Here is a 57,671-nt window from a genome sequence, read left to right as displayed (position 1 = left end):
GGGGATTGTCCGCTATGTGCTGTGTACTGGCACTGTTCAATAATTTTAACGCCTAAACTTTCAGCGACCTGTTTTAAACCACGAACTAATTTTGCCGGCTGAATACTTCCACCATGAGGTGAATAATGACCGCTAATATTGGCGGCTGATCCTGTATTGATAAGAGCTTGAGTATCACAGTGTTGCCACGCATTAAGATTGTTATCCTCAAGCATTTTTATTGCGGGGGCTAACAAGTGCTTTTGTGCTTCATTTGAGGCGGTGTAATAACAGCCATCAATTCGACAATCGCAGTCGATACCATTCTGACGAACAAACTCTGCAATTTGATGAACCGCTGACTCAGACTCTTTGACTAAAAACAGTGCCTTTTCGAGACCGACTAACTTACTTAAACTGGGCAGCTTAGTTGACCAAGTTAACATTGCACCGCCATTTCGCCCTGATGCACCTTGCCCGCAATAGCCTTTTTCAATGATGGTAACTTTTAAATTAGCTTGTTGCTGCTTAAGTTTGATAGCGGTCCAAAGGCCTGTAAAACCACCACCTATGATACATACATCGCAATGGTGCTTTGTAGGTAATGAAAGAGGAAGCGCATTGGCTTCCTCTTGCATTGCGTTATCAAACCAAAAAGGTTGAAACTGCATTATGGGCGCTCCCCTCGGCTTAGTTTTGCATCAATTTCCATCAAAATAGTTTCAATATCGGCCAGCGAGTCAACTACGAAATGCGCACCTGCAGAGTACAAGCTTTGGTAAGCCTGGCGTGTCAGTTGTTGCTTCTGTTCAGCACTACAAGCTTGCCACTCTTGCTCTGTTAAGCCAACCGCATTACCGCTTAATGCGAGGCCAATTGTCCACATGCCGGCATTCAAACCTTCTTCGATGCCGGGGGCTGAATCATCAATTTTGATACAGTTAGCAACTTTTTTAATGCCTAAAGCATTTACATTTTCAAGAGCCATCCAAGGGCCAGGGCGAGAACCGGCTTTAAGGTCGTCACTTGCTATCCAATGATCCGGTTGATAGCCATAGTCTGCAGCGGCACTGACTAACACTTCCATAACTTGGCGAGGGTAGCCCGAACAACTGCCTACTTTGATGTTTTGCTGTTTCAAGCGATTGATCACTTCAAGCGCACCAGGAATAGGCATTGCTCTGTCTGCTACTTTTGCCTTTTGCAATGGCATGAAAGTTTGATAGATGTGATCAATATCTGAGTCTGACATTGCTCGGCCAAACTGTGAGTGCCAGCGTGAAGCAACTGACTCCAATTTTCCAAGTGTGGCAATGTGATCCCATTTTCCCATACCCATTGGAATACGCGCTTCAGCAAGTGAAATCTCAAAGTCATAAGCTTGTTTAAATGCTTCAACAAAAATGGTAGTGGGGGCAACTGAGCCATAATCCACGACAGTTCCAGCCCAATCTAAAATGATAGCTTCTATGTTTTTCATAAGATTCTCTTTTAATTGTTTCAGGTCACAACCTGTTTTGAGTGATGAGTTCGAATAGGGGATAAACGTACTGTGAAATAACACAGTGAACATGCAACTAAAGCGGCGGCAACAATGCCAACTAAGTAACAAGCGTTAATAAAGAAGTTAAGCCAACTGAGTTCAGGCATAGCAAATGTTCTGTACAGTAAAATACTGACAGAGCCAAGATAGCCTGCAGAATCAGCAAGATAAATTAAAAAACCAGCATTAGCGACAGAGCCAACGGCAGAAATCATTCGGTCAAATAGAAAACAGTTATACGGGATGTAACTGATATAGAGACCTGAGCCAAGTAAGACCATCCACGCTTTTGCGGATATCAAGTTAGCTTCAAAAGCAAAGGTACTCGACAATAACAAAGCGGCACCGAATAAAATAAAGCCGTGATTGACATAAAATGCGGTTTTGTTGTTTTTTACCAAAACCATCGCGCCTAATGCGATAAGGACAATAAATGACATTCTGATCCCCGCGTAGGCGAAAATGGCAGGTTCTTCACCATGGCCAAGAGCTTGCCAAATTTCAGCTGCAAAATTGTCACGGAAATCACGAAAACCAGTAAACAGCATGAAGCTTAAAATGAGGCTGCTAATACCAAACCAATACTGTTTAAAAAATTGCCAACGAGCTTTGCCATCCATAGGTAAGCGTTTTTGTCTTGCTTGTTCGTCCTCTGTTGTAGGTTCTGGAATGAGGGTTAAGCATTTAACACTAAACAATAGCAGCGGGAAAAATAGCGCACCTGTTGCTGCAGGCATCCAAAGTTCAGGTACATTTAGTGTATCAATAAGCCATTTGCCTACACTGCGAACAAGCCCTGATGCCAATATAAAAGTGACACTCAAAATAGCGCCTAGAATTTCACTGGTTTTTCTTCCTTCAAGAAAGCTAAAAACAAGTCCCCAAATCATGCCTAGTGAGAGGCCATTAAAAAATAGCCAAATAACATTTAACCCAATCGGAGTGATAGCAAATAACACCAGCGATATTTCTGCAGCGGCAATAAGGCCAATAATTGTTAAACCTCGTTGCTGATGCTGCATCTCTGAAATAACTTTTATGCCAATAAATTTAGCGCATAAATAGCCAAAAACTTGCGCCAAAATCAGTGCAATCTTAAAGCTTATCTGCCAACTCGGATCGTCGAATTCAGTGTAACTATTTGCAGTGAATGGCTTACGAAATGCGTACATAGAAAAGTAAGTGAGAAATGCAGCACTGGCTGCAAATAACACAAAACCGGTTCCTTGCGCACGTTTAAGCCAATTAGGGTGTGAAAACATTAGGTATCCTTTGCGGGGCAATGGCCCCGCATACAACTCAAAAACTGATTAGAACTGATAATTAATGCCAACCATGCCGCGTACACCGTAGTACTCTACTTGTAGAGGACGGCTTTCATCGCCTAGGTAGTATTTAAGAGGCTCGTTGGTTAAGTTATTCAGTTCGAGGTAGACTAATGCGTTTTTGTTAAGCTGATATGACGTGGTAAAGTCAACGCTTGTATTGTCGCCATAATAGCTATCAAATTGTTTGCTGCTGCCATGCTCTTCAATGTATTCACCTTTGAAGTTAACGGCTAATCGAGCTGCAAAATGCGTATTATCGTAATACACCGTAAAGTTGTAGAGACTATCTGCTTGGCGAGGAATGGAGACTTTGTCTGCGCGATCTGGAATTGTCATTTCTGAATCCATGAAGGTCGCATTAGCCATGATGCCAAAGTTATTTAGTTCAGGTGTAATAAACCCTAAATCACGATTGAACGCGACCTCGAGACCTGCAAGCCATGCGCTATCGCCATTTTCAGGGCGAATAATATTAACCCCAGTGTTATTGCCGAACTCTCCTATAGAGCTACTTTGAAAAATAGGATCGGTAATATCTTTATAAAATACCCCCAGAGAAACTAACCCTAAGCGGTCAAAGAAGTATTCAGCCATTAAGTCGACATTATTTGAATAAGTCGGCTCTAAATTTGGGTTACCAGAAGTTAATTCGTTGTCTGCTTCTAAGTAAGTTGCGCCTGGCGTTAATGAGCCAAAGTCAGGACGAGCAAAAGAGCGAGTTAATGCAAGTCGATAATTGGTTTGACTGTTAGGGTGATAGGTTAAATGCAATGCAGGTAACACAGACAAGTAGTCATTGTTTGCTTTAACGCTTTCGACTTTATCTTCATCTGCAAGGTAAATATAACCGTCAACCTCGGTGTCTGTTTGAGTTAAACGAAGACCTGTTAGCATTTCCCAATTAGCATTAATGGTATATGTTGCCATACCATATAAAGATGTATGTTGTTCATTAACATCAAAGTTTCTGCCAAGTGCTCCACCATTTTCGATTAAAGCAGATTCACTCTTATCAAGGACAAACTTGTCTTTATTGTTATTCCAAAAATTCGCTAAGTCATCAGTACTAGCAACTTGCGAAAACTGACTTTGATAATCGTAAGAAAGCTCGCTTAAATAGTCACTTCGCCCAGGTTGGTCGGCTAATGCAAAATCACTCAGAGTAGGGGCTGCGCCATAGTTTTCAGTATCCCATGCATAAAATTCATCACTGAACCTAGCAACGCGTTCTTTATCGCGGTATTTTGCACCTACTTTAACAATAAGATCATTATTGAGTTGCCACTCAAAGTCTAAAGCGGCAACAATTTTATCTTTTTCATTCACCTTAATTTTATAAAGTTCGACCCACGATAAGCCCATTTGGCTTGGATCAAACGAAAAACCACTTGGTAGATGAGTACTGATTTGATCCCATGGATCTGAACCACCATCAATCGTGTTATAAGCGTAGTTTTTGCCTGTATCTCTGTCTTCAAGGCCTTCGTAACCGACATTTTTTTGGTCAAATCGAACTACAAAATAACTGTTATCTTCACTGTTAGGCGTGTTGCCATACCTAAATTCGTTTTCATAGCTAGATAAAGACCAATTTAATGTTTTGTCGTAGCCAAAAAAATGCTCACCAGCAAACTCAAAGCCCGTCATTTCTGTTATGAGCTCATTTCTAATATGTTGTAGCTCTGCTCTGTCTTTATCAAAACGCATACGATGCTTATAATGCGTTTCATCGTCGATTAGTGTGCCGTACATTGCACTAGCACTAACATTGCCTTGTTCTAGCTGGTATTCAACAGAACCATTTAAACCGTAAGTTTCACGAGTTCCGGTGTAATCTCTTAGCTCTAAACGATAAATTCCTAAACCATCATTTCCTCGACGTGGTTCAAAGTTATCTGTTGCCCAGTCGCGTTGCCACGCTGTTGCGTTAATTAAAAAACCTAACTTGTCATCTAAGATGCGATCGCCATAAAGTAAGTTGGCAGAGTAGTTATTGCCATCAGCTAGTTCGTTTTGACCGAGTGCTAAATTGGCATTAAATACAAAATCATCGGGTGCTTTTTTGGTTATAAAGTTAACGTTACCACCAATAGCATCTCCCTCCATCTCTGGCGTTAATGCTTTTGATACCTCTACAAATTCAATAAGCTCACTCGGGAAAAAGTCAAACGCAGTGGCGCGGCTGGTGGTTTCTTCTTCTGCAGTTGGTAATCGGTTGCCATTGATAGTTGCAGAGCTCCACTGGGCAGGTAAGCCGCGAACAGCAACAAATCGGCCTTCGCCTTGGTCGCGTTCTATAGAAACACCAGGGATGCGTTGAACTGCTTCAGCTGCGTTACGGTCTGGCAACTTACCGATGCCATCAGCCGAAATAACATTTTTAATATTTTTAGCATTCTTTTGGCTATTGGCCGCAGCCATTTCACCACGTTGAATTTGACCAACAGCAACGACTTCTTCAATGGTGTTAGCTGAATTATCCATCACAATAGGATTCAGTAATTTAACCTCATTGTTGCTTATCTCAACATCAACAATCTGGCTGCTATAACCCATATACGAAACTTCAAGTTGGTAGTGGCCTGCATCTAATTTAGCAAGCTCAAACTTACCATCATAATCAGTCACCGTTGATTGATTTGTGCCAACGACTTTAACCAAAGCACCTGGCAAGCGATTACTATGATCTGTGATAGAGCCTTGAATTTTTGCATCAGTGGCAAAAGCGCTATGCGCTGATAAAAATGGGTAGCTGCACAAAAAAGCAGCTGTGCTGAGTGTACGTCGTTTAATCATCTGTTGAGCCTCTTATTTTTAAATTCAATCTGGACTAGACCAGATTTGTTGCAGACAATAATAGAGAGGCTTTTTTACAAAGATGTGACGGTTTTTTATTTTTAATATTAAAAAAGGGTCAAATGACCCTTTGAGATAAGTTATAAAGACGTGCTGATAGCAATTGGTACATCTTGATATTGTTTTATTTTATCAAGCAAGGTGACCAAGGTTTTATGGCTGCTTTGCTCACTTGCTGTTACTTGCACATTGGTCATTTCAAACTGTGCGGCAAATAACGCAAGGTTAGCGATTATCTGCTCTGGTGTGACAAGCCTATTTGCAAAATAAATACTGTCGTTTTCAGTGATAGTAAATTGTGCTTGTTTTTTAGGGCTTTCAAGACTTGGTTTTGCTAAAGGGCGGTTCACTTCAATAGCTCGCTCTTTAACAAATGAGGTTGTGACGATAAAAAATATCAGCAAGATAAACACAATATCGAGCATAGGGGTCATATCTGCATCAGCGTTTGCAGTGGTTTTTTTATGTTGTTTCACCATAATTAGGTCCTTGTTGTTTTTGACCAAGCCACAAAATTTACGATTAAGTGGACTAGCCATAGTCGTGATTAATACCACGGATTATTTTTAAAATGCTGGGCGCCACAGCAGTTTTTCGGATCCTAAATTTAAAGTTAGCAGCTTTTAAAAAAATGGTAGTTAAATAAATATTCTAAGTTTATTAAATGTTTGTAGCGTTTTTGTTGGTAAAAAATATTTATTAGCTTTGATGAAATCATTTTGAAGTTTATCTGGTCATTTTTGTCGGAACTAAGTTTAAAGGATGGATAAATGAAAAAAATTACGTCTTTAGTTTGTGCAATGTGTCTTGTTTTACCGACAGCAAGTTTTGCTGAGCAATCAGTAAACGGGCAAGATTTTATTAATTTATTTGAAAAGCTTTCAGGTAAGCAACCCGGAATCAGAAAAGGTCACGCCAAAGGGGTGTGCGCTGTCGGCACATTTACACCTAATCAAGCTGCAAAGCAGTATTCAATCAGCCCTTTATTTAATGCGCCATCAAAAGCAAATATTCGCTTTTCTATGGGCGGTGGTAACCCTCATGCTGATGAAACATCACGCTCGCCGCGAGGAGTGGGGGTGCAGTTTGTACTAGAAAATGGTGATGTACACAATATTGCAGGGCTAACTACGCCGGTATTTGCAGGCAACAGCCCAGAAGCGTTTTTTGGCTTGCTAAGTACCTTAGTACCTGACGAAAAAACAGGGCAAATTGATTTTGCAAAAGTAAAAGCATACAGAGAGCAGAACCCGAGTACTTTAGGACAATTTAATTGGCTACAAAGCCATAACCCGCCAGCATCGTATGTGTTTTCGCGTTATTTTGGTGTGCATACCTTTTACATGGTTGATGAAAAAGGCGCTAAGCATGCCTTTAGATGGACCATGGTGCCAGAAGAGCCAGAACTGGTGCTAACAGAAGAGCAAATGAAAACCTTCCCTAAATCATTTCTGGCTAAGCGACTTGAAGAGGATTTAACGAAAGGAAAGGTTCATTATCGTTTTCAAGCACAATTAGCCGAGCCCGGTGATGCATTAAATGACCCTTCAGTTCGTTGGCCTGCTGATCGCAAAACAATTAATTTAGGAAAGCTCACCATAGAATCGACAGGTGAATCAGGTTGCGACCTCACTAATTATGACCCAAACCTGTTATCTAAAGGCTTTATGCCAAGTGATGACAAAGTACTTAAATTACGCTCAACAGCTTATGCAATTTCATTTGCGAAGCGTTTAACGGGTCAATAAATAAAACTAAATCGCTTGGCGGTGCTCCCGATTATTTGATTACCAAATAAACTTGGTGGTTTAACGACCAAGCGATTTTAGTGTAAAAGTTGTCGTATATAGTTAAAGTCATATTTTTCAATTATGTATTGTTTTTATTCACTTTACCCATATCTATACATTTACTGAAAAAATAAAGGGAATTTTATGAATGTAACTTTGCGTGATGTTACGAAGGATAATTGGCTAGATGTAATTCACTTAGAAATAACTAAAGAGCAAGAGGATTACGTAGCGTTAAATTCAGAGTCTATCGCTGAATCAAGCTTTTATTCCCATTATGTTAATCGAGCAATATATCGTGAAGATGAGGTTGTCGGTTTTATTCAATATTACCAAGAGCTTGAAGAAGGGCTACCTGATGAGTTTTACATTGCTCAGTTTATGGTTGATGTAAAATATCAAGGCCAAGGTATAGGTAAAATCGCAACAGAATTAGTAATTAACGAGATGAAAGAAATTCCAGAATGTAAAAAAATAACCATACTCTACATGCCTGGCCACCATATGATGCGCAAATTTTATTCTCAGTTTGGTTTTGTGGTCACCGAAGAGGACGATGAAGACGGTGTTGTAATGGAACTTGATGTTAAATAGCTGGAACGCTCTTTTTGGGGAGCTTAATTATCATCAACCTAAATTATACCTTGTCAGGTTTTATTGGTGGGCTTTGATAAAATCTGACAGTCTTATATACGCGACAAGCAGGCTGTTGGATGAACTCGTTTTTGGACAAAAACGTGTTAGAGAGAAATACGGCTTTGTGCCATCAACTGACCTTCAGTTGCCAAAAAATTTAATTGTGGTAACAGGCAATAAACCAAAACAACTCTTAGCCAATAGGAAGTCTAGAAGATGCTTTGAGTTCTCGTAGTGATAAATTTGAGCGAATAGCTGTAACGCCAGGTAATTTACGCAAAGTGTTATCGATGAATTGGCTATAATCATCTAAGTTTTTTGCGACAACCTGTAATAAAAAATCAGCGTCACCTGTTGTATTGTGGCAAGAAAGTACCTGATCGCAATTTTTGATAACACCTTCAAAAATAGCGGTTGTCTTACTATCGTGTTCTATGAAAGTTAATTGTACAAAAGCTAGTACACCAAAGCCGAGTTTACGTCTGTCTAAATTGGCTTGGTAACTTTCGATATAACCTTCCTCCTCTAAACGCCTTAATCTACGCCAACAGGGGGACTCACTCATCGCTAACTTGCTGGCTAACTTTGCATTCGTCAGGCGTCCATCTCTCTGCATATAATTTAAAATATCAGTATCTATCTTAGTTAGCGTGCTCATTGTTATATTCTTTCAATTTTTAACGATTAAAGAAAAGAATATTTCTTTAATTGGCAACTTTCAAGTCAAACATAACAAGAAGCAATGCGAAAGACTATTATTAGATTTTGGGAGAAGAAGAACTACAATATTAATGACTAACTCGTAATTTCTGGAGATGGAATGAAGCTGCTGCTTGCTCTATTTGCGCTCATGACAGTTTTGAACTGCCATGCCAGTGCAATTAATAACGACATCCCCAAACTCAATGTTGTTACTGAGGATTGGCCGCCATATAACTAACTAGATAAAAATGAAGAAATTGTAGGTATTGCTACAAAGAGAGTTAAAAGTATTCTTAGGGAAGCCGACATTCATTACGAAATCACACTACAGCCTTGGGCTAGAGCCTATGATACAGCAGCTAAAGAAAAAAATACGCTCATTTATTCAATCATTCGAAATGAAAAAAGGGAGTCTCTTTTTCACTGGTTTTGCCCATTATCTCCGGTTGAGAACTTTTATTTTTTCGCCTTCGCAGATAAGCCCATTGACATCAAAAGCTTAACTGATTTAAAAAAATATACTATTGCAGTGTCTCGTGATGAGTTTGAATACAATTATCTGAAGAGCATAGGGCTTAGAGAAGCGGTAAACCTTTACGTAACACCCAATGACGGCATTAGTTTCAATCAATTGCTTAACAAAAGGTCGACCTAATGGTTGAAACAATCAATAGCATTGAAAACAGATTAAGAAGCTTGGGCCTCCCCAGTAATTTGTTGATTCCAGTATTTAAGCTAGAGCCAGAAGCAGGTATCAAACAGTGTTTTGCAATTTCGAAGGGCACTAACTCTGAAATTATTAAACGGATAACAGAAGCTTTTGAAAAGTCTCTTATAGAAAAGAACTGACTTAAACCAGTCGTAATTATTTCTCAAATAAAGGGATATCAAAACTCACCAATAGCAGTAAAAACAGGTTTCCAACATTTGCAATGCTATGACTGTCATAATCCTTCGCTCCTCTCCCTTTAAAAGACAGATAATTTCTTTAAGTGATGAATTTCAAGCTGATTTAGCAAGGTAATTCCAGTCGTAATTAGTAACATATTGATGAGTTGATAATACTTATTTGAATGGTGGTTAGGTTATGAAAGCTGTTGTTTATGAAAAGTTTGGTCAAATACCAAAGGTTATGAATGTTAAGGAGCCAGACTTGTCGGATGATGGCGTAATTGTCAGTGTGCGAGCTACTGGAGTATGCCGCAGTGATTGGCATGGCTGGAAAGGACACGACGCAGATATCGAGTTGCCCCATGTACCAGGGCATGAATTTGCTGGCGTGATAGAAGCCGTAGGCAAAAATGTTCGTCATTATAAGGTGGGTGAACGCGTTACGGTGCCGTTTGTAAATGGCTGTGGTAGTTGCTCTGATTGTCATTCTGGCAACCAACAAGTTTGTTCAACCCAAACGCAACCAGGATTTACACATTGGGGCTCTTTTGCCGAATATGTAGCGATTAATAATGCCGACACGAATCTAGTTCATTTACCTAGTGATATGGATTTCGCTACAGCAGCAAGCCTTGGCTGTCGCTTTGTAACGTCATTTAGAGCGGTGGTCGATCAAGGTAAAGTGAAAGCTGGGCAGTGGGTTGCTGTTCATGGCTGTGGGGGCATTGGACTGTCTGCTATCATGATAGCCAGTGCTGTTGGTGCACATGTAATTGCTGTTGATATTGCTGAAGATAAACTCGAGCTTGCTCGCTCTTTAGGAGCCGTTGCCGTAATCAACGCCAGCAAGGTTGCCGATGTAGCTGAAGCGATTATGTCACTTACCCAAGGCGGTGCACATGTTTCACTAGATGCACTTGGGCACAGTGTGACTTGTGTCAATTCAATTAAATGCCTACGCAGTTTAGGTAAACACGTCCAAGTAGGGTTACTTCTGGGGGATCAAGCTGCTCCTAATATCCCGATGGGCAAAGTCATAGCACAAGAGCTAGAAATCATTGGCAGTCATGGTATGCAAGCTTTCCGCTACCAAGACATGCTGGCTATGATGCTTTCAGGAAAGTTAGCACCTGAAAAACTAATTGGTCAGAGCATTAATCTTGAGCAATCGATAGATGCCTTAACCACAATGGATACATCAACAGTTCCTGGTGTAACTATTGTTACTGACTTTTAAGCACTGCATAGCCATCAATATTGTTTTCGATTTAGCGAAAGTAATATTGATGGCTAACTGTATAATTAGTTGAGAATCGAGCAATGTGACTGTCAGCTTTTCGCTCAAAGCCACCTTTAGAGTAATACGTTAACTCATTGTGGGGCAGTAACGAGTCAAGCTTGATTTACGCTATTGAAACTCTCAGAATTTCGGGAAAGAGCGAACAATAAACGATGGCAAAACAACATGAATTACTCGTTAGTTAATTTGATGCTTAAAATCAATGCTTTATCTTGCTTCTATATTAAGGCTAAAAGTATTTTAGCGTGAAAATATAATTGTTAATCTAGTCAAATTTATGTGTAATGGATACATTATAAGCGCTGAGCATTACAGGGAGCTGTAGTATAAACAACACCCACTTAACTAACCGAGCATGTAGCAACTCAGCTCAACAAACTATTATGCAACGCAAACAACGTGTCGTATAAATACCATAATGTTAGGCATACAAGGAAAGTTCGTGAAAAAATCTATATTAGTGTTAATTTGTTTTCTCTTTTCTTTTACCAGTAATGCAAATGACCAATTCACTTCAGAGCAATTAATTGAGAAAGCTAAAGCATTTGTAGCGGCAATAAATGCACGTCAACAGCCAAACACAACCACTCAAGAAATAGACTACTTTATTTCGTTACTAGCTGATGATTTCATTGATGAACACGTCAAATTTAAATTTGTTTATTCAGATAAATCAAAACTCCGTAAGGATTTGATAAGTAAGCTAAATGATGAAGTTATCTATAGTTCAATAGAAATAAATGAGATTATGGTTGGCGCTGACGTAGTTTTTGTAAAAATGACTGAATCAGGTAAAGTTAAGCCTGCTCATTTAGACAAAACTATCGAGTACAATAAAACCAATATTGTTTCACTTGAATTTAACCAATTAGGTTTAATCAAACATATCCGGCGTCATCACGGGTAATTGGAAACTAGCAAAGTGAAAAAGAATTAGGGCGTCTAAATGTTGGCTAGATGTTCGTCCCTCAGTGATTTTAGCTAACATTATTACATTTCTATGATGTAGTTATGTCTTAAGTGATTAGTATAGAAATCTCTAAAATATGTTTCTTATATAGCTTTCAATGAGTATTACAGCACTGTGTATAGGCTAACGGAGCAAGGTTTGGCTAAAGTCAAAACATAAAAATTTATTTAAAGGTATTAAAGTGAACATCAAATATATGTTATTGCTCGTTATAGTTTTCTTTAGCTTAGGCTGTACTACTTCAGGTCAGCTTAATTATGTTGATACTGAAGGTAATGAAAAGCTTGCTTGTGACGTAGAGTTTATTGGTATGCCAAGTGTCGATAAATTTGCTGTTGAATATGCTTTAAGCCTTTGTGCTAAAAGTATTGTCAAAAAAGGCGGAGCGATAAAAGAAGAATATCTTTTATCAATTGATACAGCTATTCCCTTAGCTCCGTGTGAAAAGGCTTGGACACACGAACTAGCTAAGCAGCAATATAAGTCTAACAATTTAACGAAGAAAGAGTATGGGTATATAGTTGCAAATATAGATCTAGGTTTAGCTACAGTAAATAAGTGCACATCATTGTTACTCGAAAGGACGTGAAATGGTTAGCATGAACTCCTTCGTTGCTCATATAAGCCTTTTAATTTAGACCCGGTTATTAGTTCGTTGTATTGGTGAGAATCGTGCATATTGCTATAAGTTTTAAAAGTACAAAGTTTGACGTTTCAAAAGAGCGAACAAATCCAATTAATCCGATTTTTGGTGAATCACTTTTAAAGTGGTTTAAATCTGAAATTGAACCTGACTTTGACGTTACTGAACCAGATGCAGAGGATTGGGGTTGGTATAGCTATATTGATTGGAAGGGACGTCAATACATGCTTGGTGCATCTACTTATTTTGAAGAAGGGAATGATCCAAAGTCAGAACTCGAGTGGGTTTTACAAATAGATAAAAGCCGTACTTTCATTGAGAAGCTCTTTGGAAAAGCAAAAATATCTCAGACTGATGAATGTGTATTGTATTTAAAATCGAAACTAGAGTCAGAGCCTAAAATTAGCTCAGTAAGTTTTGAGTAATCGCACATAACAACCGTTGCAGTAAGATATTTTTAACGGTTGGCGTCATGTTTTCACGGAGTAGTGGTGAATTAAGGAAACTGGGATGGCGCAATTTTTAAAGCTTGCCATTGGTAGGCTTTGGAGTGAGTGTTATAACTCTGGTGATGGGTCGCTCAGCTTCACATATAAGCCAAACATCAAGCAGTCGCTGAATAGAGTATTATGAAGAAATTGTTATGGATTATATTGTTCTTTTAGGCTTTGGAATTGGCGGATTGTATATTTACTTTGCTCCAACAAAGAAGTTGTTAAAAATTGATTTTGGTTTAGCCAAAATATATTACAGGAGAGCCAAGGACAAAGGTGTTGGTTTAAATACAGCACGCGCGTATTACAACAAGCTAGGTGAAGCTTTTGTTTTTGTGTCGATAACGGGGATTTTAATAAAGCTATTCTTTGTTTTATTATCGTCAGTAACATAACAAGCTACCTAAAGAGGTAGTAAAAACTTTGCCTACGCTCCTTTATTGAGTATTTTAGCGAAGCATTTTTTGCCCCATTTAGGTGAGAATTATAAATCATGGAAGGTTTTGTGAAATTAAAAAGTTTTGACGTTTTCTTAATAATTCTTTCTTCTAACGTCTTGGCTTGAATCTCGATGGAGAGTTTAAGTTTTTATTAAAGTAAGCTTATAGCTATATGTAATCTAAAGAAATTTATGTTGGTATCCCCAACAAATTGTATGATAAATAGTGTTTACCAAATTCTTGCAATGGCGTTTTACTTTCAGGAGATACAGTGAGATTTCTAGTACTTTTACTTTCATTAACTCCCTTGTTTAGCCTTGCTTGTTCGATTGAAAATACGAGTGGGTTATCAGCTTTTAAAACTCAAAGTATTTACCGTGAGATATAGCATATAGAAGTTTACTACCCTTTGGATTACGGCGACGCTCAAGCTTTTCGAGCTGAAATTTCGTTTGAAAGCAATTTTGATCAACCTGTATTAACTGTTCCCACATTTGTTAATGAACCATTAGATCTAGAACACAGTCCAGAATTGAGACCTTATAGAGTTTCAACTTTCCAGCTTGCTACTAATATGCTAGATAAAGCTTCTATAGCCATTTATTATAAGTTTCCGAAAAGAGATGATGGTTTAATAACATTTTGTATGGGACCAAGAGTGATATACATAATAAGTGACTTACCTGAAAAGTCTCTATAACAAACACATTAATAAATGAATGTTTATAGGCTAGCTTATGTTTACAGAACGTTAACTTTAGCCAGTCATAGAGCATAAAGTGTTTTATAATTTTGATGGCATTAAATGATCTAACAGTAATTTTTCTCACCTTGAGCGAGATTATTTTTCTGATTAGGGCTAGTTATAGGTTTTCGAACACTTACCGATTTTACTTTTAGTTTAGTTGATTGATTCGTTTAAAATGAAAATTACGCAATGATGAACACCCCATCAACTTGAGCCCTTGTCGATGGGATGTTTAGTTTTATTACTCAATGAGTGAATTGGCGTACATTAAACTTTTAGGTTATTGCTAGATTAAGGTTGTTGACGGGTAGGAGCAATCTGTAATTCACGAACACACACATGTTGTGGTTGCTCTTGAATAAATAGCGCAGCACGAGCGATATCATCAGCAATTAGTACTCCACCCATAGCTTTTTTCCATTCGTTGTAACCTGCTTTAATATCGTCAGATGTTGTGTGGCCAAGCAATTCTGTCTCAACGGCACCAGGGCAAATACTTGTTACGCGTACCCCAAAGTCGGCCACTTCTTCTCGAACATTTTCTGTAATTGCTGATACGGCGAACTTTGAGCCGCAATAAGCTGCATGATTAGCAAATGTCTTTTTACCAGCTATTGAACTAACGTTAATTATGGTGCCACTATTACGTTTTTTCATAGCAGGTAAAACAGCTTGCATACCATTTAGTAATGCTAAAACATTAACATCGAACATTTTTTGCCATTCAGTAGACTCTTGTGTATCTATTTGGCCTAATAACATGACACCTGCATTATTAATTAAGCACTCAACAGGGCCGTATTGTGCCTCAGCTTTTTCTATAGAATTAGAAAACGCTTCTTTATCAGTAACATCTACCTGTTCACAGATGCAATTTTGAAGATTCAAAGCCTTTAATTTTTCAACTCGTCTTGCAACAAGTAAGAGTGGGTAACCGGCTTCGCTAAAGTGCTTAGCAATAGCTTCACCAATGCCTGAACTTGCTCCAGTAATCACTACTAACTTTTTCATTTATTACTCCTCTAGGTGAATTTAAGTTTTAACTATCTATTTCTAATGATGTTTTTCTGAAGCTTATTTTATTTATTAAAGATTTGATGATATATAGTCATTAATTCACAATACTGTTTACAGATTTGAGCGAATCTATGTGGTTAAGTTGATTTTAATGGGTATAAAACATGAAAAAAGACATCAATTATGCTGATATCAATAGCTTTCTTATTTTGGTCGAAGAGGGAAGCTTTACAAAAGCAGCCAATAAATTAATGTGCTCTCGCTCACAAATTTCTAAACAACTATCTCAATTAGAGGCTGGTCTAGGTGTCAGTTTGTTAGTTAGAACGACGCGTACGCAACATTTAACACCATCTGGTGAGCTTTTTTACGATAAATGTAAAAAAGCTTTTGAGCGCATTGAACATGCTATAGATATAACATCAGATACTGCGTCACATACATCAGGTGAAATTAGAATAAATTGTGTCGGGGGGTACATTGGTGAAAATGTTATTGGCCCAATGGTTACTGATTTTATGCAGAAGTACCCACAAATTAATGTTGTGTTAGATTTTAGTAGTCGAAGAGTCGACTTAGTAGCAGGCGAATTTGATTTTGTATTCAGAATGGGAGACTTAACAGATTCATCATTAATCGCAAGAAAGTTAACTGAGCTTACAATAGGCATTTATGCGAGCCCAGAGTACATTAAAAAGCATGGAGAACCATTAAACCCAAAAGATTTAATTAATCACAAGTGTATAGCAGGTTCATTGAATACATGGACTCTATTAAGTGAGCATACAAATGAGAAGCAAGAGGTCATCGTCCAAGGTGATCTTGAGTGCAAAAATGGCAAAGTAATGGTGTATTCTGCATTGCGTGGTAATGGCATAATTCGAGTTCCAGAAGTTTACTGTAATTCGGAGTTAAATGACGGCACCTTGATCCCTGTTTTTAAGCATTGGCACCCTAAGGCAACGCCATTCTATTTGGTCTTTTTACGAGATAAACATCAACCAATGAGAATAAAAGTATTTAAAGAGTTTGTTTATAAAAACTTTATGCATTATCTAAATGGTGGCTCTGGCTCAAATTGCTAGCTCAGCTATTTTTAAGTGACATAGTTTACTGAATTTAGCAAAAGGGCTAATTGACAAGAAACTTTGGGCAACAAGACTGGTAGCTGTCAAGAATAAGGAAAGAGTTGTTTATGTCACTTTATGTAAATCATCCCCGTTATGGGTGTAAGCCGATTCGATCTGGATACCAATACTCTGTAACAGAAATAAATAATTCTTATTGGCGATATAAACACGTTAAGTTTCTCGTTGGGACAGCTATACCTGCTAATACAGAGAAACAGAATTATGGGGTTTATCCGAGGGAGAAATACATTGATATAGAAGAGTTGTGTGAGGTATGTAATAGACCTTTTATTTTCTTTGCCTTGGAGCAAAAGTATTGGTTTGAGGTACTCAGATTTTATATTGATGCGCACTGCACAAAGTGTATTGATTGCCGTAAAGGTGAACAAAAAATAAACAGGTTACAAAAGTCTTATTGTGATTTAGTTACAAATAAAAACAGGACTTCAAAACAAAATGAAACATTAAAAAAATTGTTTGTAGAGTTAACTAGGCTCGGAATAATCAAACATAAAAATAACCCTAGTTTTCGAGATAAACTTTAACAATCAATTACGGAAACATTGCTACCTGGTAGATTAGACTTACGCTTAATATGGCAATTATAGGGATTTAGTTACAGAGTCTAGGGGTGATATTTAACTATTCTAACAATATAAAAGCCCAGCTTAACTGGGCTTTGCACTCTCACAATTTAATGCTTTTTCATTTTACTCATTTCAGCATGACAACTTTGAATTGTCAGCAGAGTTTTAGATAGCGCGGCTTCACAATCATGTGGTTGTGGCTTTTTAAGCGCGTGTTTTATCTCTGCTAGTGTTTTATCTTCAACTTCTTCAAGCTCGCTAACATAGGTGGCGTTTTTGTCGGCACCAAGTTTGGTGATTACTGATGTATAGGCTTTACGCGCTTCTACAGCAAAGTCAGAGCCGTTTTCGCGCTCTCCATTTTCGTTAATAGCATAAGGTTGTAAGCGTTCAACACTTACTTTACGCGCATCTATCATGCGTTGAAATAAGGCAATAATGCTTGGGTCGGTTACTTTTTCCTGAGCTTTTTCATAAAAATCGATACCGCTATTCATAACTTGGATGATATCTGCAATATGATGAACGTCTTGTCCTTGATGAGTATTCATAATGACCTCTTTTTGAATATTAAAAACAATGCAATTAGATACTTGCAAAGCATATTCCAGTTCATTACTTAAATATAAAGTTATTGTATTTCAGATGGTTATTGGTTTTTTAAGAGAAGGGGGACTGCTGATAAGTTAAGCTAACACTTTGCTTATCAGCAATAATTACAATCTGGTTGGTAAAATCTTACTTAAGCTCATCGGCTACTTCTGCAACCTTTTGGCGTAACCAAATATGGCTTGCATCACGGTGTAATAACGGGCTCCAAATCATATCGAGCTCAAACGGCGGAATAGGGAATGGCGGCTCAAGAATTTTCAGGCCCGGATCGTCTAAATAAATATTTGCGGCTTTTGATGGTAATGTAGCAACCAAGTTTTGTTCTTTCGCTAAGTGGATGGCAACGTGGTAGTTACGGGTAAAGGTGGCAATATTACGGTGTTTACCAAAGTGAGCGAGCGCTTCATCAACCCAACCTAGTTTTTGCACATCTTTAGGGTCCATACCAACACCGACACCAAAGCCTGTTTTACTTACCCAAATATGGCGGGCTTTTAAATAGCTGTCGAGGCTGAAGTCTTTGATAATTGGGTTATCTGCTTTTACTAAGCAACAAAAGCTGTCTTTCCATATTTGTTTGTAGTGAAACGATTGCGGTAAGTTTTCAAAGCGGTTGATAGCCATATCTACCTTACCGTTTTCAACATCGTGGAAGGTAACATCACTTGGGGTCAAAATATCGAGTGTGGTATCAGGCGCTTCTTCGTGTAATTTACTTAATAAGCGAGGAGCAAGGGTACTTGCTGCGTAGTCACTGGCCATGATACGAAAAACACGTTTACTTTGTGATGCTTCAAATTCGCGATTTGGTGCAAGTGTTTCTTCAAGGGTCATTAAAATGCCGCGGATCACGGGCTGTAGCTCTTTTGCGCGCTCTGTGGGTACCATACCTTCGCTGGTACGTACTAAAATAGGGTCGTTGAATAAATTACGGAGTCTTTTTAGGCCATTACTCATGGCAGGTTGCGTAATGCTTAGCTGGTTAGCAGCTTTAGTTACATTACACTCCCTTAGTAAAGTATCTAGGTAAACAAGTAAGTTTAAATCTATTTTACTTATATTCATTGTGTGTCCTTGGTGTTTACCAATAATGGATAAAACGTTGTGCAGCAGGGTATGGATAAATGTGGCTAACTACACCTTGCTTATAATTGTATTGTGCTTGTCGCCAATAGGCTGGATCTTCAAGCTCTGGGTGTGTACTCAATAAATATTGCTTATACACCGGGTTTGCTGTCACAAAGGTACATAATTGCTCTGGAAACACATCTTGCGGTGCTACAGAGTAGCTTTGCTCATTGGTTAAGTAATCATCGTACGACTTTGCTTTTGGTAAGGCGCGAAAGTTCATGTCTGTTAGGTACTGAACTTCATCATAGTCGTAAAAAATAATGCGATTATGTTTACTCACCCCAAAGTTTTTCAACAGCATGTCGCCAGGGAAAATATTTACGGCAATCATTTCTTTTAAAGCTTGGCCGTATTCTTCTATTGCTTCAAACGCTTGTTGTTCACTGGCATTGTCAAGATACAGATTTAACGGTGTCATCCGTCTTTCAATATACAAATGCTTGATGATTAGCCATTCGCCTTCAATAATCATCGAAGAGCCAATCGTTTTATGTAACTCTGCAAGTAATTTACTATCAAATCGAGCTAGTGGAAATACGACGTTCGAATACTCTATGGTATCGGCCATGCGGCCAACACGGTCATGGCTTTTTACTAATTGATAGCGTTTTAGTACGGTATCGCGGCCAAAGGGTTTGCTTTCACCAAAGGTGTCTTTAATGACTTTAAACACATAACCAAACGAAGGCAGGGTAAATACCATCATTACCATCCCGGGTGTACCAGGGGCAATTACAAGCTGATCGTTTGAATGATCTAAATGACTTAAAAACTCTCGGTAAAACTCGGTCTTACCTTGTTTATGAAAACCTATGGCGTTGTATAGCTCTGCCAGGGTTTTGTTTGGCATAAGTTGATTTAAAAAGCGTACTAACGCTGATGGCGCATGGGTTTCAACCATAAAATAAGCACGGGCAAAACCAAAGATAACCCGCATTTGCGATGATTTGGTAAGTAGGGCATCAAGGTATAGCCCTTTGTCTTCATGGTGTAACACCGCAATAATAAATGGCTGTACGCCACTTTCTGATACCACGCGGCCAACAATATAAGCCGCTTTGTTTCGGTAAAACGGGGCTTGCAGTATATCAAAGCGCATTTGCCATGCTTGGTGATGTGTATCGGGCGCTTGTTTATAAAAGGCTTTTACCAGCAAGCGAATATCGCGTTCTAAATCAACAAAGGGCGCTTTAAAATCAAACTGATTAATAATTTTGCGTATCGTGGGTCTTAAGCCATCAACAACAGGGTGATAACTGCGGTATTCAACTTCCATTGGTAGTGCGGGGGCATCCGCAAGCGTCGCTTTTACAAAGATAAAGTCATTATTAAAATAACGACGATGAAATAAACGACAAAAAACTGAGTTGTAAAAAGTTTCGGCGAGTTCTGCCTGAGGGTGAAAGCACAAAAATTGCTGATAAAGCTGTTTGGTTTCGAGCCAGCAGGTTTGATCTAAGGTAATAATTTGCTGTTCGTTGAGCGACTTGAGTTTAGCAATGGTTTCGTTAACCCGATCATCATAATGGCTAATTCTGAGTTTGCTTATCTCATTTATTTTTTGCCAATCTCGATGTGCAAACGCGAGTGGTGCTTTGGCTGTAATTGCTTGAAAGAGTTTATAATGATTGCGAAACCCAGATAAAATTAACTCTGCAATGTGTTGTGGCTGCATATAAACTCCTTACTTATACCAACATAGAGCAATAACTCTATTGGTGTTAAGAATATGTTATTTATTCTTCAAACCCAATAGTAAAGTGTATTTAATTATAGCGAGCGAGTTTTTTCTCTAGATTTGCGAGTTTTTTATTAACGCTTTTTACGTCGCGCCCGTATTGCTTGTTAATTGCTTTTAGCTGCTTTTTAATGTCTTTATTAATTTGTTTAGCTTCTTTATCAGACAAAATTCGGTTTAAGCGCTGTTCTTGCTGGTACTGAGCTCGGTCTCGATCACGGCTTAAAATATCTAAACGGTGTTTATAGCTGCGAATTTCAGCTTCGAGGTTTCTGATAATTTGCTGGCGCTCAAGCTCGTTGAGCTCTTTAACAAAGTTTTGCGGTGCTTGTAAGTCTGGATCGGTTACTTGAATTTTATGCTTGGTTGCGCGGCTACCACAGGGGAACTCACTAAATACAGTGCCTCTGTCTGTGACACATTTATAGTATTCTGTGGTTGCAGCAAGTGAGGTATTAGTAAAACAAAGTAGAGTAAGTGATATTAGATAAATGATTATGGCTTTCATGACGTCCGTGTCTCCTAATCAAATAAGGTGTCTAATATCTAAAGCTAGCTCGAAATATTGATTTATCAATAAGCGCTAGGGCGTATATCGTTTCAGCTTTTTAATGCTTTGAACTAAGAACGGAATATCGAGCCCTTGTTCAATGGCAAAGCCTTGTGCTGCCGAAATGTTTTTAAAATTACCGTCTGAATCAATCAGGGTAATTCTGTCTTTCTTGAATGCGATAAATACATTTTGCGAGTAATTAACACCCGTGTCGTCATGGCGCTTGTATAAGTTACTGCCCAACATGCTTTGTTTTGCGAGTGTTTTACAACCAAGGTAATGCCCCACGCTGGTGGCGATAATATCACTTGGTTGAATAAGGCCTTCGGTTTGTACAACTTTTTTATCTGAGCTGTATAAACGAGAGGCTGTAACAATACCATTGCTCTGCTGTGCAAGACTAAAGGCAAACACGGCATTAGCAGATTCACGTGCTTGTGTTGTAGCGTCTGCACGTACAAGGCGAACCGCTGGGTTTTGGTCGTCGTTATTAATAAATTCGAATTGCTCAAAACCATTAATTTGAATTGAGCGATTATCAGCAAGCCACGCAGGCAGTTGCTGTTTGTCTAGAATAGGGGCTTTGTAAAATGCTGGCAGGCCATACACTAAACTAAATAACGTATCTTCGGTTTCTACAGGTTGTAAGAACAAGTCTGTTTTACGTAATGCTGGCTCAGTGGCAACAAATTGCTCAAGGTCAGCATTATTTTCAAATACTAAAATATCGATAGTCGCACTCGACTCAGCTTTACACTCGGCAAGTGGAGTAGGTGCTAAGTAATCGATATTATGTGGGTCAAGCCTCACATCGTGCGCTTCTTTGTAGCTTTCTAAATCAAGCAAATCGTTTTTAGCTAATAAGCTTTTTGCTGTTGTAGGGTAAGACAACGGCAATACATTATCTTGTTTAGTGATATCAAATTTTAAATTGGCATCTGCCCAAATATGAATACTGTGGCTAAGTGCAAAGCACACTAAAATAGTGCTGGTTGCATAGCGCGGGAACTTATATTGCTTTAAACGCGCTAGGTGGTGCCACGTATAGTTACTGACTAATAACTGGAACGCTAAAATTAGCAGCACAATGCCGCCCGCAAGAATCGTTGTTAATGCCGGTGAGTTTGTTAAGCGGTGCCACAACAAAGAAACGATTTCAGGTAGCGCAGACGTGTTTAAGTGATAACCCAAGTTAAAATAAACATAGGCATCAAGCGTTAAGAATGACGCGCCGAGGGTTGCAATAATGGCTGCCATCCCTCGGATATGCCGAGGGTATGGAAACACTAAACTTAATGGAAATATCGTTAAAACAAAGGCAATAAAAGTAATAAAGCTGGTGTGGCTTAACCAGGTCACGAGCATGTATAAATAGCCCATGAAGGTTGTCGGTGCACTGTCTGCAACTAAGTAGCTTAAGCTAATAAATAGCACTAAACCTATATTTGCAAAGGTGAACCAATGGCCCCAACTTAAAAGCTGACTTACTTTTGAAGAAAACTGACTTTGTTGCGATAAATTCATAAATCTTATTTAACCGACTGCGCTAATGCTTTGGCAAAGTTGTCGGCAACAGCTTGTCTTTTCTCTGATGGTACATGCTCTTTTAAAATATGCGTGATAGAATTTCCTAAACACATAAGGCTTAAATCAACAGGCGCTTTGTGCTCTGTTAGTACATCAATCAGCTGATCAACGATTTGTTCTACTTGCTCATTAGAATATTTTGATATGATAGGCATCAGTTGGTTCGATAAAAAGAGTTATATTCCCGTATTTTAACACCAGAGGCGTGAAAAACAAAGATGACAATAGATGTTAAAAAATTAGTCGTTCATTATGTAGACAAAAAAGATGACGATACAGATATTCATTTACGCAATGATGAGATGGTTGTTAACGATAAAGTAGCCGTTTTTATAGAGCAGCTACACCATGCATATAATGGTAAGCCTGGTAAAGGCTACTGTGCATTCAGCGGCGAGAAAAACAGTATTGTTGCTTCGGCAATGCAAAGTTACCGTAACGACGAACTTGGCTTTTGGCACATGACAGAGCAAGCAACGAATGTGCTAAAAGAAGAGTTAAATAAGTATGCCTTTAACGAAACGGGTTATTTAGTTTTTTGCCATTATCAATATGTTGCAAGTGACTTCTTGTTAATTGCGATGATCAATATTAAAGAGCATTACTCAATTACTTCTGAGCTTGATTTAGCTTCATCTCGTCACTTAGATATTTCGCGTATGCAACTAGCTGCACGTGTCGATTTAACTGCGTGGGATACGCAACCAGAAGATAATCGCTATGTGTCGTTTATTAAAGGTCGTGCAGGTCGTAAAGTAGCTGATTTCTTTTTAGACTTTTTAGGCTGCGAAGAGGGCATTGATCCTAAACAGCAAAGCCAAGTTATGCTTAGTGCTGTAGAAGATTATTTATCTGAGCAACAATACGACAAGTCAGAAAAAGATGAGCTACGTAAGCAAGTTTTTGATTACTGTAATGATTGCGTAACCACAGGTGAAGATGCCAGCGTTAAAGAGCTTTCTGCAACCTTATCGAAAAATGACGACAGTCCATTTGAAAGCTTCTGCCAGGAGCAAAGTTATGACTTAGAAGAGTCGTTCCCTGTTGATAAGAAAACAGTCACTAGCATGGTGAAGTTCTCTGGCATGGGCGGCGGTGTTAGCGTGAGCTTTGAACGTAAGCATTTAGGTGAGCGCGTAATGTATAACGAAGCAACCGATACACTGGTGATTAAAGGTATTCCACCTAATCTTAAAGACCAGCTTCAGCGCTTTATGGAGCAAGACGAAAGTTAATTTGGCTCAAGCTTAAAGCTCTAAGTTTTAAGCGATAAGATTATAAATACTCGTTTTATAGCCCAGCACTTGCTGGGCTTTTTTATTTATAAGCAATTGTGCAAGGTGAATTTAACTAATATCAATGACGTTGCTATTGCTATATCGCTTAGTTTTAATACACTCAAGGTACACACTTCCCCGATGGCTAAGGAGAGTCATAAATGAAACTTGCCCAACTAAATATTGCTCTTGCTAAATATCCATTGGATGCCCCTGAAATAAAAGATTTTGTTGATAATCTCGATTTAATTAATGGCGTTGCTGAAAACAGTGTTGGTTTTGTATGGCGATTAAAAGACGAATCAGGCGATGCCACCAATATTAAATTGTTTGATGATCCGAATATGATAATCAATATGTCTGTGTGGGAAAGCGTTGAAGATCTCAAAAACTTTATGTTTCGCACCCACCACAGAGATTTCATGCGCAGAAAAGGTGAATGGTTTCACCGCTTAGCAGAGGATAGCTATGTTTTATGGTGGATTGAAGGTAACCATATTCCAACCCCTCAAGAGGCATTAGAAAGGTTGCAATATCTTCGTGAAAATGGCGACACTCCTCATGCTTTTACATTTAAAAGTAATTTTACGGCTGAAGATCTAAGAGGTTAGATGGCTATTTCATTTAATACACCGAGACTAAACGTCATTGAAATAGACTCTAATGCAGCAAAGTCAGAGCAAACTGCTTTAGTTAACGCTTTACCAGCGATTTTAACTCCCGCTGTAGTTGCAAATTTACCGGGTTATTTTCAAGGAATTGATTCTATAGCTGCTGCCGAAAAGTGGTTGGCTAACATGCTTAATGAATGCTTCTTATTAATGGTGCAATCTCAACATCAAGAAATTGTTGGGCTTTTATTTATCTATACCGAAAACCATGATGCTCATATCGGTTATTTGTTAGCTGAGCAGTACTGGGGGCAGGGCCTTGCATTTGAATTATTGCAGGGATTTATAAACCTCGCTGATACTCAGTCACAATGGCATAAGCTCATTGCTGGTGTTGATGAATCAAATACACCATCAATTAAGCTTTTAAAAAAGTTGGCTTTTGAAGAGCAAGCATCTAAGGAAAATGGCATGTTGTTTTATGAATTTAACTTAAACCAAGGCATACAATAATGACAATAACCGCATTTTTAGTTAACTCCTTTAGTGCAAATAATACAGGCGGGAACCCAGCAGGTGTTGTGTTGAATGCAGATACACTCACCAGCGCTGAAAAACTGACGATTGCAAAAGAAATAGGTTTTTCAGAAACCGCATTTGTGGCGCAAGATCATGAAGTTGACTTTGCTGTATCATTTTTTACGACAACTGAAGAAGTTGATTTTTGTGGCCACGCAACCCTAGCTGTGTTTGCTACGCTCTTCGAACAAGGGTTATTAAAACCTGGCTATTACACTCAACGAACAAAAGTGGGCTTGTTAGGTGTAACAATTGCCGAAGATGGGCAAATTACCATGGAGCAAGCCTTGCCAAAATACCTAGGCAACTTTGCTTATGACGACCTTGCAGGCTTATTAGGGCTTGATGAAACGACTCTTGCAGAAACTGGCTTGCCGATCGATGTAATAACTACAGGATTGCCGGATATTATAGTCGCTGTGCCGAATGGCTACTTAGATAAAATTGTTATTGATGAGGCAGCGCTTAGCGAGTTCTGCCAACAGCATAATGTGATTGGTGTGCATGCCTTTGAATTATGTGAAGAGCAAAGTGAGCTGACCGCAAGTTGTCGTAACTTTGCGCCTTTGGTTGGTATACCTGAAGAGTCAGCAACCGATAGCGCCAGTGGCGCGCTTGCATGCTACTTATCAAAACACGTATTTGTACAGCAAGAAAACCATTTCAAGTTTGAACAAGGCCGAGCAATGGGGTGCAGTTCACATATTTCTGCCAGTGTTTATTCGGATGAGCAGGGGGTTTATAAGGTTCTTGTAGGTGGCTATGCAAATCACCTAGGTATACAAAATATTGCTTTATAAGAAGAATACATACAAAAAAGCCGCGTTATAAACGCGGCTTTTTTACTTAAGCGACTAAATTAATCAGCCGCTAAGGTTTTTGCCATATCAGCACGGGCTCTGCCAGCAGGTTTAATTGAACCTGCACGAAGACCGCTATCTGGAATAGCTGTACGCTTGTCATGCGCCATAGCCGCTGGTGTTGGCTCTGGCTCACTATCTGCCACAGGCGTAGGTTTTGCCATTGCAGCGCTTGCTGAACCTTTTACTAAAATAGTTTTTTCATTTTTAGCAGGTTCTACAGCTTTCACTGACTCTTCAGCTTGTGCTGGCTCTTCAGCTTTCACTGGTTCTTCAGTTTTAACTGGCTCTTCAGCTTTCACTGGTTCCTCAGCTTTCACTGGTTCTTCAGTTTTAACTGACTCTTCAGCTTGCACTGGTTCTTCAGTTTTAACTGACTCTTCAGCTTGCACTGGTTCTTCAGCTTTAACTGGCTCTTCAGCTTTAACTGGTTCTTCAGTTTTAACTGGCTCTTCAGCTTTCACTGGTTCTTCAGCTTTCACTGGTTCTTCAGTTTTAACTGGCTCTTCAGCTTTAACTGGTTCTTCAGCTTTAACTGGTTCTTCAGCTTTAACTGGTTCTTCAGCTTTAACTGGTTCTTCAGTTTTAACAGGCTCTTCAGCTTTCACTGGTTCTTCAGTTTTAACAGGCTCTTCAGCTTTTACTGGTTCTTCAGTTTCAGCCTGAGCCTGTTTTGCCTTTAGCTCAGCTTCATATTCAGCAGCAGCTTGATCTGCTACAGGAATAAATGCTGGCGCATCAGCTTTGTCATCACTCGACTTTTCATCATGCTCAGGGCGACGGCGACGTTGACCTGCAGCACGTAAGTGGCGAGGTGAACGACGAGATCGTGTACGAGGTTGAGCTTGTTCTTCATCAGTTGATGTTTCAACTACCGATTCAGTTTGCTCTGCTTGTTTAGGTTCAGCCTCAGCTTTTACTGGTTCTGCAGGTACTTGCTTTTCAGCAACAGGCTGTTCTGCTTGTTCAGTTTCAACTGCTACTTTTTCTTTTGCAGGCTTAGCTGGTTTTTCAGCTTTAGGTGCTTGCTCAGTTGTTTCAGTAGTTTGTACTGCTTTTGCTTCATCTGCGCTTTCATCTGTTACGCGAACTTTTTTGCGTAAGTTGCGACGTTGACGACGAACCTTAGGTTTAGTTTCCTTTGGTTGCTCAGATTTCGCCTCTGGTGCAGTGTCTTTATTTGTTTGCTCTACATCATCATTGCGTTTTTCATTACGTTTTCTGTTGTTAGAATTACGACGACGTTTGTTGCGATTCTCGTTACCTTCTTTTTGCTCAGGCTTATTTGAAGTATTTGTGTTTTCTTCTTTAGCTTGTGCATCGTCAGGGCGTTTATTACGAGAGTTGCGACGGCGTTGGTTGTTGCTACGACGACGGTTGTCGTTGTTGCGACGATTATTGCTACGTCTTTGTGCTGCTTTTTTCTCTTCTTGCTCTTTTTCAGCTTCTTCTTCGGCATTGCTGAATAACGACTTGAAGAACTTACCAATTGCAGCAAATAATCCACCTTCTGACTTTTTAGCCGCAGGCGTTGTTTGCTCAGCTTTTGGCGCAGCTTGAGGTGCAGGTGTAGTAGGCATAACAACACCCTTAAGAACCGGCTCTTCACGAACTGGTGCTGAAGGCGCTTTAGCCATTTCAAATGCTTCTGGCTCAGGAGCAACAACTTGCTCGTAGCTTACAGTTTCGATTGTTTCGTCTTTACGTAAGCGAACTACTTCGTAATGTGGCGTTTCCATGTGTTGATTAGGAATGATCACAACATCAACGTTATGGCGTTTTTCGATGCGTTGAACACTACGACGTTTTTCGTTTAATAGGTAAGCGGCAACAGCCACGGGCACTTGTGCATTTACTTGTGATGTATTGTCTTTGATTGCTTCTTCTTCGATTAAACGAAGGATAGACAAAGCAATTGATTCGTTAGAACGAATCGTACCTTGACCATTACAACGAGGACATGGACCTTGGCTTGCTTCACCTAATGAAGGGCGTAAGCGCTGACGCGACATTTCAAGCAGACCAAAGCGTGAGATCTTACCAATCTGTACACGGGCACGGTCAGGACGAGCAGCGTCTTTTAAACGATTCTCTACTTCGCGTTGGTGGCGTGGTGGTGTCATATCGATGAAGTCGATAACAATAAGACCACCTAAGTCACGTAAACGTAATTGACGGGCAATCTCGTCTGCTGCTTCTAAGTTAGTATTAAGTGCTGTTTCTTCGATATCACCGCCTTTAGTGGCTTTAGATGAGTTGATATCGATAGACGTAAGTGCTTCAGTTGGGTCAATTACAATTGAACCACCTGATGGTAAGCGAACTTCACGTTGGAAAGCAGATTCAATTTGGCTTTCAATTTGGTAGTGAGTGAATAGTGGTACATCGCCCTGATAAAGCTTAACGCGGCTCATGAAATCTGGACGGAAACGCTCAATATGCGCTTTCGCTTCTTCAAATACACGTGCTTTATCAATTAAAATTTCACCAATATCACGACGTAAATAGTCACGGATTGCGCGGAAAATTACGTTACTTTCTTGGTGAATTAAGAACGGAGCAGGGCCGCTATCAGCAGCTTGCTGAATCGCTTGCCAATGCACTAATAGTGCTTTTAAGTCGTACTCTAGTTCTTCAAATGATTTACCAACACCTGCTGTACGAACAATTAAGCCCATGCCTTTAGGTAGTTCTAAACGGCTTAGTGCTTCTTTAAGTTCAGTACGCTCATCACCTTCGATACGGCGAGAAATACCACCGGCACGAGGGTTGTTAGGCATAAGTACTAAATAGCTACCTGCAACGCTGATAAAAGTCGTTAACGCAGCGCCTTTTTGGCCACGCTCTTCTTTATCAACTTGCACAATGACTTCTTGGCCTTCTTTGATCACGTCACGGATATTTGGACGACCTTGGAATGTATAGCCTTGTGGGAAGTAGGTGCGAGCTATTTCTTTAAGAGGAAGGAAACCGTGTCTTTCAGCGCCATAATCAACAAAGGCAGCTTCTAATGACGGTTCGATACGGGTAATTTTACCCTTGTAAATATTTGCTTTTTTTTGTTCGTGACCTGGGCTCTCTATGTCTAAATCATACAGGCGCTGGCCATCAACCAGTGCAACGCGCATTTCTTCTTGCTGCGTCGCATTGATTAGCATACGTTTCATATTGTTACTCTACTAATTCTGTCGCTGACATGACGGTATAAACTCGTCTGTTCAGTGGTTTCTGACGGTTGTTTTTGTGCAGTCTCACGACTGGGTAAAGTCAAAACCTGAAGTTGTTTGCTTACATTGAGCATCACTAAGTGTGGCTGACAATAACATGTTGTCACGTTATTAAATTCTTATAGGTGTCAAAACTGCCGCCAATTCTGCGGTTTTAATTTACGAGTTTTGTCCCGAAGTCGACCATGTTCAAATTTTTATTCAATGTCTTGCTACAACAGCTGCTTCTGAATGACGTTGCTACGTCGTCACTATCAGTCAATTTATCTTGTTCAATTGCTTTTTATGTTCATTAATCAACATTCGTGCTCAAATTATTCAGGCAATATATTACGCGCATCGCCGATAATTGAACGCTCGTGTTGGCTGGGTAATTATAAAAGCTTTGGAAAACTTAGCGCGGATCTGTATGATCGGCAACCCAGAATATGCTTCACGAATGTATTAATGTGATAAAAGCACCGTTGTTACTTGCAAACTTTATGTTCGCGACGGTGATTATCCCACTATTACAGTCGCGTTAGCAACTAAATTATTTACTTAAATCAGTGATTAGGCAATGTCAGAAAAAACCGGCTTACAAGTTTCGTTTGTTACCATAGGTGAAGACCATCTAGGTCAACGTATTGATAACTTTCTTATTACTCACCTAAAAGGTGTGCCTAAAAGTGCAGTTTATAAAATCCTTCGTAAAGGCGAAGTGCGAGTAAATAAAAAACGCATAAAACCTGTCTACAAACTACAACTAAATGATGTAATTCGTATTCCACCTATCAAAGTGGCCGAAAAAGAAGAGTTTGTGCCAAAGAAACTCGATAAAGTAAAACAACTTGAAGAAGCCATTTTGTTTGAAGACAAGTATTTAATGGTGATCAACAAGCCTTCGGGTATGGCTGTGCATGGTGGCAGTGGCCTAAGTTATGGCTTAATCGAAGCACTTCGCGTACTTCGTCCTGAAGAGCGTAGTTTAGAGCTTGTACACCGACTAGACCGTGACACATCAGGTTGCTTGCTTATTTCTAAACGTCGTTCAGTGTTAACTGATTTACATAAACAGTTACGTGAAAAAACCATGGAGAAAAACTATTGGGCATTAGTTGATGGTCAATGGGATTCTAAAACGAAAAACGTTACCGAAGGACTTCGTAAAAACACCTTAAAGTCTGGTGAGCGTGTGGTGCGTGTTGATAATACTGAAGGTAAACCATCGCACACGCGTTTTCGTGTGCTTGAGCGATTTGCTGAGTGCTCATTAGTACAAGCGTCGCCGGTAACGGGGCGTACTCACCAAATTCGTGTGCATACGCAATGTAAAGGTCATCCAATTGCTTGTGATGATAAATATGGCGTTGCAGAGTTCGATCAATACGTGAATAAACTGACTGGTTTAAATCGTTTGTTTTTACATGCCCACGATTTACGTTTTATGCACCCTAAAAATGAAACAACCATGCATGTTGAAGCGCCACTCGATAATGCACTTCAAAATTGTATCAAAAAGCTACGTGCAGATAATGAACAAGTTTAAGCTGGTTATTTTTGATTGGGATGGCACAGTGATGGACTCTGTGCCAAAAATTGTTACCTGCCTGCGAAATACTGCGCGAGACTTAGGTATTCCTGTTCCAACAGAGCAACAAGCAAAAGACGTTATTGGTTTATCGCTGGCAAAAGCCACTGAAGTTCTTTTTCCGGCGCATTTACATTTAAGCGACGAACTCGTTGCAGGTTACAAAGCACAGTACCGTGAGTTAGATGTTACACCTACACCTTTATTTAAAGATGTAGAATCCGTTTTAAAGCAGTTAAGTGATGCAGGCATGCAATTGGCAGTGGCTACCGGTAAAGGACGTGAAGGCATCGATAGGCTTCTTAATGAGTCAGGCCTTGTGAAGTATTTTGTGAATGTAAAATGCTCTGACGATGCTGAGTCGAAGCCATCTCCAGATATGCTTGAGCAAATTTTACTTGAGCAGGGCATCGCAAAAGGTGATGCTGTGATGATTGGCGATAGCCAATTGGATATGGCAATGGCTAATGCCGCAGGTATTACTTGTATTGGAGTGAGTTTTGGTGCCCATAGTCCGGCGCAGTTACAACAACATACGCCGTTATGTGTTGTTGATTCATACCAGCAGTTAAAGCAATATTTGCTTTAACTGCTTAGCCAATTTAAACACTAACAACGTAAGCTAATAATCGAGTTTGTACATTTTTGGCTATATCGTTCAGTAGAACACAATTCCTTTTTAATTTTTCGGCTACAATTCCCAGCTAAATGCGCATTACCACGTGTGTGGCTATCAATCGTTTCAATTTCTTTACTATTTTCCTCAATAAACTTAAGTAGACAATTTGAAATAGCTACATCAGTTAAATCCACCACAGGACTGAATAATAAGTTCATTGCCATACCATCTATAATTGATGCGCCACGGTTTAACTTGTAAGTTAAGTTTAATTTACGAGTACCACCAATATTAAATTCACCATTATATTTCACTTCAAAGTTTAAAAGGTTATCCGAACCTCCATAAACCTTACTAATATAAGAACCTATTTCATTGTGTTGAAGACTTATTTGAAATCCTAGGTCGCCTTTACTTAGTTTTAGCACGCTTTGAGTTACATCAGAGACTATAAAATTATCAAACCAATTTGCATCAAAAAGTTCTTTTTCTATGAGTTGTGTTAAAGTTTCATGGAGGTTGACTTGATATTGTTGATTGCCAAAATAACTAACTGGGTGTGAGGCACAACTATCTTCGTTATTTAAACTCGTTGACTTAAGCTCAAGCGGGCCTTGTATTTTAGATGATGTTATGTAAGAAGTTTTCGATACTGCGGTTCTGAAATCTCGGTCTATATCGTAAAAAGTTTTTAATAAATCTTTTTCTGAGGTGTTTAATGGCAAGATTTCGATTGTTGAAATAACCCCATTCTCTTGAGGAGTTGATGAGTTGTTTGTCGCCTTAACATTAAATTTAAAAGCTCTTTTATCTAATGGATTTGCTATTATCAAGTTTTTCGATGAAGTATCGCATTTTAGAATAGGCTGACCAAGGTGTAACCTTTCATTAGATGAAGTTTCCCATTGGCAAACAGGTTTGACGTGGTGTTCTTTAGCAATTGTTTTGGCTTTTTCATAATTACACGTGTTGCATGAGTAGACTTCTATTAATTCTTGTGAGGCATGTATTTTGCCGGTAAACAAACTTAACCCTGATAGAAAAAAGGTTATTAACAATCCTTGTCGAGTCATAAATCCTTTCCTTTTTAGCTTGAATTTTAATCTACACTATTTAATAGAATTTACTATGCTTTGTGACATGTCAATACGTCAACACCAAACTCAGCCAGCACTTTAGTTAGTGTGATCAGTGGCAGGCCTATCAATGTATTAGGGTCATCGCCACTGAGCTTTTCAAATAAACAGATGCCTAATCCTTCACTTTTAAAGCTACCTGCACAGTTGTATGGCTGCTCTGCATCGCAATAAGCATTGATCTGCTCATGTGTGAGTGTTTTAAATGTCACATCAAATGGCACTACTGTGGTAATTGCTTTATCGCTTTGTATATCAAAAACACTTAAACCCGTTAAAAAGGTCACTGTATGGCCACTAAACGATGATAGCTGCTTAATGGCATTCTCTTTAGTATGAGGTTTACCTAAAATTGTATCGTTGAATACCGCAACTTGATCAGAGCCAATTACCAAACCTTCACTATAATGTTGTTTGGCAACTCGGGCTTTTTGTTCGCTTAAACGAGCAACTAATTGCTCTGGCGTTTCAGCTGCGATAGGGGACTCATCAATATCTGGAGAAAAACTTTGAAAAGGTAAGTTAAACTTAGTTAATAATTGCTGTCTAAATGGTGAGCTTGACGCTAATATAAGTGTTGGTTTCATAATAAATTCTGGATGAAAATTGTATTTTGCCAAGGATAAGCCACAATGAATCCGAAAACAAAGCAGAAGATCGTTAAAAACCTACCAAAATTGGTTTTTTACTTTGACTAACTTACTAACTATCTATATGATGCAGCCCCTATGCAAAAGGTGAAAATTCCCATCACTCTTCATCCCAGCAAAGCAGCTCAACATCGTTTAACGTATGACGGTATTGTCCCGCTTGAAAAACTTTCTCGTTTAGAGCAAGTTGTGCAGGAGGAAGCAGGTGAAATAGCGGTAAAGATTCATTGCAAAATTGACGAGCAAGGTTTAGTGGTAATAAGTGGTAACTTATCAACACATGTAACTGTAACTTGCCAACGCTGTAATGGAGAATTAGGGTTGGATTTGGAACAAGACTTTGTGTATTCGCCAATTGGTTTGGATGCAGAGTCAGATCATCTACCTGAAGGTTACGATGAAGTAGAGCTTGACGAAAACGGTGAAATCAACGTATTTGAGTTAATCGAAGACGAACTGATTTTAGCTATTCCAATAGTGCCTACACACAACGAAGCTTCATGCAGTTATTCATCAGAGCCTACTAGCTTTGGTAAATTAGCAGCAAAAGATGACAAACCAAATCCATTTGATATTTTGAAACAACTTAAGAAAGATTCTTAGGAGAAGACTAATGGCTGTACAAAAAAGCAAAAAGTCTCGTGCAAGACGCGGCATGCGCCGTTCACACGATGCGATCAGTGGTCCAACTTTAACTGTAGATCAAGTTTCTGGTGAGACTCACCGTCGTCACCACGTAACTGCTGACGGTTACTACAAAGGCGTTAAAGTAATTTCTAACTAAGAGATTGCTATATGCTGACCAATCTAACCATAGCGTTAGATATGATGGGGGGCGATTACGGCCCCCGTTCATCTATCCCCGCTGCCGTGCAAGCGGTAAATGCTAATACCAACTTAAGACTCATCTTATGTGGTAATCAGCAAGTTATTCTAAAAGAACTCGAAGCACTCGATTCTGTTTCACACCCTCGTTTAATTATTCGCCATTGTAGCGAAGTCGTCACAAATGCGTGTGAACCTGCTTCAGCGGTTCGTTCTAAAAAAGATTCATCAATGCGAGTTGCCCTCGATTTAGTTAAATCGGGTGAAGCGCAAGCGTGTGTAAGCTCTGGTAATACAGGCGCGTTATTTTTTATGGCGCATTATGTATTAAAGATGCTTCCAGGCGTAAAACGTCCTGCATTAATCTCTGCTGTTCCAACCGAACGTAAAAATCCTGTTTATTTACTTGATTTAGGCGCTAATGTGCATTGTGATGCACAAACCCTTTATCAATTTGGCATTATGGGTTCTGTGGTAGCAGGGCAGGCACTTGGGTGTGATAACCCAAGAGTTAGTTTATTGAATATTGGCTCTGAAGACATCAAAGGGCATGAAGGAATAAAACAAGCTGCACAGTTAATGCAGCAGTGTGAATATCTCAACTACACAGGTTACAGTGAAGGTAGTGATATTTTCAGCGGAAAAGCCGATGTTATTGTGTGCGAAGGATTTGTTGGTAATGTGGCATTAAAAACATGTGAAGGTATTGCCAAACTGATCATGCATAAACTCACCAAAGCCTTACACAAACATTTCTTATACAAAAGTTTAGCGTTTTTATTGCGTCCAGTGATAAAAAAACTCTACAAGCGGGTGAACCCCGACCAGTATAACGGCGCAAGTCTGGTAGGATTGCGCGGTATTGTTGTTAAAAGCCATGGCAATGCCTCACCAAAGGCGTTTCATGCTGCTATTGATGAAGCCGCGCGGGAAGTCGAACGCCAACTCCCTGAAAAAATCGCTGCGATTTTTGAGCAAACACATCCAACAACAAAGTAGTGCAGCATATCTAAAACTTGTTATGCTGCCTGCTACAGAATATTTTTTTGTTTAATTATAAGAGCAAAGTATGGCACATAAAATTGCACTCGTATTTCCAGGTCAAGGCTCACAAACTGTGGGCATGTTATCTGAACTATTAGCTGATTCACAAATTGCTAAAGCAACATTCGCTGAAGCATCTGAAGCTCTTGGCTATGATCTAGCTGCACTTGTACTAAATGGTCCAGAAGAAGAATTAAATCAAACCCATCGTACACAACCAGCACTTCTTACAGCTAGTGTTGCTATTTACCGTCAATGGTTAGACGCAAACCCTGATGCCGATGTTGTTATGGCTGGTCACAGTTTAGGCGAGTATTCAGCATTAGTTTGTGCTGGCGTTGTAAGCTTAAGCGAAGCAGTTAAACTAGTAGAAAATCGTGGTTTATATATGCAAGAAGCAGTACCTGCGGGTGTTGGTTCTATGGCTGCAATCATCGGCTTAGGTGACGACGAAATCAAAGCAGCGTGTGAAGCATCAGCAAATGGTGAAGTTGTTTCACCAGTAAACTACAACTCACCAGGTCAGGTTGTTATCGCTGGCCACAAAGCGGCAGTTGAGCGTGCATCAGAAGCATGTAAAGAAGCAGGTGCTAAACGTGCTTTACCACTTGCAGTAAGCGTACCTTCTCACTGCGAACTAATGAAACCAGCTGCTGAGAAATTAGCTGCTGATTTAGCCACTTTAACATTTAATACACCTAAGTGTGATGTAATCAACAACGTTGATGTAAAAGCTGAGCAATCAAGTGAAGCAATTAAAGATGCATTAGTACGTCAACTTTACAGCCCAGTTCGCTGGACTGAAACTGTACAAGCATTAGTTGCGCAAGGTATCACACAAAGCTATGAGTTTGGCCCAGGTAAAGTATTAACGGGCCTTGCTAAACGAATTGATAAAGCAATGGTATGTGGTGCGGTTAATACGCAAGCTGCTATTGATGAAGCGAAATAAGTAGGAATAGAATGACAAATTTATTTTCTCTTGAGGGCAAGGTTGTCCTAATCACTGGTGCAAGCCGTGGTATTGGTAAAGCGATTGCAAATACGCTAGTTGCACAAGGTGCAAAAGTAGCGGGTACTGCAACAAGCGAATCAGGTGCTGCTAAAATCAGTGAATATCTAGGTGACAACGGTAAAGGTTATGCCCTTAACGTAACTGATCCTGAATCGATTGAGGCGACACTTGCTGCGATCAAGGCTGATTTAGGCGATATCGACGTATTAGTTAACAATGCAGGTATTACTCGCGATAACTTATTAATGCGTATGAAAGACGGTGAGTGGGATGACATCATCGACACGAACCTAAGCTCAATTTTCCGTTTATCAAAGGCTGTTTTACGCCCTATGATGAAAAAGAAAAATGGTCGTATCATTAATATCGGTTCTGTAGTGGGCACTATGGGTAATGCGGGTCAAGCTAACTATGCTGCAGCGAAAGCGGGTGTAATTGGTTTTACTAAGTCATTAGCACGCGAAGTGGCATCACGTGGCATCACAGTGAACGTTGTTGCACCGGGTTTTATCCAAACAGATATGACAGACGAGCTGACTGAAGACCAAAAAGCAGCTACGCTTGCAAATGTACCTGCAGGGCGTTTAGGTCAACCTGAAGAAATCGCTGCTGCGGTATGCTATTTAGCATCTGACGCTGCTGCGTATGTATCAGGCGAAACATTGCACGTAAATGGCGCGATGTACATGGTTTAATGAAAGTTAGCAAAAATTTGCTAGCGAAAGATTATCGAAAATTGTTGAAATTTTTGTGATCTTGCTTTAAACATACTTGAATTCGCTATGAAAATAAGCGATAAATGAACAAATACTATTCGAGAGGTTTGACCAGATAAGTAATTATCAGCAAATCCTTGAATCACAGAATTATGCGGCGTAAACTACGCCGCAATCTGAAAATAACGCATTGGCGTTTTTAATAAAGGAAAGAAGAATGAGCGACATCCAAGAACGCGTAAAGAAAATTATCATTGAGCAACTAGGTGTTAAAGAAGAAGAAGTAAAACATGAAGCTTCTTTCGTTGACGACTTAGGTGCTGATTCACTTGACACTGTAGAACTAGTAATGGCTCTTGAAGAAGAGTTCGACACTGAGATCCCAGACGAAGAAGCTGAAAAGATCACTACAGTTCAAGCTGCAATCGATTACGTTACAGCTCACGCTGAGTAATTTTACGCATTTTGATTTTAAGGGCAGCATTAAGCTGCCCTTAGTCTATCTATAGAATGATACTAATAAATTTGGTATACACCCCACCTAAAATAATTTCCTTATTGGAGGCAACCCGTGGCTAAACGTCGAGTCGTCGTAACTGGCTTAGGAATGTTGACACCGCTAGGTAATGATGTTGAATCTACTTGGCAAGGTTTGTTAAACGGTAAAAGTGGTATTCAAACTATCACGCATTTCGATACCTCAAGTTTCGGCACCAAATTCGCAGGTTTGCTGAATGACTTTGATGCATCAGCTTACATGTCACCGAAAGATGCAAAGAAAATGGATTTGTTTATCCAATATGGCATTGCAGCGGGTGTACAAGCACTACAAGATTCTGGTCTAGAGATCACTGAAGAAAACGCCACTCGTGTTGGTGTAGCAGTGGGTTCTGGCATCGGTGGTTTAACTTTAATTGAAGAAAACCACATTAAACTATTAAATAGCGGCCCGCGTAAGCTTTCTCCGTTTTACGTGCCTTCGACCATTATCAATATGATCTCTGGTCATTTATCGATTATGCACGGTTTACGTGGCCCTAATATTTCAATCGTTACAGCCTGTACTACAGGTCTGCATAACATTGGTCACGCTGCACGTATGATTGCATACGGCGATGCAGATGCAATGGTAGCCGGTGGTGCTGAAAAAGCATCGACACCAATTGGTATGGGTGGCTTTAATGCAGCACGTGCATTATCAACTCGTAACGACGATCCTCAAGCAGCATCTCGTCCTTGGGATAAAGACCGTGACGGTTTTGTTCTTGCTGATGGTGCAGGTGTTATCGTACTTGAAGAATATGAGCATGCTAAAGCACGTGGCGCGAAAATCTACGCTGAACTTGTTGGTTTTGGTATGAGTGGTGATGCCTATCACATGACATCTCCACCTGAAGACGGTGCAGGCGCAGCTCTAGCGATGGAAAATGCCCTAAACGATGCACTAGTTAATGCAGACCAAGTTGGTTACATTAATGCTCACGGTACATCGACGAATGCAGGCGATAAAGCCGAAACATCCGCTGTTAAAACTATTTTTGGCGATGCAGCGAAAGATGTGATGGTAAGTTCATCTAAATCAATGATGGGTCACTTGTTAGGTGCAGCAGGCTCGGTAGAGTCAATTATTACTATCTTGTCACTTGTTGACCAGAAAGTAAGCCCTACAATCAACCTTGATAACCCAGATGAAGGCTGTGATTTAGACTACGTACCGCACACTGCACGTGACGCTAAATTGGATTACGCACTATGTAATTCATTTGGTTTTGGTGGTACTAATGGCTCGTTGCTGTTTAAAAAGGTATAATTCTTTTTAACAACGGACTAAAAAGAAGAGCCCAGTTGTTTAACTGGGCTTTTTTGTATGAATAAATTAAAACAAACAATAAAAATAGTCACACCAGACACCACAATAAGCACGCAAGATCGTGGCTTAAATTATGGTGATGGCTTTTTTACCACAGCCTCTGTGATGAATTCTGTCGTTGAGCACTGGGATTTACACAAAGCGCGTTTAGATGAATGCGCGCAAAGACTATTTTTCCCCGAATTAGATTTATCTGCAATTGAGCGTGAAGTTAACCACGCAATCAGTGATACACAAACCGGTATTTTAAAAATAGTTGTCACCCGTGGTGCAGGTGGGCGTGGTTATGGCTTACCAGACACACCAAGTATCCAAGTGCTGATCAGTACCATGCCTGCAGTTTCACACTATAAAAGTTGGCAGCAGCAGGGGGCAAACCTTGAAATCAGTGACGTGAAACTTGCACATCAACCTTTACTTGCAGGCTTAAAAACATTGAACCGTTTAGAGCAAGTGCTTATCAAAAAGCAAATGAGCAGCCTTGAATGTGATGACGTTGTTGTACTTGACTATGATAACAATGTGATTGAGTGCTCTGCTGCAAATATTTTTGCTATTAAAGACGGTCAAGTTATATCACCTAAGTTAGACCGCTGCGGCATCACTGGGGTTTATCTCAGCGCTTTATGTGATAAGTTAGCCATTGAATTTAAAGCAATCCAACTAGATGAGCTTTTAGCTATGGATGCCGTATTTATGTGTAACAGTTTAATGGGCGTGGTTCCCGTTGCACGAATTGCTGATACACAGTTTGATATTGAATGCAGTAAAGCGCTATTAACGGCGCAGTTTGCCAAGGAGAGTGTGTGATAAAAGTCATTGTTAGCGTGCTGTTATTAGCATTGCTATGTTGTGGTATTGGCTATCAACAACTTCAATCAGCATTAAAAATGCCGTTAAAAGTTGAAAATAGTACTTTATTTAAAGTGGAGCGTGGCACCGGCTTTAATCAACTTTGCCAAGCATGGCAAACAAAGCAGTGGGTTGATAGTTGTTTTAAATTTCAGGTACTCGCTAAATTAGATCCTACGCTTACTGATTTAAAAGCGGGTCTTTATGAGCTGGATACCAGCGCCGTTATTGATAATATTCGTCGTATCAATCAAGGTGCACAAGCGAGCTTTAGCTTCACAATTATTGAAGGTCAGCCACTTCGTGACGTTGTTGCTAATATTCAAAAACAAGCGCATTTAAGCCAAGACTTAGATACAGAAAATTTAGCGACGCAGATAAGTAACACGCAAGAGAATTTAGAAGGCTGGTTGTTCCCTGATACCTATCACTACCACAGCGAAGATAGTGCCAGCGGCTTATTAAAACGCGCATACAACAAAATGCAGCAGGAATTAGACACCGCATGGCAAACTAGAGCGCCAGATTTAGTATTAAGTTCACCGTATGAAGCGTTAATACTGGCTTCTATCATCGAAAAAGAAACGGGTCTTGCTTCTGAGCGACCATTAATTTCTGCGGTATTTACCAATCGTTTAAAAACCAATATGCGCTTACAAACCGATCCAACGGTTATTTATGGTATTGGTGCTGATTTTGATGGCGATATAAAACGAAAAGATTTAACAACCTATACACCGTATAACACGTATAAGATAAAAGGCTTGCCGCCAACACCCATAGCCATGCCTTCGAAAGCAGCGATTTTGGCCGCGGTTAATCCACCTGAGTCAGAATATGTGTATTTTGTTGCGAAAGGGGATGGCAGCCATCAATTTTCGAAAACATTGCAAGAACATAATCGAGCGGTAAAGCAGTACCAATTAAACTAACAACCAGAATTGAGTCATATGACAGCGAAATTTATAGTGATAGAAGGCCTAGAAGGGGCCGGAAAATCAACGGCTATTGCCGTATGCCAAGCTTATTTAGAAAACAAGCAAGTCGATTTTATTAATGTACGTGAGCCTGGCGGTACAGCTATGGCTGAAGAGCTGCGTAATATCGTCAAACAGGCTCACCAAGAAACAGTGACGAGTGAAACAGAGCTGTTAATCATGTATGCAGCACGTTCGCAATTGGTTGCTAATGTTATTAATCCGGCACTTGAAAAGGGCACTTGGGTTTTAGGTGATCGCCATGATCTTTCATCACAAGCATATCAAGGTGGTGGTCGTGGTATTGAACAGATTAAACTCTCTTTTTTAGCTGATATGGTGCTAAATGGTTTAAAACCTGATTTAACCATTTATTTAGACATTGACCCAGCTGTGGGTCTTGCTCGCGCTAAAGGACGTGGTGAACTTGATCGTATCGAACAAGAAGCATTAGACTTTTTTGAGCGCACTCGCGCACGCTACCTTGAAATAGCTAAAACTGATAGCAGTATCAAAATTGTGGATGCAAACCAAACAATGCCAGAAGTACATGCGGCAATCACAACTGTGCTTGATAACTTTTTTGCAGGTTTAAATTAATATGCCTTTGCCGTGGCTTGAAGGGCTTTATCAGCAACTTGCGCAAAGTTTTGCACAGCAACGCTTTCATCATGCACAGCTATTTAATGGTGATAAAGGAGTTGGCAAGCAACGTTTAGTCGATTCGCTCGCTGATGGGTTACTTTGTGCGTCACCTGTAAACTTAAAAGTCTGTGGCAATTGTAAAAGCTGCCAACTAAATCAAGCGGGTACTCATCCTGATAAACGCGTTGTAAAAGTAGAAGGCCAAACAATAGGCGTTGATGAAATTCGGGAGATCAGTGATTTTATCAACCATTCAGCAGCGCAAAATGGTAACAAAGTAGTGGTGCTTGAACAGTGTCACAAAATGACCACTGCAGCGGCTAATGCTTTATTAAAAACCCTTGAAGAGCCAAGTTTGCGCCGTTATTTATTGTTAACGTGCGAACAAACAGCATTATTACCTGCAACAATTTTAAGTCGCTGTGCGGTACACGAAATAAAGGTTAACCCAGAATATACAACACAATGGTTAGCATCACTGAACATTGCTAATTATTCATGGTTAGAGTTGTTCGCTAGACAGCCACTGCTTGTTCAGCAGTGGCAAAATGATAACCAACTTGAAGCTATTGATTCACTCTTTAAATTTGCAACTAAGCTAAAAGACAGCCATAATTTCAGTGCGTTAGTCGACATCCTTAATAAAGATCATAGCTTGGTTAATGTATTTGCCTTGTTTTTAACAGAGCATCTTAAAACGCAATTAGTATTAGGAATGGACTTTTTCAATTATCAAAAAGCACAATCTGCTATTTCAGAGTTTCTTTATAACAGCTCGCATGTGCTTGGCTTAAATATGGATCTAGCCATTTCACAATTAGCGTTTACTTTACGTGAAAGTCAAAATTAGGATATATCGTGCAAGAATTATTAGTAGATATCGAAGACTTAGAAGAATTATACCGCTGTTACATGCCTTATCTAAAAAATGGTGGTTTGTTTGTTCGCACTAATATGCGCTTTGAAATGGGTCATTCATTGGCTTTAAAAGTCACATTACCAGATGCACTCGAAGATGATGTAGTAACGGGTAAAGTTGCTTGGATCACACCACAAGGTGCACAAAGCTCAAACCCACCAGGTATCGGTGTTAATTTTATCGATGATAAAACCAATTTAAATGCGAAAATCGAAAAACTACTCGGTACTATGTTAAACTCAGGCAATCCGACCTATACCATGTAATAAAAGTAGTACCATGATTGTAGATTCTCATTGTCATTTAGATCGTTTAGATTTTGATAAACTCGACTTAGACTTAGACCAAGTACTCGATAATGCTCGTGCAAAGAAAGTAGAACACTTTTTATGTGTAAGCGTAACTTTAGATCAATTCCCAAGTATGCTGGATAAAATTAAGAACTATCCAGATGTTTCTGCATCATGTGGTGTGCATCCACTCGATCAAAAAGACGCACTCGATAAGCAAAAGCTAATTTCACTTGCAAGCCACGACAAAGTGGTGGCAATTGGCGAAACGGGTCTTGATTACTATTACTCAAAAGACACTCATATTGTTCAGCAAGAGAGTTTCGTCGGTCATATCGACGTTGCCAATGAGCTAAATAAGCCGCTTATTATTCATACACGAGATGCCAGAGAAGACACCATCAACTTAATGCGCGCTCACAATGCCGAGAAGTGTGGTGGTGTATTGCATTGCTTTACAGAAAACTGGGAAATGGCCAAAAAAGCCATTGATATGGGCTTTTATATTTCGATTTCGGGCATTGTTACGTTTAAAAATGCCGTAGAGTTAAAAGACGTTGTAAAGCAAATTCCGCTAGATCGCTTACTAATCGAAACAGATTCACCGTATTTAGCGCCTGTTCCATATCGTGGTAAAACAAATCAACCAGCCTATGTTGAAGATGTCGCTTATTACATCGCTGAGTTAAAAGGACTTACTTTTAACGAATTAGCTGAAGCAACAACTAACAACTTTTATTCGTTGTTCAATCAGGCTAAAAGGGCGTAATAGTGCACGGCGTATCGAACTTACCTCAGTTAGTAATGGGGCCAATGGTACGCCGAGCAGATTCAGAGCGAGTGTGCTTTCAATTTGTTACAACTAGGCCTTGCCACTACCGAATTGAGTTTAGCGGTGTTGAAATATTCTCTAGCTTAGAATCAATCCAATTAGGGCAACACCTTTACTTAAATTTCATCAATGTCATGCCTGTCAGTGGCCAGTTTGCAGTTGATTCACTGATCTATTATTCGTTACATGATGAAGAAAAAAGCCTTGATTTATCGTCTTATTGCTATGAACGTGCAGAATCTCCTGCATTTGTGATCCCAAATCGACTCGATAGAATTCTGCATGGTTCGTGTCGTAACCCTCATCACCCTGCAAAAGATAGCCTTGTAGCTGCAGATAATTGGCAAAATGATCAGCGCCAGTCACTTAATGCAGGTGCTGATCTATTATTGTTATCTGGCGATCAAATATATGCAGATGATGTCGCAGGGCCTATGCTGCTCGCGATTGAAAAAGTGATTAGCCTATTTGGTGTATTTCAAGAGCCAGCGCTTGATTTAGATTTACCAGCAGGGTTCGAGCAGCAACTTTATCAGCGCCATTTACACTTACCCAAAGTACCTTGGCAGAAACGGAGCAAATTTGGTGTTGGTTATTGGCTTAAAAAAGATGAGCCACACTTCTCAAGCTTAAAAGCTGAAAACCACTTAATCCATTTTCAAGAATTTCTAGCGCTTTATTTATTAAACTTCAGCGCGGTTACTTGGCAGCTAATTGAGTTTGAATCAATTGAATCCCCAGCATTAGCCCCTAAATACGCTAACCTATTTAAACTTGAAAAGGACGCACTGGTTGGCTTTGCAAATGGCCTTCAGAGTGTTGAAAGGTTATTCGCCAATGTGTCGACATTAATGATGTTTGATGATCATGATGTCACCGATGATTGGAACTTAACAGCAGGGTGGGAGCAGGCTATTTATCAGCACCCAGCTAGCCGTCGTATTGTAAATAATGGCCTGATTAGTTATTGGTTAATGCAAGGAATTGGTAATGATGCAGGTGATAACTCTTTGTCTTTATTACCCAGTTTTAAACAAAGCCTGCAACAACAGAGCTGGCATTTTAAAGATTTTGATAAGCTAATACTCAATTTTAACCATTGGCATTACGAGCTTAATACCATCCCCAAAGTTGTGGTTCTCGATACCCGAACCCATCGCTGGCGTAATGAGCAAAATTTCAATGAGCCATCAGGCTTACTTGATTGGGAAAGGCTCACTGAATTAGAAGAAAGCTTATTGTCTCACGATAAAGTGATTATTGTATCTCCAGCACCGGTGTTTGGTGTTAAATCGATTGAAGCAATTCAAGCGATTTTTAATTTTTGCGGGCAGCCATTGTTGGTTGATGTTGAAAACTGGATGGCCCATGAAGGTTCTGCTAAAAAGTTGTTAGATACTTTTCGCCGTGAAGATACACCAAAAGAAACCTTGATCCTCTCTGGTGATGTCCATTATTCATTTTGTTTTTCAGTGCAAAAGCGCTTTGGTAAACATAAAAACCGAATTTGGCAGTTGACTGCCAGTGGTATTAAAAATGAGTTCCCACGCAAACTTATTAATGTACTCGATAAACTCGACTCAATTTTATATGCCCCGAAAAGCCCACTTAACTTTTTCACTAAACGTTGGCAAATGGAAGTTGATAAACATCAAACCAAAGGCGAAGGACAAAAGTATTTGGTCAGTAATGCGGCTATCAGCTTAATTGAGCTCAATGACGGTTTACTTGCTAAATATGAACTTATTCACGCTGATAACCAAATAACTGAATTCGATTTAAACGATAATTAATCGAATACATTAGAATAAAAAAACGCCCAGAACGAATCCGCATTGTTCTGGGCTTAGGGGGTGGCTCGTGTGAGCCTGCGCTAACTATAAAAAAACACCTTCTAAATTCAGTAGGGAGAAGTAGAAAGTACTTTTAAGTGTAGTTAATCAGCAGGAAATTGCACGGTAAATGTACAAATTTTATACTGGTTTAAAATCAGTCTGTTACAGCTTTTTACCTAAATTAGTGCCTTATTTATACAGTCTTTATACGCAACTTATACCCAAGTTATCAACTGGGTATTTTGGACTAAATCGCGAGGTAAAGAGTTCTTAATTTTATTCTTTTGCCACTTACCTAGGCCTACCGGACAACCACATAACATTAAAACTACTTCACCATTATCTTGCGTTGGTTTTTCGAGCCGAATATCTTTACCGTTAAAGTAATCGTTTGCTTGGCAAGCAGACATCTCAAAGGTATTTTTATCGCAATCTTGGCCAAAGACAGTGGCAAACTCGTGAGTTAAGCGAACACCGCCTTTGTGGATCACACCAAGTTGAATACCTAAACGTGAGTATTTAATTTTATCTTGCAGTTCATCAAAGCCATCTGGAAACAACCAAAGCTCTTTATCACGTTGCATTAAGGTGCCTTGAAGTGATTTTAGACCGAACTGTTTTTTAATTGTTTGCATAAACGCCTGGCTTTGCTTTTTATCAAATTCGGCAAACGGAAATGCGCCTTTTTTAACTTTTTGATTTGGGTTATCGCTTGATGCTATTTTCTTAAATTTAGCGATGAAGAAACCTTCACTGTCGTAAGTTTGCGGCCAAACATGCAAATAACCTTCGCTGGTTGTCGCTTTGTCTGCGCCATCAAACAGGCTGTCGAGCGATTGTACCTCGATGCAATCAGGAAACTCTGCTAATAGATACTCACACACTTGTTGGTTCTCAAGCGGTGTTAAAGTACAGGTCGAATAAACTAATGTGCCGCCAGGCTTTAAGGCATAAAAGGCACTTTTTATAAGGGCTTTTTGCACAGCAGCAATATCAATATTAGATTCGATTGACCAATTCTTTAGGGCGTCTGCATCTTTACGAACCGTGCCTTCACCTGAACACGGGGCATCTAGCAAAATACTGTCGAAGCACTCATACATGTAATCCCCAAAGATCACACCGTCAAAATGTGATAATGCACAATTACCTACGCCCATACGTTTAAGGGTTGCTGCTAATACTTTTAAGCGTGACGATGACAATTCATTGGCCACTAACACGCCACTATTATCCATCATGGCGGCGATTTGTGATGTTTTTGAACCTGGTGCCGATGCCATATCAAGTACCGCGTCGCTTTGCTTAACTTCGGCTCTCAGTGCTACCGGCGGTAACATTGAGCTGGCTTCTTGCACATACATAGCACCACTTAAGTGTAAATCGGTATTACCGATTGCAAGGGCGGCTTCTTCGTCGCTTGGTCGTGTTAGCCAGAATCCTTCTTCGCACCATGGAATTGCTGTTAACTCCCATCCTTTGTTAGCGCATTGACGCTGAAATTCTGCGACTGACATTTTTAATGTATTTACGCGAACAGATCGTCTTAGTGGGCGGCGACAGGCTGCAATAAAGTCGTCTAATGATAAATGTTCAGGAAGGTAGCTTTTTACATCATCAATAAATGAGTCAGGAATATATGTATTAGCGTCCACTAAATGGCTCTCACATCACGTAATAATAGCTGGATCATACCATTTATAGCGCTATCAGGGGATATTTTTAGCTTTTTAACAGTGAGATTGAAGTGTCGACACATTGCTAATATAAATGTTCTTTATAGCCATTATTTTTGATAAATATCAATTTATGTCGACATTTTGTTGGTTTTTTAGTCTGTTTTTCCGATCTCAAGGTTGACAGTTTCAATGATAGGGCGCATAGTGAACGCACAAATTGTCGACAATCTTAATTTAGTACTTTGATAGACCTATTATGACAGAGCAAAAAGCCAACGATAACTACAACGATATCACGATAACAACAGCATCAGACCAAGTGTTTGTCGACATGCGTCGTGAAATTGTCCAAGGCACCATCGAGCAGGGTAGTAAAATTTCTGAGCCAGAACTTGCTAAACGCTATGGTGTAAGCCGTGCCACCTTACGTGAGGCACTAAATCGTTTAGAGAGCTGTTATTTGGTAGAGCGTAAAGCGAATGTCGGTTGTCGTGTTGTTGCGCTAACCGCCGAGCGTTTAATCGAAGTCTATCAGGTTCGTAGTGCCTTAGAAGGGCTAGCTTGTCGGTTAGCTGCCGACAACATGGAACCTGAAGAAGTACAGGGTTTAAAACAGTTATTGAATCAGCACTTACAAACACAGCGTGTAAAAGAAGGTGAATCATACTACCAAGAAGCGGGCGACCTTGATTTTCATTATCGCATTATTAAAGGGTCGAAAAACGCACACTTAATTCATCTGTTATGTAATGAGTTGTACCAGTTAATTCGTATGTACCGTGTACAAATGGGGATGGTTGGGCCACGTGTATCAAAAGCGTTTGATGAACACTTGGCTATTATTAATGCCATTGAAAACCATGACGGTGAATTAGCCGAAATGCTTATGAAACGCCATATTAGTGCGTCTCAGGCAAATATTCAGACGAAGTTTGACTTACTCGCAGCAAAAAATCAGTAGCGCCGTAGTTAAACAGTCACAATTTAGATTTAAAAAATAGAGTTAGCCAAAGAGCTGAAACCGTTCAAAGATAGGAGTTATCCAATGTCAGCAGGATTAAAATTCAAACAGGCAATCGCCAACAACAAGCCATTGCAAGTGGTTGGCACCGTCAACGCGTACTGCGCAATGATGGCAGAGAAAACAGGCCACCAAGCACTTTACCTCTCAGGTGCGGGTGTTGCTAACGCATCATACGGCATGCCAGATTTAGGTATGACTAGCCTTGATAACGTACTTGAAGATATTCGTCGAATCACCAGCGCTACCGACTTACCGCTTCTTGTTGATGCTGACACAGGTTGGGGCGGTGCTTTTAATATTGCTCGTACCGTTAAAGAAATGACCAAAGCAGGCGCAGCGGGCTTCCATATTGAAGACCAAGTAGCACAAAAACGTTGTGGTCACCGTCCTAATAAAGAGATCGTGTCTAAAGATGAAATGGTTGACCGTATTAAAGCGGCGGTTGATGCCAAAACAGACAGTGATTTTTATATTATGGCGCGTACTGATGCATTCCAAAAAGAAGGCTTAAATGCCGCGATTGACCGCGCCGCAGCGTGTGTTGAAGCTGGTGCAGACGCTATCTTTGCAGAAGCGGTACATGATTTAGCAGATTATCAAGCGTTTGCTAAAGCGTTAAATGTGCCAATTCTTGCGAACATCACCGAATTTGGTCAAACACCGCTTTATACAACTGAGCAATTAAGTGAAGTGGGTGTTGAAATTGTACTTTATCCACTTAGTGCATTTAGAGCGATGAACAAAGCCGCACTTAATGTGTATTCGTCTATTCTTAGCGAAGGCTCGCAACAAAGCCAAGTAGACAATATGCAAACACGTGCGGAATTATATGAGTTTTTAGATTATCACTCATATGAAAACACACTCGATAACCTTTTCTCAGCTAAAAAATCATAACGACAACATATAAGGAGAACACTCATGGTAGATAAAGCATTAGGCGGCGCAGGTTTACGTGGTCAAGTAGCAGGTGAAACAGCTCTGTGTACAGTAGGTAAGTCAGGTTCAGGTTTAACTTATTGTGGTTATGATATTAGTGAATTAGCAGATAAAGCGCAGTTTGAAGAAGTGTCTTTTTTACTGTCGCGCGGTGAATTACCAACACAGTCTGAGCTGACTGAATATAAAGCAAAGCTAAAATCACTTCGTGGTTTACCTGACGCACTAAAAACTGTGCTTGAGAACATTCCTAAAGACGCGCATCCAATGGATGTAATGCGTACGGGTTGTTCAATGCTAGGTAACCTAGAAATGGAGCAAGACTTCTCACAGGCGAATGATGCGATTGACCGCATGGTTGCTGTATTCCCAAGCATTATTTGTTACTGGTATCGTTTTAGCCATGACGGCGTTCGTATTGAAACTGAAACAGATGATGATTCGGTAGGTGCACACTTCTTACGTTTATTACATGACGAAGCACCATCAGCACTGTTTGAGCAAGTAATGAATGTGTCTTTAATTCTTTATGCGGAGCATGAGTTTAATGCATCAACATTCACTGCGCGTGTGTGTGCATCAACATTGTCTGATATTCACTCTTGTGTAACGGGTGCAATTGGTAGCTTACGTGGTCCACTTCATGGTGGTGCGAACGAAGCGGCTATGGATATGATTGAAGGCTTTACAAGTGCAGACCAAGCTGAAGATGCGCTGATGGGCATGCTTGAGCGTAAAGACAAGATCATGGGCTTTGGTCACGCTATTTACCGTGAATCAGATCCACGTAACGTGATCATCAAAAAATGGTCAGAAAAGCTGGCTGCAGAAGTGGGTGACGATGTTCTATATCCTGTATCTGTTCGATGTGAAGAAGTTATGTGGCGTGAAAAGAAATTATTCTGTAATGCTGATTTCTTCCATGCATCTGCGTATCACTTCATGGGTATCCCAACTAAGTTATTTACGCCAATTTTCGTGATGAGCCGTGTAACAGGTTGGACAGCACACGTGAAAGAGCAACGTGCTAATAACCGTATTATTCGCCCAAGTGCCGATTATACTGGCCCAGAAGCGCGTAGCTACACGCCAATTTCTGAGCGTTAATCGTTAATTAAATCAGTGATAGGGGTGGCTTGGCTACCCCTTTATGAAGGGGCGAAATAAATACAAAAACAATCAGCCCACCTTTGTTCACCGTCACCAAGTACAAGTAGAATCATCATGAATACAAATTTTAGAAAACCATTAGCAGGCACCGGCGTCGATTACTTTGATACGCGTGCTGCTGTTGATGCAATTAAACCGGGCAGCTATGCCACACTTCCTTATACATCGCGAGTACTTGCCGAAAACTTAGTTCGTCGCTGTGAACCTGAAATGCTAAATGATGCACTGTCGCAATTGATTGACCGTAAGCGTGATCTAGATTTTCCATGGTTTCCTGCGCGCGTTGTGTGTCACGACATCTTAGGTCAAACAGCGTTAGTTGATTTAGCAGGCCTGCGTGATGCCATAGCTGCAAAAGGCGGCGATCCTGCAAAAGTAAACCCTGTGGTACCGACACAGTTAATTGTTGACCATTCATTAGCGGTTGAACACGCAGGTTTTGAACCTGACGCATTTGAAAAAAATCGTGCTATTGAAGACCGTCGTAACGATGACCGATTCCACTTTATTAATTGGACGAAAACAGCATTTAAAAATATTGATGTGATCCCGCCGGGTAACGGCATTATGCATCAAATCAATTTAGAAAAAATGTCACCTGTGATCCAAAAACGTGACGGCGTGGCATTCCCAGATACATTAGTTGGTACAGATAGCCACACACCTATGGTCGATGCATTAGGTGTTATTGCAGTCGGTGTAGGTGGTCTTGAAGCTGAAAGCGTGATGCTTGGCCGTGCATCTTACATGCGTTTACCTGATATTGTGGGTGTTGAGCTCAAAGGCAAGCCACAACCGGGTATTACTGCAACCGATATCGTATTAGCGATCACCGAATTTTTACGTAATGAAAGAGTTGTATCGACCTACCTTGAGTTTTATGGCGAAGGTGCCGATGCACTTACCTTAGGCGATAGAGCAACTATTTCTAATATGACGCCAGAGTTTGGCGCAACAGCTGCGATGTTTTACATTGATGACAACACGCTTGATTATCTACGTTTAACAGGCCGTGAAGAAGAGCAAGTTAAACTCGTCGAAACTTACGCGAAAGAAACTGGCCTTTGGAGTGATAGCCTTAAAACGGCAGAATATGAGCGTGTGTTAACCTTTGATCTATCATCAGTTGGTCGCAATATTGCGGGCCCTTCAAATCCACATCGCCGTGTTGCAACAAGCGAACTTGATAAAGCGGGTATCACTGGCGCCTTAGAGAATGAAGAAGGCTTAATGCCAGATGGTGCCTGTATCATTGCTGCAATCACAAGTTGTACGAATACTAGTAATCCACGCAATGTTATTGCCGCAGGTTTACTTGCGCGTAATGCTAACGCTAAAGGGTTAACTCGTAAGCCATGGGTTAAAACATCACTGGCACCGGGTTCTAAAGCGGTTAAGTCTTACTTAGAAGAAGCCAATTTATTACCTGAGCTTGAACAACTAGGTTTTGGTATCGTTGCCTTTGCATGTACAACCTGTAACGGCATGAGTGGTGCGCTTGAACCAAAAATTCAGCAAGAAGTGATTGACCGCGACTTATACGCAACCGCTGTACTTTCGGGTAACCGTAACTTCGATGGTCGTATTCATCCTTATGCTAAACAAGCATTCTTAGCTTCACCGCCGCTGGTTGTTGCTTATGCTATCGCCGGTACTATTCGTTTTGATATCGAAAAAGATGTATTAGGGCATGATCAACAAGGTAACGAAATTCGCCTTATGGATTTATGGCCAACAGATGAAGAAATTGATGCAGTGATCAAACAAAGTGTTAAACCTGAACAATTTAAAAAGGTTTACGAGCCAATGTTTGACTTAAGTGTAGATTACGGTGAAGACAACGATCCACTTTACCAATGGCGTCCACAAAGTACCTATATTCGTCGTCCTCCTTATTGGGAAGGCGCATTAGCGGGTGAACGCTCTCTTAGTGATATGCGTGCATTAGCTGTGTTGGGCGACAACATCACTACTGATCACTTATCACCTTCGAATGCGATTTTAGCGTCAAGTGCTGCTGGTGAATACCTGGCTAAAATGGGTCTCCCAGAAGAAGATTTTAACTCCTATGCTACTCACCGAGGTGACCATTTAACAGCACAGCGTGCTACATTCGCTAACCCTAAGTTATTGAATGAAATGGTTAAAGAAAATGGTGAAGTGAAGCAAGGTTCATATGCTCGCATTGAACCAGAAGGCAAAGTGACGCGTATGTGGGAAGCTATCGAAACCTACATGCAGCGCAAACAACCGCTTATCATTGTAGCTGGTGCCGATTATGGTCAAGGTTCGTCACGTGACTGGGCTGCAAAAGGTGTTCGCCTAGCTGGTGTTCAAGTGATTGCAGCAGAAGGCTTTGAGCGTATTCACCGCACTAACTTAATTGGTATGGGCGTATTACCGCTTGAGTTTAAAGCAGGCACGACACGAACTACGCTAGGTATTGATGGTAGTGAGAGTTTTAGTGTCAAAGGTGAGCCAACACCAGGCGCAACACTGACATTAGTAATTACTCGTGCCAATGGTGAAACCGTTGAAGTACCAATGACGTGTCGTTTAGATACCGCTGAAGAAGTGTCAATTTATTCAGCGGGTGGTGTACTGCAACGTTTCGCGCAAGATTTTTTAGAATCTGAGGAGCACTAAGCGATGGCGTTTAAACCACAAATTAAGGTGCCAGCGACCTATATGCGTGGCGGCACCAGTAAAGGGGTTTTCTTTAACTTAACTGACTTACCTGAGCCTGCCCAAGTGGCAGGTGAGGCGCGCGATAACCTGTTGTTACGTGTGATTGGTAGCCCCGATCCTTACCAAAAACAAACTGATGGTATGGGCGGTGCAACCTCAAGTACCAGTAAGACGGTAATATTATCAAAAAGCGCGAAACCTGATCACGATGTTGATTATCTATTTGGTCAAGTAGCTATCGATAAAGCGTTTGTTGATTGGAGTGGTAACTGCGGAAATTTAACTTCTGCAGTCGGAGCCTTTGCTGTGTCGAACGGCCTTGTTGATGCCAGCAAAATTCCAGACAACGGCGTTGTCGAAGTTAAAGTTTGGCAAGTCAATATTAGTAAAACCATTATAGTACATGTGCCAATTACTAACGGCGAAGTGCAAGAAACCGGTGATTTTGAGCTTGATGGCGTGACCTTTCCAGCCGCTGAAGTAAAACTTGAATTTATGGACCCTGCAGATGGCGAAGGGGCCTTATTCCCAACAGGTAACTTAGTCGATGAGCTAGAAGTGCCGGGTATTGGTATGTTGTCTGCAACGATGATCAATGCGGGTATTCCTACAGTTTTCATTAACGCCAGTGAAGTTGGCTATGATGGCACAGAGCTGCAAGAAGCCATTAACGGTGATGCATCGGCACTTGAAAAATTAGAAACAATTCGAGCCTACGGGGCGTTGAAAATGGGGCTAATTTCTCATATTGATGAAGCAAAGGCACGCCAACATACGCCAAAAGTAGCTTGGGTAGCACCTGCTAAAACGTATCACGCATCAAGCGGTAAAGTTGTCAGTGATACAGATATTGATTTAGTGGTACGTGCTATGTCGATGGGTAAATTGCACCATGCTATGATGGGCACGGCTGCGGTAGCAATAGGTACTGCAGCTGCCATACCTGGAACTTTAGTAAATCTTGCTGCAGGCGGTGGTGAGCGACAAGAGGTAAACTTTGGTCATCCTTCTGGCACTTTAAAAGTCGGCGCTGCTGCAACACTTGTTGATGGCAATTGGCAAGTCACTAAAGCAAGTATGAGCCGAAGTGCGCGTGTGTTGATGGAAGGCTGGGTTAGAGTGCCCGAGTAGTACTCAATCGCGTACTGATATAATCAAAATAAAGCGGCGGTTACGCCGCTTTGTCTGATCCGTAGCACTGTTGTTTCATTCTTTCAATATATTCATCAAACTTGCCGCTTTGTTGCATCAGTTCAATTTCATCATTTAAATCTTGTAAAACTTTTTGCCAGTGCGGCGTTGATTTACTAATAGAATAATAAAGCGGTTTGTATTCAAGCTTTGGTTCTAGCGCGACCAGTGATTCTAAAATTTGTCGTTTGCCGCTAATTGATAATTCAGACTTATAAACACTGGCTTTAAGAACTTCAAGGTCCGCCACAATCAGACTTACTCGATTACTTAGTAGAAGATGGATTAACTGGTATTCATTATTTGCGACGATTGTATCGATTTCTTTATTATCAATCATAGCATCGAGTTTTTTTGTGTTTTTATAAGAGCGGACTACACCAATAGGTAAATTCTCAACTGATTTTAAATCACCATTGAAAGGGATTTGATTTCCTTTTAACGCCACGAATGATAGATCTCCACCAGGTATTTCATGACTTAAAGCAAGTAAATTGTTGCGAGTTTTACTAAGAAAATTATCTGATACAACATCATCTTCAATGAAGTACTCAGGAAAAAGAATATCAGCGCGCCCTAATTCAGCTTCTCTAACGGCACGCGCCCATGGGTAGAAACCAATGTGTATGCCATAACCTTTTTCAAGAAGTGAGCTGACAGTAAATTGATAGAGCCAGCCCTTGTTACACAAGTTTTCGTCAATATAAGGAGGCCAATCTAAAGTGACGAGCTTTAAAACATGTTTGGCACTTAGGTTATAACCGTATCCGCCGTTGAAACGCACCGCTTCTTCAGTGACGATTTCACCATTTTTTTCAAAACTAACAGGTGTTAGACCCGCAAGGGCTTGATATGAAGCGAATAAAAAGAGCACTGTTAATAGTTTCATAAATTGTTTAAGTTTTTGTTATTTATCTAAAGCTTAGCCTTTTGTCGTAAATATACAACCTAGGAACTGTAACAATATCTAACGGATGGAGTACATTTTTCGATCACAGCTTATAGTTGTAGACTTGAGTGACAAAAAGTTTACATTTGTATTATGATATCACCTAATGCTTTTACAGCTTAAGGATAACAACAATGATAAAACTAAGTCTCTATATATCACTTCTCACAAGCTCTATGCTTGCTCACGCACAATTACCGCTTAGCGTTACAAGCCCTGATGGACAAATAACTGTAAAACTCGAAAAACAACAAAACCAGCTTGTTTATAGCGTAAATTATGGCAAGCAGGTTTTTTTGCAGCAATCAAAGCTTGGTTTAAATACCAACCTAGGTGATTTTTCACAAAGCCTCAAATATAAAAGCCATACAACTGCTTCAGTCAATGAAAGCTATAAACTGCATAATGCGAAGGTAAGTGACGTAAATTACACAGCGAATACACTCAAAGCGCAATTTGAAAACCAAGACGGCAGAATGCTTGGCGTCGAGTTTAATGTGTCTGATAGCGATGTTGCATTTCGTTATCAGATATCGGGAGCTGAAACAGATTCCCGTATCAAGGTGTTAGCTGAATACAGTGCTTTTAACCTACCAGATAATGCAACCACATTTATAAGTCCACAAGCCTTACCTGAAACGGGCTGGATGCAAACAAAACCAAGTTACGAAGAGCCTTACACCTTTAACGAAGCCCTTGGAACACCGTCAGCGAATGGCGTGGGCTATACATTTCCTGCATTATTTAAAAATAGCGATAAAGGTTGGCTTTTAATTTCAGAAACCGGTGTTGATAGCCATTATGTTGGCTCAAAATTAAGCGAAGGCACGAAAGACGGTGTATATCGTATTTCATTTCCTCAGGCCGGTGAAAACAATGGCATTGGTGCAACTTATGCCGCTATGGCAATGCCAGCAACCACACCTTGGCGTACCATCACGTTAGGAACAAGTTTAAAACCAATTGTTGAATCAACCGTGGCATTTGATTTGGTTAAACCACTTTATCAAGCAAGTCAAAATTATAAAATGGGTCGATCAACATGGAGCTGGATTGTTTGGCAAGACCCAAGTATCAACTACGATGACCAAATCAAATTTATTGACTTAGCTGCATCATTAAATTTTGAATATGTATTAATCGACAATTGGTGGGATAAAAACATTGGCCGCGAGAGAATGGCTGAATTGGTTAAGTACGCCAATGGAAAGGGCGTTGATGTTATTTTGTGGTACAACTCAAATGGCTGGTGGAATGATGCACCACAGACCCCACAAAATAGAATGAACAGTGCACCTGCACGTCGAAATGAAATGGCGTGGCTGCAAAGCATTGGTGTAAAAGGGCTGAAAGTAGACTTTTTTGGTGGTGATAAACAAGAAACCATTAAACTGTATGAAGATATTCTTACAGATGCAAATCAGCATGGTTTAGTGATCACCTTTCATGGCAGCACCATCCCGCGTGGCTGGGAAAGAATGTATCCTAACTTCGTCACTTCTGAAGCGGTACTGGCATCGGAGAACCTTGTTTTTCATCAAAATTCGTTAGATTTACATGCCTTTAACGCGACTATTTTACCATTCACTCGTAATGCTATTGGCGCTATGGATTTTGCCCCAGTGTTTTTAAACAAACGTTTATCGCAAGATCAAACCGTCGGCACTATTCGTAAAACCACAGATGCATTTGAACTGGCAACAGGTGTGCTTTATCAATCACCAGTGCAACATTTTGGCCTGACGCCAAATAACCTTGCAGAGCAACCCCAATTTGTTATTGATACTTTAAAGGCGATGCCAACGGTATGGGATGAAACACGCTATATTGCAGGTCAGCCGGGTCAAGATGCAACGATCGCAAGGCGTCATCAACAAACATGGTGGGTAGCAGCCGTGAATGGTGAAAATAAAGCCAAAACAGTAGATATTGATTTACCTATGTTAGCTGGTAAAAAAATCACCCTGTTGTTTGATAAAAAAGATGGCAGCGCTGGTACTAAGCAAGTCACAGTAAGTAACAGTGGCAAGTTAACCTTAAACTTATTAGCTCAAGGTGGCGCACTGATTATTGGTCGCTAACTGTGAGTTTATAGGCGACGAATAAAAGCCAAGTATAAAAAAGCGAGCAGATTGCTCGCTTTTTTGTGGCTATAGTTGCCTTGATAATTTGGGCGTGCTAAATTGCGCCGTGTGTGGTGATGTACTACACCGCTTTGAGGACGACCTTAAAGTTGAAATTAAATTCGGGGACGACCCCATAAAGAGGTCGACCATGAATTGGATCCTACTTATTGCTGCTGGCTTACTTGAAGTCGCTTGGGCTTATGGCTTAAAACAATCAGACGGTTTTACAAAACCCCTCATTTCATTCTTTACAATCTTAACCATGGCTGCCAGCTTTTATTGCTTAAGTGTGGCACTCAAATCATTACCACTTAGTTTGGCGTATGCGGTTTGGGTTGGTATCGGCGTTATTGGCTCTGCAATAATAGGCATGACACTATTAGCTGAAGGCGTGAGTCTATTAAAAATAGCCAGCTTACTACTGATCGCCCTTGGCATTATTGGTTTGAAACTCGCTAATTAATAAATTTTTTACTGCTCCTACTCAGTTTCATAACGTTAATTCAGGGTATGAGACTGAGAGCAAACGATTGGAGCAGTCGTGCGCTAACCAACTGAGCTACATATTTTAAATTTGGAACATTAAGAATTGGTACGACAGACTGGATTCGAACCACCGAATTTGGCGTGGGTCATTGAGAGTGTTAGTGCTCTAACCTACTGAGCTACGGTCGTACAGGCATTTAATTCTGAAGTAGATTAAATGTTTTGGTACGACCGACTGGATTCGAACCACCGAATTTGGCGTGAGTCATAGAGAGAGGTAGTGCTCTAACCAACTGAGCTACAGATGTTATAAATTTGGAACATTAAGAATTGGTACGACCGAGTGGATTCGAACCACCGATTTTGGCGTGGGTCATAGAGAGCGGTAGTGTTCT

54 protein-coding genes (1 of these 54 running past the window's edge) are annotated in these 57,671 nt (G+C 40.2%); 36 read left to right on the top strand and 18 right to left on the bottom strand.

Annotated features, from left to right (window positions below):
• From IMPJCBKJ_RS06045 to IMPJCBKJ_RS06025, 5 genes are all read right to left on the bottom strand, one after another.
• Positions 1 to 650: the beginning of an FAD-dependent oxidoreductase gene (locus IMPJCBKJ_RS06045; protein WP_166339319.1), read on the bottom strand. It extends 745 nt beyond the left edge of the window; the window shows 650 of its 1,395 coding nt (coding positions 1-650); its start codon is at positions 648 to 650; the stop codon falls past the left edge of the window.
• Positions 650 to 1,459, bottom strand: a complete 810-nt coding sequence (gene phnX, locus IMPJCBKJ_RS06040; RefSeq protein WP_166339317.1) for a phosphonoacetaldehyde hydrolase — start codon at positions 1,457 to 1,459, stop codon at positions 650 to 652. Before phnX ends, IMPJCBKJ_RS06045 begins: the two co-directional genes overlap by 1 nt.
• A 20-nt stretch (positions 1,460 to 1,479) precedes the next feature.
• Positions 1,480 to 2,784 carry a DUF5690 family protein gene (locus tag IMPJCBKJ_RS06035; RefSeq protein ID WP_166339315.1) on the bottom strand — a complete coding sequence of 435 codons (1,305 nt, stop codon included), beginning with the start codon at positions 2,782 to 2,784 and terminating at the stop codon, positions 1,480 to 1,482.
• A 48-nt stretch (positions 2,785 to 2,832) separates the two neighbouring features.
• The gene (locus IMPJCBKJ_RS06030) at positions 2,833 to 5,646 is read right to left on the bottom strand and encodes a TonB-dependent receptor (protein ID WP_166339314.1); all 2,814 of its coding nucleotides are present in this window, start codon (positions 5,644 to 5,646) and stop codon (positions 2,833 to 2,835) included.
• 140 nt (positions 5,647 to 5,786) lie between these two features.
• A complete protein-coding gene (locus IMPJCBKJ_RS06025; RefSeq protein WP_166339312.1) occupies positions 5,787 to 6,185 on the bottom strand; it encodes a biopolymer transporter ExbD in 399 nt (132 codons plus the stop codon).
• 291 nt (positions 6,186 to 6,476) lie between these two features.
• Between IMPJCBKJ_RS06025 and IMPJCBKJ_RS06020 the strand changes: the two genes are divergently transcribed.
• Positions 6,477 to 7,454 (top strand): catalase family peroxidase, encoded by a 978-nt coding sequence (locus tag IMPJCBKJ_RS06020; RefSeq protein WP_166339310.1) that lies wholly within the window; start codon positions 6,477 to 6,479, stop codon positions 7,452 to 7,454.
• Between the two features lie 186 nt (positions 7,455 to 7,640).
• Complete coding sequence (locus tag IMPJCBKJ_RS06015; protein ID WP_138618230.1) at positions 7,641 to 8,090, top strand: GNAT family N-acetyltransferase; 450 nt, start codon at positions 7,641 to 7,643, stop codon at positions 8,088 to 8,090.
• A 235-nt stretch (positions 8,091 to 8,325) separates the two neighbouring features.
• Here IMPJCBKJ_RS06015 and IMPJCBKJ_RS06010 read toward each other — a convergent pair whose 3' ends face one another.
• A complete protein-coding gene (locus tag IMPJCBKJ_RS06010; RefSeq protein WP_166339308.1) occupies positions 8,326 to 8,790 on the bottom strand; it encodes an Lrp/AsnC family transcriptional regulator in 465 nt (154 codons plus the stop codon).
• A gap of 1,131 nt (positions 8,791 to 9,921) precedes the next feature.
• Here IMPJCBKJ_RS06010 and IMPJCBKJ_RS06005 point away from each other — a divergent pair.
• The 5 genes from IMPJCBKJ_RS06005 to IMPJCBKJ_RS05985 all read left to right on the top strand — a co-directional run bounded on the left by IMPJCBKJ_RS06005 (position 9,922) and on the right by IMPJCBKJ_RS05985 (position 13,527).
• Positions 9,922 to 10,962 carry a zinc-dependent alcohol dehydrogenase family protein gene (locus tag IMPJCBKJ_RS06005; protein WP_166339306.1) on the top strand — a complete coding sequence of 347 codons (1,041 nt, stop codon included), beginning with the start codon at positions 9,922 to 9,924 and terminating at the stop codon, positions 10,960 to 10,962.
• Between the two features lie 505 nt (positions 10,963 to 11,467).
• A complete protein-coding gene (locus IMPJCBKJ_RS06000) occupies positions 11,468 to 11,932 on the top strand; it encodes a nuclear transport factor 2 family protein (protein ID WP_166339304.1) in 465 nt (154 codons plus the stop codon).
• Positions 11,933 to 12,176: 244 nt separating this feature from the next.
• Positions 12,177 to 12,584, top strand: a complete 408-nt coding sequence (locus IMPJCBKJ_RS05995; RefSeq protein ID WP_166339302.1) for a hypothetical protein — start codon at positions 12,177 to 12,179, stop codon at positions 12,582 to 12,584.
• Positions 12,585 to 12,667: 83 nt separating this feature from the next.
• Complete coding sequence (locus IMPJCBKJ_RS05990; RefSeq protein ID WP_054554691.1) at positions 12,668 to 13,063, top strand: hypothetical protein; 396 nt, start codon at positions 12,668 to 12,670, stop codon at positions 13,061 to 13,063.
• Between the two features lie 218 nt (positions 13,064 to 13,281).
• Positions 13,282 to 13,527, top strand: coding sequence for a hypothetical protein (locus IMPJCBKJ_RS05985; protein WP_054554692.1), 246 nt, complete (start codon positions 13,282 to 13,284; stop codon positions 13,525 to 13,527).
• A gap of 1,084 nt (positions 13,528 to 14,611) precedes the next feature.
• Here the strand turns inward: IMPJCBKJ_RS05985 and IMPJCBKJ_RS05980 are convergent.
• On the bottom strand, positions 14,612 to 15,331 hold the full coding sequence (locus tag IMPJCBKJ_RS05980) for an SDR family oxidoreductase (protein WP_054554694.1): 720 nt from the start codon (positions 15,329 to 15,331) through the stop codon (positions 14,612 to 14,614).
• A gap of 170 nt (positions 15,332 to 15,501) precedes the next feature.
• Between IMPJCBKJ_RS05980 and IMPJCBKJ_RS05975 the strand changes: the two genes are divergently transcribed.
• Complete coding sequence (locus tag IMPJCBKJ_RS05975; protein ID WP_054554695.1) at positions 15,502 to 16,422, top strand: LysR family transcriptional regulator; 921 nt, start codon at positions 15,502 to 15,504, stop codon at positions 16,420 to 16,422.
• Between the two features lie 110 nt (positions 16,423 to 16,532).
• Complete coding sequence (locus IMPJCBKJ_RS05970; RefSeq protein ID WP_166339300.1) at positions 16,533 to 17,012, top strand: zinc-ribbon domain containing protein; 480 nt, start codon at positions 16,533 to 16,535, stop codon at positions 17,010 to 17,012.
• A gap of 149 nt (positions 17,013 to 17,161) precedes the next feature.
• On the opposite strand, the gene IMPJCBKJ_RS05965 is transcribed toward IMPJCBKJ_RS05970, so the two are convergent.
• The 6 genes from IMPJCBKJ_RS05965 to IMPJCBKJ_RS05940 form a co-directional block, all read right to left on the bottom strand.
• Positions 17,162 to 17,605, bottom strand: a complete 444-nt coding sequence (locus IMPJCBKJ_RS05965) for a PA2169 family four-helix-bundle protein (protein ID WP_058584881.1) — start codon at positions 17,603 to 17,605, stop codon at positions 17,162 to 17,164.
• A 187-nt stretch (positions 17,606 to 17,792) separates the two neighbouring features.
• Positions 17,793 to 18,731 carry a LysR family transcriptional regulator gene (locus IMPJCBKJ_RS05960; protein ID WP_054554698.1) on the bottom strand — a complete coding sequence of 313 codons (939 nt, stop codon included), beginning with the start codon at positions 18,729 to 18,731 and terminating at the stop codon, positions 17,793 to 17,795.
• A 16-nt stretch (positions 18,732 to 18,747) separates the two neighbouring features.
• On the bottom strand, positions 18,748 to 20,472 hold the full coding sequence (aceK, locus tag IMPJCBKJ_RS05955) for a bifunctional isocitrate dehydrogenase kinase/phosphatase (RefSeq protein ID WP_166339298.1): 1,725 nt from the start codon (positions 20,470 to 20,472) through the stop codon (positions 18,748 to 18,750).
• A gap of 91 nt (positions 20,473 to 20,563) precedes the next feature.
• On the bottom strand, positions 20,564 to 21,043 hold the full coding sequence (locus IMPJCBKJ_RS05950) for a DUF4124 domain-containing protein (protein WP_166339296.1): 480 nt from the start codon (positions 21,041 to 21,043) through the stop codon (positions 20,564 to 20,566).
• Positions 21,044 to 21,118: 75 nt separating this feature from the next.
• The gene (locus IMPJCBKJ_RS05945; RefSeq protein ID WP_166339294.1) at positions 21,119 to 22,612 is read right to left on the bottom strand and encodes a DUF3413 domain-containing protein; all 1,494 of its coding nucleotides are present in this window, start codon (positions 22,610 to 22,612) and stop codon (positions 21,119 to 21,121) included.
• A gap of 5 nt (positions 22,613 to 22,617) precedes the next feature.
• Complete coding sequence (locus tag IMPJCBKJ_RS05940; protein WP_036967930.1) at positions 22,618 to 22,830, bottom strand: DUF1414 domain-containing protein; 213 nt, start codon at positions 22,828 to 22,830, stop codon at positions 22,618 to 22,620.
• A 63-nt stretch (positions 22,831 to 22,893) separates the two neighbouring features.
• Here IMPJCBKJ_RS05940 and yejK point away from each other — a divergent pair, with 63 nt between their 5' ends.
• From yejK to IMPJCBKJ_RS05920, 4 genes are all read left to right on the top strand, one after another.
• A complete protein-coding gene (gene yejK, locus IMPJCBKJ_RS05935) occupies positions 22,894 to 23,910 on the top strand; it encodes a nucleoid-associated protein YejK (protein WP_138618248.1) in 1,017 nt (338 codons plus the stop codon).
• Between the two features lie 203 nt (positions 23,911 to 24,113).
• Positions 24,114 to 24,563 (top strand): DUF3291 domain-containing protein, encoded by a 450-nt coding sequence (locus IMPJCBKJ_RS05930; RefSeq protein ID WP_166339292.1) that lies wholly within the window; start codon positions 24,114 to 24,116, stop codon positions 24,561 to 24,563.
• On the top strand, positions 24,564 to 25,076 hold the full coding sequence (locus tag IMPJCBKJ_RS05925) for a GNAT family N-acetyltransferase (protein ID WP_166339290.1): 513 nt from the start codon (positions 24,564 to 24,566) through the stop codon (positions 25,074 to 25,076).
• On the top strand, positions 25,076 to 25,942 hold the full coding sequence (locus IMPJCBKJ_RS05920; RefSeq protein ID WP_166339288.1) for a PhzF family phenazine biosynthesis protein: 867 nt from the start codon (positions 25,076 to 25,078) through the stop codon (positions 25,940 to 25,942). Before IMPJCBKJ_RS05925 ends, IMPJCBKJ_RS05920 begins: the two co-directional genes overlap by 1 nt.
• A 59-nt stretch (positions 25,943 to 26,001) precedes the next feature.
• Here the strand turns inward: IMPJCBKJ_RS05920 and rne are convergent, their stop codons facing one another.
• The gene (gene rne, locus IMPJCBKJ_RS05915) at positions 26,002 to 29,169 is read right to left on the bottom strand and encodes a ribonuclease E (RefSeq protein WP_166339286.1); all 3,168 of its coding nucleotides are present in this window, start codon (positions 29,167 to 29,169) and stop codon (positions 26,002 to 26,004) included.
• Positions 29,170 to 29,788: 619 nt separating this feature from the next.
• Here rne and rluC point away from each other — a divergent pair.
• Positions 29,789 to 30,757 (top strand): 23S rRNA pseudouridine(955/2504/2580) synthase RluC, encoded by a 969-nt coding sequence (rluC, locus tag IMPJCBKJ_RS05910; protein ID WP_166339284.1) that lies wholly within the window; start codon positions 29,789 to 29,791, stop codon positions 30,755 to 30,757.
• Positions 30,744 to 31,388: an HAD-IA family hydrolase gene (locus tag IMPJCBKJ_RS05905; protein WP_166339282.1), complete on the top strand. Its 645-nt coding sequence runs from the start codon at positions 30,744 to 30,746 to the stop codon at positions 31,386 to 31,388. Before rluC ends, IMPJCBKJ_RS05905 begins: the two co-directional genes overlap by 14 nt.
• 20 nt (positions 31,389 to 31,408) lie before the next feature.
• Here IMPJCBKJ_RS05905 and IMPJCBKJ_RS05900 read toward each other — a convergent pair whose 3' ends face one another.
• Both IMPJCBKJ_RS05900 and IMPJCBKJ_RS05895 read right to left on the bottom strand, forming a co-directional pair.
• Entirely contained in the window at positions 31,409 to 32,491 is a 1,083-nt protein-coding gene (locus tag IMPJCBKJ_RS05900) for a hypothetical protein (RefSeq protein WP_166339280.1), read from the bottom strand.
• 53 nt (positions 32,492 to 32,544) lie between these two features.
• Positions 32,545 to 33,141 carry a nucleoside triphosphate pyrophosphatase gene (locus tag IMPJCBKJ_RS05895; protein WP_166339278.1) on the bottom strand — a complete coding sequence of 199 codons (597 nt, stop codon included), beginning with the start codon at positions 33,139 to 33,141 and terminating at the stop codon, positions 32,545 to 32,547.
• A gap of 141 nt (positions 33,142 to 33,282) precedes the next feature.
• On the opposite strand from IMPJCBKJ_RS05895, the gene yceD reads away from it, so the two are divergent.
• The 14 genes from yceD to IMPJCBKJ_RS05825 all read left to right on the top strand — a co-directional run bounded on the left by yceD (position 33,283) and on the right by IMPJCBKJ_RS05825 (position 44,982).
• Positions 33,283 to 33,807, top strand: coding sequence for a 23S rRNA accumulation protein YceD (gene yceD, locus IMPJCBKJ_RS05890; protein ID WP_054554711.1), 525 nt, complete (start codon positions 33,283 to 33,285; stop codon positions 33,805 to 33,807).
• A gap of 10 nt (positions 33,808 to 33,817) precedes the next feature.
• Complete coding sequence (gene rpmF / locus IMPJCBKJ_RS05885; protein WP_036967969.1) at positions 33,818 to 33,988, top strand: 50S ribosomal protein L32; 171 nt, start codon at positions 33,818 to 33,820, stop codon at positions 33,986 to 33,988.
• A gap of 11 nt (positions 33,989 to 33,999) precedes the next feature.
• Positions 34,000 to 35,028 carry a phosphate acyltransferase PlsX gene (gene plsX, locus IMPJCBKJ_RS05880; protein WP_054554712.1) on the top strand — a complete coding sequence of 343 codons (1,029 nt, stop codon included), beginning with the start codon at positions 34,000 to 34,002 and terminating at the stop codon, positions 35,026 to 35,028.
• Between the two features lie 70 nt (positions 35,029 to 35,098).
• A complete protein-coding gene (gene fabD / locus IMPJCBKJ_RS05875; RefSeq protein WP_138600107.1) occupies positions 35,099 to 36,025 on the top strand; it encodes an ACP S-malonyltransferase in 927 nt (308 codons plus the stop codon).
• An 11-nt stretch (positions 36,026 to 36,036) separates the two neighbouring features.
• The gene (gene fabG, locus IMPJCBKJ_RS05870) at positions 36,037 to 36,783 is read left to right on the top strand and encodes a 3-oxoacyl-ACP reductase FabG (RefSeq protein ID WP_054554714.1); all 747 of its coding nucleotides are present in this window, start codon (positions 36,037 to 36,039) and stop codon (positions 36,781 to 36,783) included.
• A 238-nt stretch (positions 36,784 to 37,021) separates the two neighbouring features.
• On the top strand, positions 37,022 to 37,258 hold the full coding sequence (gene acpP / locus IMPJCBKJ_RS05865) for an acyl carrier protein (RefSeq protein ID WP_016707440.1): 237 nt from the start codon (positions 37,022 to 37,024) through the stop codon (positions 37,256 to 37,258).
• A 117-nt stretch (positions 37,259 to 37,375) separates the two neighbouring features.
• The gene (gene fabF / locus IMPJCBKJ_RS05860) at positions 37,376 to 38,614 is read left to right on the top strand and encodes a beta-ketoacyl-ACP synthase II (RefSeq protein ID WP_166339276.1); all 1,239 of its coding nucleotides are present in this window, start codon (positions 37,376 to 37,378) and stop codon (positions 38,612 to 38,614) included.
• Positions 38,615 to 38,671: 57 nt separating this feature from the next.
• Complete coding sequence (pabC, locus tag IMPJCBKJ_RS05855; protein WP_166339274.1) at positions 38,672 to 39,484, top strand: aminodeoxychorismate lyase; 813 nt, start codon at positions 38,672 to 38,674, stop codon at positions 39,482 to 39,484.
• Entirely contained in the window at positions 39,481 to 40,458 is a 978-nt protein-coding gene (mltG, locus tag IMPJCBKJ_RS05850; protein WP_166339272.1) for an endolytic transglycosylase MltG, read from the top strand. The genes pabC and mltG overlap by 4 nt, the downstream gene beginning before the upstream one ends.
• 18 nt (positions 40,459 to 40,476) lie before the next feature.
• Positions 40,477 to 41,103 carry a dTMP kinase gene (gene tmk, locus IMPJCBKJ_RS05845; RefSeq protein WP_166339270.1) on the top strand — a complete coding sequence of 209 codons (627 nt, stop codon included), beginning with the start codon at positions 40,477 to 40,479 and terminating at the stop codon, positions 41,101 to 41,103.
• A gap of 1 nt (position 41,104) precedes the next feature.
• Positions 41,105 to 41,998 carry a DNA polymerase III subunit gene (locus IMPJCBKJ_RS05840; RefSeq protein ID WP_166339268.1) on the top strand — a complete coding sequence of 298 codons (894 nt, stop codon included), beginning with the start codon at positions 41,105 to 41,107 and terminating at the stop codon, positions 41,996 to 41,998.
• Between the two features lie 8 nt (positions 41,999 to 42,006).
• Positions 42,007 to 42,333, top strand: coding sequence for a PilZ domain-containing protein (locus IMPJCBKJ_RS05835; protein ID WP_054554720.1), 327 nt, complete (start codon positions 42,007 to 42,009; stop codon positions 42,331 to 42,333).
• A gap of 13 nt (positions 42,334 to 42,346) precedes the next feature.
• Positions 42,347 to 43,126, top strand: coding sequence for a YchF/TatD family DNA exonuclease (locus IMPJCBKJ_RS05830; protein WP_166339266.1), 780 nt, complete (start codon positions 42,347 to 42,349; stop codon positions 43,124 to 43,126).
• 35 nt (positions 43,127 to 43,161) lie between these two features.
• Positions 43,162 to 44,982 carry an alkaline phosphatase D family protein gene (locus IMPJCBKJ_RS05825; protein ID WP_166339401.1) on the top strand — a complete coding sequence of 607 codons (1,821 nt, stop codon included), beginning with the start codon at positions 43,162 to 43,164 and terminating at the stop codon, positions 44,980 to 44,982.
• A 257-nt stretch (positions 44,983 to 45,239) separates the two neighbouring features.
• Here the strand turns inward: IMPJCBKJ_RS05825 and rsmF are convergent, their stop codons facing one another.
• Positions 45,240 to 46,679 carry a 16S rRNA (cytosine(1407)-C(5))-methyltransferase RsmF gene (gene rsmF / locus IMPJCBKJ_RS05820; protein ID WP_166339264.1) on the bottom strand — a complete coding sequence of 480 codons (1,440 nt, stop codon included), beginning with the start codon at positions 46,677 to 46,679 and terminating at the stop codon, positions 45,240 to 45,242.
• Between the two features lie 280 nt (positions 46,680 to 46,959).
• Here rsmF and IMPJCBKJ_RS05815 point away from each other — a divergent pair, with 280 nt between their 5' ends.
• From IMPJCBKJ_RS05815 to prpF, 5 genes are all read left to right on the top strand, one after another.
• Entirely contained in the window at positions 46,960 to 47,664 is a 705-nt protein-coding gene (locus IMPJCBKJ_RS05815; protein ID WP_054554723.1) for a GntR family transcriptional regulator, read from the top strand.
• Positions 47,665 to 47,748: 84 nt separating this feature from the next.
• Positions 47,749 to 48,624, top strand: a complete 876-nt coding sequence (gene prpB / locus IMPJCBKJ_RS05810) for a methylisocitrate lyase (RefSeq protein ID WP_054554724.1) — start codon at positions 47,749 to 47,751, stop codon at positions 48,622 to 48,624.
• Positions 48,625 to 48,648: 24 nt separating this feature from the next.
• Complete coding sequence (gene prpC, locus IMPJCBKJ_RS05805; RefSeq protein ID WP_166339262.1) at positions 48,649 to 49,773, top strand: 2-methylcitrate synthase; 1,125 nt, start codon at positions 48,649 to 48,651, stop codon at positions 49,771 to 49,773.
• A gap of 117 nt (positions 49,774 to 49,890) precedes the next feature.
• Positions 49,891 to 52,482 (top strand): Fe/S-dependent 2-methylisocitrate dehydratase AcnD, encoded by a 2,592-nt coding sequence (gene acnD, locus IMPJCBKJ_RS05800; RefSeq protein WP_166339260.1) that lies wholly within the window; start codon positions 49,891 to 49,893, stop codon positions 52,480 to 52,482.
• Between the two features lie 3 nt (positions 52,483 to 52,485).
• A complete protein-coding gene (gene prpF / locus IMPJCBKJ_RS05795) occupies positions 52,486 to 53,655 on the top strand; it encodes a 2-methylaconitate cis-trans isomerase PrpF (RefSeq protein WP_166339258.1) in 1,170 nt (389 codons plus the stop codon).
• 40 nt (positions 53,656 to 53,695) lie between these two features.
• Here prpF and IMPJCBKJ_RS05790 read toward each other — a convergent pair whose 3' ends face one another.
• A complete protein-coding gene (locus tag IMPJCBKJ_RS05790) occupies positions 53,696 to 54,604 on the bottom strand; it encodes a transporter substrate-binding domain-containing protein (RefSeq protein WP_166339256.1) in 909 nt (302 codons plus the stop codon).
• Between the two features lie 194 nt (positions 54,605 to 54,798).
• Between IMPJCBKJ_RS05790 and IMPJCBKJ_RS05785 the strand changes: the two genes are divergently transcribed.
• Positions 54,799 to 56,745: a glycoside hydrolase family 97 protein gene (locus tag IMPJCBKJ_RS05785; RefSeq protein WP_166339254.1), complete on the top strand. Its 1,947-nt coding sequence runs from the start codon at positions 54,799 to 54,801 to the stop codon at positions 56,743 to 56,745.
• Between the two features lie 193 nt (positions 56,746 to 56,938).
• Entirely contained in the window at positions 56,939 to 57,253 is a 315-nt protein-coding gene (locus IMPJCBKJ_RS05780) for a multidrug efflux SMR transporter (protein WP_054554730.1), read from the top strand.
• The last annotated feature ends 418 nt before the right edge of the window (positions 57,254 to 57,671 follow it).

The organism is Pseudoalteromonas sp. MB47, from assembly GCF_011319765.1.
GTDB classification, from domain to species: domain Bacteria; phylum Pseudomonadota; class Gammaproteobacteria; order Enterobacterales; family Alteromonadaceae; genus Pseudoalteromonas; species Pseudoalteromonas simplex.
The sequence above is the reverse complement of the archived record's forward strand: the minus strand, read 5'-3'. Positions and strand labels throughout refer to the sequence as shown.

Coding starts and splice junctions, on each gene's coding strand:
- plsX (WP_054554712.1), top strand. CDS start 34,000: ATGCTGACCAATCTAACCATAGCGTTAGATATGATGGGGGGCGATTAC.
- phnX (WP_166339317.1), bottom strand. CDS start 1,459: ATGAAAAACATAGAAGCTATCATTTTAGATTGGGCTGGAACTGTCGTG.
- IMPJCBKJ_RS05780 (WP_054554730.1), top strand. CDS start 56,939: ATGAATTGGATCCTACTTATTGCTGCTGGCTTACTTGAAGTCGCTTGG.
- IMPJCBKJ_RS06035 (WP_166339315.1), bottom strand. CDS start 2,784: ATGTTTTCACACCCTAATTGGCTTAAACGTGCGCAAGGAACCGGTTTT.
- IMPJCBKJ_RS06020 (WP_166339310.1), top strand. CDS start 6,477: ATGAAAAAAATTACGTCTTTAGTTTGTGCAATGTGTCTTGTTTTACCG.
- acnD (WP_166339260.1), top strand. CDS start 49,891: ATGAATACAAATTTTAGAAAACCATTAGCAGGCACCGGCGTCGATTAC.
- IMPJCBKJ_RS06015 (WP_138618230.1), top strand. CDS start 7,641: ATGAATGTAACTTTGCGTGATGTTACGAAGGATAATTGGCTAGATGTA.
- IMPJCBKJ_RS05965 (WP_058584881.1), bottom strand. CDS start 17,605: ATGAATACTCATCAAGGACAAGACGTTCATCATATTGCAGATATCATC.
- rne (WP_166339286.1), bottom strand. CDS start 29,169: ATGAAACGTATGCTAATCAATGCGACGCAGCAAGAAGAAATGCGCGTT.
- acpP (WP_016707440.1), top strand. CDS start 37,022: ATGAGCGACATCCAAGAACGCGTAAAGAAAATTATCATTGAGCAACTA.
- IMPJCBKJ_RS05985 (WP_054554692.1), top strand. CDS start 13,282: ATGGATTATATTGTTCTTTTAGGCTTTGGAATTGGCGGATTGTATATT.
- IMPJCBKJ_RS05940 (WP_036967930.1), bottom strand. CDS start 22,830: ATGCCTATCATATCAAAATATTCTAATGAGCAAGTAGAACAAATCGTT.
- fabD (WP_138600107.1), top strand. CDS start 35,099: ATGGCACATAAAATTGCACTCGTATTTCCAGGTCAAGGCTCACAAACT.
- IMPJCBKJ_RS05925 (WP_166339290.1), top strand. CDS start 24,564: ATGGCTATTTCATTTAATACACCGAGACTAAACGTCATTGAAATAGAC.
- IMPJCBKJ_RS05815 (WP_054554723.1), top strand. CDS start 46,960: ATGACAGAGCAAAAAGCCAACGATAACTACAACGATATCACGATAACA.
- IMPJCBKJ_RS05945 (WP_166339294.1), bottom strand. CDS start 22,612: ATGAATTTATCGCAACAAAGTCAGTTTTCTTCAAAAGTAAGTCAGCTT.
- IMPJCBKJ_RS05790 (WP_166339256.1), bottom strand. CDS start 54,604: ATGAAACTATTAACAGTGCTCTTTTTATTCGCTTCATATCAAGCCCTT.
- prpF (WP_166339258.1), top strand. CDS start 52,486: ATGGCGTTTAAACCACAAATTAAGGTGCCAGCGACCTATATGCGTGGC.
- IMPJCBKJ_RS06030 (WP_166339314.1), bottom strand. CDS start 5,646: ATGATTAAACGACGTACACTCAGCACAGCTGCTTTTTTGTGCAGCTAC.
- yceD (WP_054554711.1), top strand. CDS start 33,283: ATGCAAAAGGTGAAAATTCCCATCACTCTTCATCCCAGCAAAGCAGCT.
- IMPJCBKJ_RS05950 (WP_166339296.1), bottom strand. CDS start 21,043: ATGAAAGCCATAATCATTTATCTAATATCACTTACTCTACTTTGTTTT.
- IMPJCBKJ_RS05930 (WP_166339292.1), top strand. CDS start 24,114: ATGAAACTTGCCCAACTAAATATTGCTCTTGCTAAATATCCATTGGAT.
- rluC (WP_166339284.1), top strand. CDS start 29,789: ATGTCAGAAAAAACCGGCTTACAAGTTTCGTTTGTTACCATAGGTGAA.
- IMPJCBKJ_RS05825 (WP_166339401.1), top strand. CDS start 43,162: ATGGGGCCAATGGTACGCCGAGCAGATTCAGAGCGAGTGTGCTTTCAA.
- yejK (WP_138618248.1), top strand. CDS start 22,894: ATGACAATAGATGTTAAAAAATTAGTCGTTCATTATGTAGACAAAAAA.
- IMPJCBKJ_RS05895 (WP_166339278.1), bottom strand. CDS start 33,141: ATGAAACCAACACTTATATTAGCGTCAAGCTCACCATTTAGACAGCAA.
- IMPJCBKJ_RS05900 (WP_166339280.1), bottom strand. CDS start 32,491: ATGACTCGACAAGGATTGTTAATAACCTTTTTTCTATCAGGGTTAAGT.
- tmk (WP_166339270.1), top strand. CDS start 40,477: ATGACAGCGAAATTTATAGTGATAGAAGGCCTAGAAGGGGCCGGAAAA.
- IMPJCBKJ_RS05975 (WP_054554695.1), top strand. CDS start 15,502: ATGAAAAAAGACATCAATTATGCTGATATCAATAGCTTTCTTATTTTG.
- IMPJCBKJ_RS05920 (WP_166339288.1), top strand. CDS start 25,076: ATGACAATAACCGCATTTTTAGTTAACTCCTTTAGTGCAAATAATACA.
- IMPJCBKJ_RS06005 (WP_166339306.1), top strand. CDS start 9,922: ATGAAAGCTGTTGTTTATGAAAAGTTTGGTCAAATACCAAAGGTTATG.
- IMPJCBKJ_RS06010 (WP_166339308.1), bottom strand. CDS start 8,790: ATGAGCACGCTAACTAAGATAGATACTGATATTTTAAATTATATGCAG.
- IMPJCBKJ_RS05905 (WP_166339282.1), top strand. CDS start 30,744: ATGAACAAGTTTAAGCTGGTTATTTTTGATTGGGATGGCACAGTGATG.
- prpB (WP_054554724.1), top strand. CDS start 47,749: ATGTCAGCAGGATTAAAATTCAAACAGGCAATCGCCAACAACAAGCCA.
- pabC (WP_166339274.1), top strand. CDS start 38,672: ATGAATAAATTAAAACAAACAATAAAAATAGTCACACCAGACACCACA.
- rpmF (WP_036967969.1), top strand. CDS start 33,818: ATGGCTGTACAAAAAAGCAAAAAGTCTCGTGCAAGACGCGGCATGCGC.
- prpC (WP_166339262.1), top strand. CDS start 48,649: ATGGTAGATAAAGCATTAGGCGGCGCAGGTTTACGTGGTCAAGTAGCA.
- fabG (WP_054554714.1), top strand. CDS start 36,037: ATGACAAATTTATTTTCTCTTGAGGGCAAGGTTGTCCTAATCACTGGT.
- IMPJCBKJ_RS05840 (WP_166339268.1), top strand. CDS start 41,105: ATGCCTTTGCCGTGGCTTGAAGGGCTTTATCAGCAACTTGCGCAAAGT.
- IMPJCBKJ_RS05960 (WP_054554698.1), bottom strand. CDS start 18,731: ATGAATATAAGTAAAATAGATTTAAACTTACTTGTTTACCTAGATACT.
- IMPJCBKJ_RS06025 (WP_166339312.1), bottom strand. CDS start 6,185: ATGGTGAAACAACATAAAAAAACCACTGCAAACGCTGATGCAGATATG.
- IMPJCBKJ_RS05970 (WP_166339300.1), top strand. CDS start 16,533: ATGTCACTTTATGTAAATCATCCCCGTTATGGGTGTAAGCCGATTCGA.
- IMPJCBKJ_RS05830 (WP_166339266.1), top strand. CDS start 42,347: ATGATTGTAGATTCTCATTGTCATTTAGATCGTTTAGATTTTGATAAA.
- IMPJCBKJ_RS05980 (WP_054554694.1), bottom strand. CDS start 15,331: ATGAAAAAGTTAGTAGTGATTACTGGAGCAAGTTCAGGCATTGGTGAA.
- IMPJCBKJ_RS05785 (WP_166339254.1), top strand. CDS start 54,799: ATGATAAAACTAAGTCTCTATATATCACTTCTCACAAGCTCTATGCTT.
- aceK (WP_166339298.1), bottom strand. CDS start 20,472: ATGCAGCCACAACACATTGCAGAGTTAATTTTATCTGGGTTTCGCAAT.